Raw genomic sequence first — 57,671 nt, forward strand, 5'->3', positions numbered from 1 at the left:
AAACCTACGCGTTTGCTATTACCTTTTTAAGTGCTCTCACCTTTAATTTTAGTGGTGCCCAAGAATTACAACTTACCGCCAAGGATAGCGTTGTTACCAGTTCATGGGTATTAGGATTGGGCTACAATATTGTAGATGATTCGGCTAGACCGGTAGCTGATGATTTATTTAATATCAAAGATACTTGGAACGCACTACCTTATCCGTCCTCAATTAGTATAGGTAGATTTTTTAAAAATGGCCTTGGCATAAAGGCTGTTGGTTCGTACAACAAATATGATGTTGGTAAGAAGGTTGACGGAGTGATTAATACTGTTGAGAGGGATTATTACGCTATTGATGGTATGATCAGTTATGATCTTAATAAAATCATTGGTGAAACTGGCTGGTTCGATCCATTCGTTCAGGTTGGTGCCGGATATAGTGATATTGGATCTGTAGGCAGGACAACTGGAAATGCCGGTTTTGGATTTAATACCTGGTTCAATGATAAGTGGGGCTTAAACTTTAATACCATGGGTAAATGGGGCCTTGAGGAAGGATCCACCAAACAGTTGCAACATTCCGCTGGAGTAGTATACAGGTTTGGAATTGAAAAGGAATTGTCCAAAAAGGGATTGGAGAAGTTGGCGTTGATCGAAGAAAACCAAAGGGTTTCCGATTCTATCGCTGCGGCCAAAAAGGCAGAGGAAGAGGCTAGGCTTATGGCCGAGCGTTTGGCCCAAGAGAAAGAAAAAGCAAGATTGGCTGCAGAAGAGCAGGCTAGAATAGATGCAGAGAACAAGAGAAGGACAGATTTGGAGAATAAAATCAAGGATCTTGGTAATGTATACTTCAGCCTCAACTCGTCCTACTTGAGCAAGCCATATAAGGAATTGTTGGACAAGTTGGCCGTGTTAATGGAAGAAAATCCTGCATTGACATTAAAAGTAGGCTCACATGCCGATTCCAGAGGAGCTGAGAAATATAACCAATGGCTATCTGAAAAGAGGGTAAAACAGACCTTGGACTATTTGATCGGTACCAAAGGAATAAGTACCTCAAGATTAACCGGGGAAGGTTTTGGGGAAACCCAATTGACGAATGAATGTGACAATAATACCTACTGTCCAGAATCCAAACACAAACTAAACAGAAGATCTGAGTTTGAGGTGGTGGAATTTTAATCACTAAGAATATTTATAAGTAAAATGCCCATTGCATCAGCAATGGGCATTTTTTGTTTTAATGAGAATTTCAGAGGCAGATACTTCTTGTTTCAAATAGGCATTCTTTGCGTTAGCCAAGAGAGCTGTTGGTAATTTCAATTTAGAGCCATGCGATGTTTTATTTAAATATTTTGCACATTAAGAAACATGAAACATTGTTCGACAATGAATTTTTAAGGTATTTCAAGACCTAGTGATGCGCATAAATATGGTATTCTGGATCTCTAGAAATGTGATGTGGAAAGTTGTTGGAAGATGGAAATGAAGGTCATCTGAGATATAACAAGGATCTTAAATTGATAGAAGTAATTTTCTCAATGTTTTTATGGACCAAGTAAGTGCGTATTACTTGTATAGAATCAGAGATTACAGTTTCCAGGGTAAGTTAGACTACCTTAAACGTAAAGATAGACCTTACAGTTAACAATAGGATTGGTGAGGTCCAGAAGGTAATTTTATAGCTCTACACCAAAGGGATATGATTCAGCCTACACGGATAGCTATCGGTATGTGACATTTACCTATGTCTTGACCCCGGTATAATAGGTTTTTTAAATTATTATTTTCACCTTATTAACTTACTGATTTGCTATGGTGAGGTTCTTATGGCTGCGTCAACCACATTCAAAGGAGTGGGATATTTACTCTCTAAGTGAGATTTGAAAAGGACTATCTCATAAAGTGTGTAAATAGAAAATAGCTGGGGCATGCCCCAGCTATTTTTTTGTTTAATTTTAAATATTTACACATTATGAAAAAAGAAGAATTATTCGACGATGAATTTCTAAAACAGTTCAAGACCGGGGATGAGCTTAACGGTTTTTTAAAGGAACTCCAAAAACGTGGTATCGAGAAGATGCTCGAGGGAGAGCTGGATGGTCATTTGGATTATGATAAACATCAAAAATCAGGACAAAGTAATTCTCGTAACGGGTATTCCAAAAGAAGGTACGAACTTCTTTCGGGGAATCCGAAATAGCCGTCCCACGGGACAGGGAAGCTTCGTTCAATCCCATGATAGTGCCCAAACGCGGAAATATGGTCGACGGGATCGAGAACGTAATCGTATCGCTCTACGCCAAAGGGATGAGCAACAGCGATATCGTAGCCTGGCAGAACCGCCCTTTGGAACCTGTCTACCTTATTGTTTGGATGGACGGCATCGTATTTAAGGTACGCGAGAGCTCCAAGGTCATCAACAAGACCGTTTATATAGCAGTGGGGCTTCGCAGGGATGGCCAAAAAGAAGTGATGGGACTTTGGTTGGGCAAGAACGAATCGGCCGCTTTCTGGATGGGCGTACTGACCGATATCAGGGCGTGAGGTACCAAGGACATCCTTATTACGGCCACCGACAATCTCAATGGGTTTACGGACACCATCAAGAACGTCTTCCCGGAATCCAGGACCCAGATATGTGTGGTACACCAGATAAGAAATGCCTGTAGGTATGTGGTCTGGAAGGACAAAAAAGCATTTACCGCCGATATGAAACACATTTACAACGCCCCGAACCAGGAGGCCGCCAAGGCCGCCCTGGAGGACTTTGCAAGGCAATGGGAATCCAAGTATTCCTATGCCATAAAAAGCTGGAGGGACAACTGGCAGGAACTCACCGTATTCTTCGAGTTTCCTTTGGAGATTCGTAAGATCATCTATACCACCAACCTTATAGAGAACCTTAATGGAAAAATTAGAAAGTACACCAAGAACAAACTTTCGTTCCCTACAGATGATGCGGTGATGAAATCCGTATATTTGGCAACAAGGGAGGCCACCAAGAAATGGTCCATGCCCATCAGGAACTGGGGAATAATTTTAAATCAGTTCCTTACGATCTATGAACAAAGGGTCAGACTTTAAATAAAAGTCAAACCCTAGTTATTTTTAACTTACACAGTTAACGGGATAGTGTCCCTAAGGACTGCCTTGGGGCTATTCGGTTTCAAGAAATTTTTTATTAGTAGGAAATCAAATATTTTGTATCGGAATTCTTGAGCACCCTAATATTTAGATACTCTTTTGCCATCTACAATAGAATGACAAGTACAATAGTTTTTTCTGTATAACCCTCTCACATGAAGGCGTTCCAATATAAGTTCTTTGATATTGGTCGTTAACATGTCTATGGGCAAATATCCAAAATTGTTCACACTAATAGAAACATCCAAAGATTTTACGTAATGCCACCACCCAACAGGAATAAAAAGTACATCTCCAGGTTCCAGAGTATATTGATAAAACTTAACATCTTTAAATTTCGGAAATAAATTTTCGTCTAAATTATTTATATCTACTTGGCTAAATGTTGATCCAAGATCAAACTTTTTACTGATGTACATTTCTTTTTGGAACTTTGGCGAAGCTAATAGTACCAATTTTCTTCCTTTAAGCTGCGCCAACATATTATTTACGGAATCCCAATGAAGACCAGATATGGTTCCAGAAGGCCCAATCCATGCATAGGTGTTATTCAGTTTGGTGAATTTTGAAAAAATCGAAAAATCGGTATCAGTTTTTAAATCTGGAAACTGATCAAAGATATTGAACATCGAAAGATATGTTTTGTCCTTATCCTGATTTAATTCCTCCTTCTTTAAGGTGTTCAAATATTGTTTAAAGTCCTTTTTTAAAAATTTGGATTCATTTTGAAATATATTGCCAACCTCCAACGGAACAGGTTTATTTGATTCTAAATCCAAGAAGAAATCAATACTCCACTTTTTTTTGGCTGGCCAATTTTCGGCCATTCCTTTAATTACCACAGGTCTATTGGCCTTAAGGTAATCTTTTTTAAAAGTTGTGGAATCTAAATGTGGAACACTTTGTGTTTGTTCACTTTTTCCTAGAATATCTGACAATATATCCATTTAATATGATAATTAAATTAGGTGTTATGGAAAATTACAAAAAAAGCATAAATGCAGAATCAAAAATTCTTTTTTTTAGATTAAGTACCAATCAAAGTGGTTGATTTAAATAATTTCTGGTGATATAAGTATACAGTTTACTTTGTGTTTATGTAGAAGGTTACTTTTTGATTGGTACTTTTTCTGAAATTATAAAAGAGTTATCCTTTATGATTTCAAAAACTTGAATTTTGGAAACATGGTACAAAGTTGAATATAAAAAGTCATATATCGGCCTTCTTAAATAATAGTATAGATCATTTTAAAAATTTATTTTTTCATTATTTTAAGAAGGGATATATATTGTACTTTCAATCTTAAAATTATACGGTACAACTTGTAAACCTTTTTTTTCAAAGTTTATTGTGGCTTTGGTTTTTAAGATATATTCAGGGATTTGATTAGACTTGAAATATTCTTTTAGTTTTAATCTGGGGATTTCAAAAAAGGCATAGCAATTATATAAGTGCGACTTATTATAGTAAATATGATTGCCCCATACGCGTTTATAATCCAAGCTGCCCACACCCATTTCAAAGACAAGATAATTTTTAAGAAACTCCATTCCAACTGTCTATAGACTTCAACATGGCTAATGCTGAATTTGGAATTTTCAAGCTGTTAAGATGATATGAAACTAAATAAAATTTTATCCAAATAATATTGAAATGGGTTTGTTTCCGTCATATAATACAAATAGGGAGGCTTTTTTCTGATCGATTAGTAAAGGAGTATTGCTACATAGTTCTTTCTATTTTTGGAAAGTTGTGATTTAATAAATTTGTCTCATTAAGCCTATTTACCAACATAATACGTAATGATTCCATCAATTAAATATATAGTTCACGGTCTATGTCTCCATAATACATCTAATAGTTGAGTCGTCCTAAAATAGGTTGACGGTTTTTAAAGAATATATATTAGACCTGTGAAGTTAACTTCACAGGTTTTTTGTTATGTATAAAATTAGGTGTTTTATAATTAAGGCTCAAATGTGGTCTTCTGTTGTTGTATGTGTTGATGGAATCTACAATGAGTTGCTTTAAATCTTTACCGTTGTTACATTTATATATTAAGAATTCCCCTTTTAATATCCCATTGATCCGCTCGGCCAGTGCATTCTGGTAGCAGTCATATCCATCGGTCATCGATGGGGTGATATGGCTGCGCCGGAGCTCCTCTTGATATACGGAAGAACAATACTGTAGCCCCCTATCGGAATGATGGATAAGCTGTTTGTTGGTCAACCTATTGCTATTCGCCATTTTCATTGCCTTTACAACGTTCTCCGCACTCATGTCGTCACTAAGTTCATATCCCATAATCTTTCTGCTATAGGCATCGGTAACCAGGGATAGGTAATGTGTCCTTTCCCTGCTTTTGATATATGTGATATCGCTGACAAAAAATTCTTCCGGCCTTGATACCCTGGCCTGTTTCATCAGATTGGGGTACTTTCTGAGCCAATGCTTGGAATTGGTGGTCATGGTGTAATTCTTCCTTGGTCTTATCAGCATGGACTCCGTACGTAAATGTGCAAATAGGGCATCCCTTCCTATTTTTATATTGTCCCTCCCGAATTCTTCCTTGAGCAGGTAATACAACTTGCGGGTGCCGAGCCTGGGCATGTCCATGCGGATACCATCGACCAAGTCCTTCACCTTTGCAAGCTCTTGTCCTCTTTTTAATGAACGTTTTTCTGATCGATAGACTGCTTGCCTACTTATCCCAAACAATCGACAACAACGATACAGACTTAATCGCTGTTCTTGCCGGATACGCTGGATTGATTGGGTAAATACTTTTTTATGATAGAAGTGCCGTACTGTTGGTCCGAGATGTCGATCATCGTATTAAGGATCTTGTTCTTCAACTTCGCGTCAGATAGCTCGCGTTCTAAACGCTTGATCTTCTGGGCAGGGGTTTCTTTGGATTTTGGCATTTGATGTCGAATTGGGTTGCTCCAATCTAAGGTACCATGTTTTCTCAACCAGACCAAAACAGTACTTCTACCTTGCATGCCATAAGCCTTCTGTGCCTGCTTATAGGTCATTTCGCCTTTTTCAACTTGGGAAATAACGGCCAATTTAAAACCTAGATTGTAATCGCGTTGTGTCCGCTTATTACCTGTAATCTTTGAATGTTTCATAAATAAGTCGATTTTGTGTCAACATATTTTAGGACGGGACAAGGTTATATCAAAACAAGTCAACAGTAACTTTATACTTTTTTTATGCTAGTTCTAATTTTGGTCTGAAATTGGCCGTTTATATAGTCTTCTATGGAAGAAGTAGAGTCTAAAAAATATGACATAAACCCAATTGATTGGTGGAATTTTTACAATATTCAGTAACGCCTAATTTTTTAAATTGAAGTTAATGTAAGTTGGTTCTAATCTTATAGGATATAGATTTTTTGATGATTTTTGTTCATCATATTGATTAACTGCCTAGTTAATTAATATTTGATTCTGGTAATAGGAGATACTTGAATAGAATTCCGAAATAGTTTGATGGTTAAATAGGGTTTAGAAAAGTTCTAATTTCACTTTTTTCAAAATAACAAATTATGCAAGTTTAACACACGTCTTACGTAATAACCGTAATTTTTTGAATTTGCGTTTGCCCTTTTATTAGGTATGATCTATTTTTTTCAATTTCAAATACTTCAATACCTGATATATGTTCTATATTGGAATACGCAAAATCATAAAGTAACTTTTTTAAAAAACTGATCGATTCGGATTGTCGATCAATAGGCATATTTTTATGACGAAAAGCCCCATCGGTAATTATTTCGATAATAAATTTGTGCTCAAATTCTTTATGACTCTTCTGTTTTATTTTAGTGGCTGATTTGATTCTTTGCCAGTATATGGGGACATTCTTGGATTTAAGAAAGGCCTTAAGTTTCAATAGGTTTTCCAATATACCACTGTACAACTTTGCCCCTAAGTATTTTTTTTGATAAATTAGGTGATATTCATAATTGTATATAAGATTGCTCCATCTTCGTTTGTACTCTAGGTCACCTCTTCCCATTTCAAAGACGCTATGATTATTGGCTATACACCATTCAATTTGTTTATAGATCTCCACATGACCAAGTCCAAATTTAGAATAATCTATATCATAGGAGGAGTTAGAGCTATATAATATACCATTAAAATGATAATTTAAGGAGATTTCTATGGGTTTTTGTTCATCATATATTACAAATAATGATGCTCTTTTATTGTTTATTAAATCGAAAGCTATCTTATAAGTGTGGTCCCAATAGGATAAACTTTGATCTTGATCCTCTCTTTGATCAAATCGTTTCTCTTTCATTTTTTCCAATGCATTCATTACAAACTCATATTCCTGTCTATCGATACGCCCGTAATATAATTTATAATTTATATTGAAACAGCTCTCTAAACGATTAACATATCTTTTAATTGTTTTTGCGTTGGACTTAAATTGGTTCTTTAAATAGGAGTCTACATCTGAAAAATCGGCTAGATATGCGGCATAACCCCTTACGTGACTCACTTTTTTGACTGTAAAAAGATCGGGATTTGCTAGTTTGGGAACCATGTAATCGGGTACAAATTCCACATTGTATAATTTGTTAATGGAAGTATCTTTATACATGGCTTTATTCACCTCTCCCAAGTACAATGATTTATTGTCCTTAGCAAAAAAAATATCTGAATAAATACTAGGGAGACCGTTTTCAATCTCAAAAATTTCATCAAAAAAATTAATAGTTTCCTTCAACATATCAATTTATTTATATATTGGTTGGTTAATAAATAGATAGTTATCACAGTTTTTTTTTAATTATATGGTCCTCAAATCCATAGACAATATTCCTCCATATTCCTTTTATACTGTTGATTACCATTTTTAAGGTTCAATACATAATTTTAATTCTTTATATATTGATATTTGTCCAAGACCAAATTTGAAATAATTGATACCATAGGAAGAAACAGTCGAGAACAAAATTTTATTAAAATGATGACTTAAGGAAATATCGATGGGTTGTTCATTGTGATATTTTACTGACAAGGATGCCCTTTTGCTACCGATTAAATAAAAAACACTTTGGTATATTGAATCCCATTTTAAAAATGCAAAGTTGGTTTTGCCTATTTGAGAATATCTATTACTCAACATAATTCTCAGTGAGGTCATTAGAAAATTGTATTCTTCTTTTGTTATAGGCACAAAAAATATTTGATATCTAATACTAAAACTCTTTACCAGTCGTTTAATGGATCTGTTCAAACCAGTTTTATACCTACTTCTAAAAATGTTTCTAATGAATTTTTCAATGGACTCGAAGCCTTTTAAAGCTATGGCGCAGTCACCAATTTTTTTATCCTTTATTTTTACGCTATTAAATTTTCCCAGCTGTATTAGTTCGAAATTAAGATAAGTAGGAAATAATGCGATATGTTTAACATGTAAAATAAATGTTGTGCCACTTGATATTTTGTAAAGTACCTTGTTATTGTGTGCAAATGATAAATTGTCAAAGCAATTTGGCACTATATGTTGTTCATAAAATTTGAAGTAAAATATATTCCTTTGCATCAATTTTATCTTAAACTTTTTTAATATCAATTTTTTGAGTTTTGTTCCTCCCTCTAAAAAAATATGAATTAGGAGTATTTTGACTTATATATACGGAAACATCCTGAATATATTCAAAATTTAAAAACAAGAAATCCATCAAACTTTCTTTTAAAAAAGAGTAGTTCTCATTTTCTAAATTAATTTCTTGAACATCTTTGGGTAATTTAATGTCTTCGGTATTGTCTATCGCTATTGTTGGAGGGGTTCCCTGGTACTCTTTAAATACATCTTTCTTTGTGTTCTTTTTATATTTCCTATACCATAGATGAAGTTTTAATTTTTTAAGTATTGGGAGTAATTTATAAATTAGATTAAGTTTTGAGGCCAAAAAATAGGATTTTAATCTTACTAATATATTCTCTGAATCGAATATGATGTGATTTTCAAAGGTATATACCCCATTTCTAAAGCGTTCCTTATAATAAAAATCCCCTTTGGACATGTCTATTAGACTAAATTTATTGTCTATGGCCCATTTTATAATTTTAGTCAATGATAAAAACCCAAGTTTAAATTTGGCGTAATCAATATCATAAGCGATGACCTCGATATATAAGGTAGTTTTATAGATGGTGTTTATATAGATGGAAATTGGTTTGTTATTGTCGTAGATTACAAAAACACTTACTTTTTTATTTTTTATAAGGTCATATGAAGTACTGAATCGTTCTTCCCAGTAGTCCAGTTCTTCCCAATAGGATTCTTTTTGCGCCAAACGCCGGATCAACATTTTTTTGTAGTCCTTGAAAATAGTATCGTATTCGGTTCTTGATATATCCCCATAATACATTTTATAGGTAGGTTTTATACATAGGTCCAGTCTCTTTTGGCACCTATTGATGTTGGACCTCCTTTGCGAGCTTATTTCTTCTTTTAAATAACTATTTAAACTGTCATATTTTTGGAGGTTTATAATTGAACCTTCGTAAGTTCCTATTTTTTTTGTTTTAATGCCGGTGGCCGACGGATCTATAGTAGTTTCGAGATAATTGGGAACTTCCTTTATTAGAAAATACTGTCCTTTTAAAAATTCAGGGTTTGTGTTGTTGGAGCTATACATTAATTGATTGGTTTCCCTATTTAATATTTTTGAATAAAATAGGTTCTCCTTTTCCTTTTCTAGAAGGTCAACATTAAAATTTAGTGTGTGTAATTTGTTGTAATTAACATCAATTTGATTTTCCATAATTAATTTTTTAACTCTAGATCAACTATTCTTGAACGTAATTTTAATGGAAGAATTTTCACCTCGTATCAGATAGGTATTAGTTGCATGCGGGATACTATAAATGGAAACTAAATCAAATTTTTCTTTGTAGCTATAAAGGAAGTCCATTAGAGGTTTTCTGAGGAAACTATTATCTTCCGTATCCGTTGATATAATATTTTCCTTTAGATTGAAATCGGGTTCTTTGTCTACAGCTTCTATCTCATAATCGGTTTTAGTAGCTTGTTCAGACCCCTTTCCATCTTTAAAAAACATCCTTAATTTTCTATAGGGAACAATAATTTTAGAGGAAAGGATGTAATTAATAAGGGCATATTCATTTTTTATAAAGGTGGCATAAATATTTGAAAATTTATTCTTAGGAGAGGATATTATATGATTTTCAAAATCATAAATTAAATTGCTCCACCGTCTTTTGTAGTCGAAATCTCCAAAACCCATATCAAAAATATCAATACTATTAGCAATACACCAATCCAGTTGCTTATAGATTTCAATATTGCCCAAACTAAATTTTGAATAATCCAGATCAAACGAACTTATGGAGCTAAATAGAATATTATCGTAATGAAAATTTATTGAAATTTCAATAGGTTTATCACCATTGTAGATAACGAAAAGGGATCCTTTTTTTTCGTTAATGATAGACTGAAAATTATTCGCATAATAATCCCAATTGTCCAAGGTTTTATTTCTTTCTCTTCGTTGTTGGAAGCGTTTTGTTAACATTTGATGTAAGGCATGCATTAGGGAATCGTATTCCTCCGTACTGATATGGCCATAAAAAGTTTTATAGTTGATATTAAAACTGGATTCAAGTCTGTTTAATGATCTTAAGAAAGTTTTTCTGGGGGTACTGTTAAATTGTTTCTTTAGATATTCAAGAGCATTATTGTATCCTTCAATGTTAATTGCAAAACCGGATTTTTGAAAAACTTTGTTACATTGTAAATGTGGAACTATTGTGGCAGTGAGATAGTTAGGAAAATAAGCCCATACATTAATAAATGATTTTTTATATAATTGGTTTTCTACCGAACTATTAAAAATCGTTTTTTGGTTATGGGATAAGCTAATGTCCTCGTACACTTCAGAAACCATGTTTTTTTCGAACAAGTGCAAATGAAAATTCCTCTTATTTATTATTTTTAAACCCATTGGTTAATGTTTATTGTATTTGTTTGCGTTAAGTGGTTATCTAGCTACCGTAAATAGTTCATATATTTAACATAAATAGGTGATGGATTATTGCCTCGATAATCGAAATTATAGTAAGCTCATAACAATGTGTCTTCTCTTTTTTCAAAGAGGGATTTAAAGGAATTGGTTCTTGTATATATTTTGGCTCCCACGTTCAACTATTATTGCAGTAATTTAACTTGTAGATTTTTATTTTTTCCACTAATGATGAAAATATCAGGGGAGTTTTTAAGATTATATACCTTAATATTTTGAGAAGACTCGAAATTTAAATATTGGAAGTTATAAATTTCTCTTTTTAAAAAATCAAATGTATCCGACCGAAAATCAATTTCAGAAAGTTTTTCCGATTTTGGTTTTGTTTCTAGGCCAATTGCTTCAAATAATACTTTTGATTTATTAGAATCAAATTGAACTTCTTTTTTAAAAAGTGTTCTACATTTATGATAAATTAAATCTAAGTTTTTCTTCCTTAAAAATTCCTTTGATTTTAAAAATTGCATTATTACAAAAGCCTTCATTTTAAGTGTAATACGGGAGTTATTGTATATTATTTGAGTTTCAAAATCATAAATTTCATTACTCCAACTTCGTTTGATATCAAAATCCCCAATCCCCATATCGAATATTTCAACCCCATTTTCAAAACACCATTCTAATTGCTTTAAAATATCGATATAACCTAATCTAAATTTGGAATAATTTATATCAAAGGATACTATTGCATTGTCCAGAATATTTTGGTGGTGATAATTAAGACAAATATCAATTGGGATATCCCCATTGTATATTACAAATAATGAGGCTTTTTTTTCATGAATCATTGAATAGGTATTTTTTTTAAGAATATCCCAATGGTTCAATGCTTCATGTTTGTCACCTCGCTCTTCAAATCTATGAATTATGAAGGAGTGTAATTTTTCAAACAAATATTGATAATTGGACAAGGTTATTTCTCCAAAATACATTTGATACCGAATGTTAAAACAAGTTTCCAATCGCCTTAAACAGCTCCTCATATTCTTCCTACCTTTAGAGCTCATTTTAAATTTCATGTAATCATCAACATTGGAAAAGTCACTTAAATTAACCGAAAAGCCAATGGATTGATTGAAATTATAGGATTTTAGAGGTATTGTAGAATCATCTAAGGATAATTTAAAGTAAGGGTTGATATAGTTTACAACATGTATTATTGAGCCTTCATCTAGACTTATGGTTAGATTAGGATTTGGAAAATTTTGTTCATTACTCCTATTAAAAACATTAGTATAGAATGGATAAACTAACCTTGTTTCAAAAAAGTCGCTATTGAAATTGTATTTTTTTATATTAATTAAGCTCATTTCTTTTGGACAAGTTTATAATAGCAGCTTTTCGAGTGGTAGTTTTTCCACTGATAACGAAGAGTGAATGGTTATTTTTAACTTGCTGTACTCTTATATTATTTAATTTTTCATTATTTAAGTACAAAAAATCAAAGACAACGGTTTTTAGAAAGGCAAAGGAGGGCTTCTTGATATCAATATTCACTAAATCCAATTCCTCTATTTCCTTATTTAAATCAGAAAATTCATAGAAGAGATTTGGAGAGCTTTCGTTTTTTTTGCCTTTTAAAAGGAAGCTTAATTTATGAATCCTATCATTCAGTTTTTTATCTCTTAAAAACTGTTTTGCAGTAAAGTATTTTTTAATTGCAAAGGCTATGGTTTTTGGAATTATGAAATTTTTGTTATAAATAAGGTGGTATTCAAATTTGTACTCCAGATTGCTCCATCTTTTTTTATAGTCAAAGTATCCTTTTGAAAAATCTAGTTTGTCAAATTGGTTTTCCAAACACCATTCAATCAGTTTCATGATGTTTACGGAACCTAGATGAAATTTTGAGTAGTCTATATCAAAAACCGTTATGGCATCAATTAGTGTACTGTTATAAACATAGTTTAAGGTTACGCCAATAACTTGTTCCTCGTCATAAATCACGAATAGATTGGCATTTTTATCCTGGATCATGGGATAGGTAACTTCCTTATAGAAATTCCATTCCTTTGGGGCCAAATTATTATTGGTTATTTCTTTTTGTAAGAATCTTTTTCTCAATAATTTCTCAAACTCATCAAAAATATGATCGTACTCATCTTTGTTTATATGTCCATGATACATCTTGTATTTAATATTGAAACAAGACTCTAATTTTTTTTTATATTTATTTAACTTGTACCTACTGCTTTTGCTAAAGGTTGCAGACATATAATTATTGATGTCTTGGAAAGGATTTAGATTTATTAAAAAACCGGGATATTGGGTAATGCTATCTAGGGCATGTTCTTTGTTAAGGTCATTGCCTTGGGTTTTGTTCATATATTCTGGAACATCATAGATGAGCAGTACGTTATTTTTGGCTTCCTTTGTTAGGCTTTCTTTTGAAAACGAGTAGCTTATGCCTTTTGTAAGATTTCTACCAATGTTAATGTAAATTGGAAGAATGGGATACTTATAGAACGAGGTCCCATTTAGAAACGTGAAAGAAATATCTTTGCCTGCAGAGTAGAAATGCTTAAGCCAAGTTTTGGTGTACGTTTTCGACGAAAACGGATTTATGTTCATAATTTATTATTTAAGCCTTCACAACGGTAACAAGGAAAGAATTTAATGCACTTCTTTTGGAAAATATCACAATTTGGTTGCATTTTTTTTACAACTAACGCTTCATACTTTTCTATATCGCTTATACATTTCCAAATGGTGAAATTTTTAAAATCGTTTGAAAAACTGGATTTGAAATAAAACAGGGAATCTTCTTTACTGCCTACGCCTCCTCCAAGATTAAAAAACTTACTATTTTCCTCAGTGGCTGTAATTCTCATTTCATCGATCAATAGCTTTATAGGATATAGATGTAAAAAGGAGAAATCTGATCCAGATAGGTGGTATTGAACAATTTTATTGGTTTCAATGAACATGGCACCGGCAATAATCTTGTTGGTAACCTTCTCAATAGCCAAAAATATCCTTGTGTTAAAATCTTCAGATTCCAAAAGTCGGAAGAAATAGTCGTGATCAAAAAAGTATTCTTTTTTTGCATTTACCCTTTGCATATTGGCATAATATAGATCTATGTATGCCATTACCTCGTTTTTGGTTTCTGCAGTCTTTACATAGCACTCCCTTCGAGCCTTGTTGATATGGCCCCTTAATCTTTTGTGATAAGATTGTTTTTGTTCTTCCAAATCCTGGGTTATATCTATATTTACAATGTGGCTCAAGGAAGATATTTCACCTAAATTTCTCAAACAAATTTCTTGGTTCGGAATAAAGGGATTTAGTCTAGAAAAGACTGTAATTATATTGTTCTTAATTAAATAATCCCTGAATTCCTTTATGAAGTTGGAATTGTTAAAATTACTATCAATGTTTTTTGTAACGGGTCCTGCATATCCATATACAGATGTCAGATCTTCATATTCGGAATCCGGCACCTTTCGAAGTAAAAAGGGGATAGCGATTATTTTATCATTTTCAGAATATTTGATTAAAGTAGGATACTCTCCTTCAGCCTTAGATATATGATGATATTCATAGGTGTCATAAAAGTCGTAAATATCTACAATCTTTAGTACAGCATCCCAGTCTTCTTTGTTGATTATGGTTTCTATCATGTGCAATAAATTCGGTTTGGTCCAAGTTTAGCTGTAACAATCTTAATTCAACTGGTATTTCTGGTTAGTTCTATGGTCAATGTAATTATTTTTACCTCTCGTGCGTGATACTTAAATCCAAATAAGAGGATATAAATACTTTTGGGGAATATTTTTCTCCTTGATATAAGTAGGCATCGTTATGGATGTTCAATCCATTATCCATTATGCCAATAGTGTTCCATCCCAGAGCATTGGGAGTTATAAAATCTTTTTTCAAATTGTCCCCTATATAATAGTATGCACCTTTACCGAAGGTCGATTCTAAAATTTTGTAATTGTTTTGATGAGGTTTCTCGGTGCCAATTTCTTGCGAAATAACAATACAATCCAAAAAGGGAGTAAGACCAAGAGCCTCTATTTTGTTTGTTTGTGTCTTTTGTCTACCGTCGGTTATTAAGCCAATTTTGCCTTTGTTTATTTTAATTTTTTGCAATGTTTCCAAAACTCCTTCAAATAATTTAATGTCCGGTTTATGTTCCCTGTATTCCGTAATTAAAGTTGACTTAGCTACCTTGTAATGCTTATGTATAAACTCAAAAACATCGATTTTATTTCTATACAAGGAGAACATTTTTATATAAAGACTTGGCCAGTTCTCTTTTTCTAAATTTTGGGCAATTTCCCTATACGCCGATTTTAGAAATTCAATTTCATTATATAGGGTGTCATCCAAATCAAATACGATAATGGTTTTATTGTCAACCGTGATATCCATGCACTAAGATTTCGTCATCATATCTAATCATTAATAAGTTGTTTTCCCATACATCAAAGCTTTCTTCGATCTCTAGATCAAAGAGATACTCTTGAATAATCCATTTAGGAAAATTGGCTCCAGCCAGATAGGAGAGGGGAAATCCACCCCCAAACCTAGGGTTTATTTCTATGCCATAAATACTATTATTATTCTTGTGTTTAAAGAATTGTGAGGTCAAACAACCTCTTGCCCCTTCAATATAGCTTAGGTGTTCTTTTATATAGGGCACTAGATCATTATACAGAGTAAGTCCTTTATTGACTTCTCCATCCCGCACTTCGATGCGCTTTCTAGGTACCACACACTTTAGGATATTATTTTTGTCATAATATAGATCACAGGTAAACTCCTCATACTCATTGTGGTCTAAATATTCTAAGAACATTAATTTGTCATTTTTAAAATGATACTCCCGTAATTCAGATTTGGATTTAATGATGTAGTTATCAACGCTACGGCTCCCATCAAGAGGTTTAATGTACAATGGAAGACTATAGTTATCCTTGGTGTATTCCTTGGCTCTTGCCACTCCTTTGGACTCAAAGAAATCATGGATAATCCTTTTATCCCTACATTTAAGAATAAACTCTTCAGAAGAAATCACCACATGTATATTGTTGGTTTCAAACAATTGCTCATTTTTGGCCAACAATATTAGTTCTGTATCTATAGTTGGGATTATTAATTTAATATCATTTGCCTTGCAGAAATTAATTAACTTTTCAATATAATTGGGTTGATTTAAAAGGGGGACTTCTATATAACCATCGGCTACATGACAGGCCGCAGATGCTTCAGGGTCGGCATCTGCGGCGAATACCTTCCCATGCGGGACTAATTTTTTTATTTCCTTCTGGAAAGCTCTTACCAAGGATACCCGCCTACCTGCAGATGTTATTATAATGTTCATGGTCTAAATTTTCTTTCTCTAATTATATCTAAAGTTGTTCAAGTTAAATATACAAAATGATCTTAAGTAAAAATTTTTCGTTTTAAACCATAATATGATTTGGAAAAAATCACACATGGAAAAAGTAAAAAATTGGTATTGAAAATAAATGTGATAATACTGAATTTCACATTGGAATATTCTTTTCCTTTTAGTAAAAGTCTTATTGGGTAAGCATTGATATTCTTATACTTTTTTAGCAATCCTATTAAATAGTCAGTTTTTAAATCGGACTTAAGAAACCTAACTATTGAAAAGAACACATAACTCTCCTGCTTAATTTTAATTTTCTCAATGGCACTCTGATTGGGCGAAGGTTTTCGGCATAATGTAGCTATAATATCATCCATTTTAAAGATGGCATATTCCAAATCTTTTATATGCTTTTCATAATGTCTTAGATTTTTATTAGAGGTAATGGAATTTTCCCGTTGAACATATCTATATATGTCAATAGGTATAAATGCAACTCTTTTTGCATTTATGAATAAAGTCGGTGTAAAATATGAGTCGTTTACAAAGCGCTTGTCTTCAAAAGTTAAACCTGACTTTAATAAAAATTCTCGATTGATCAAATACCACCATACTTCTACCCTGTAATTGTCATTAGCACCAATAAATGAAATACCATCCTTTACATCAACCTCGGTGTTTATATGTACTTGTGTTGTGGATTCTACTAAATTTGTTTGGTTAGTAGTAGTCACATTGAAACCTAATATATCCAGTTTGTTTATTTCAAGGCAGTCCAACACTTGCCTCAAGGTGTTATTGGCCAAATAATCGTCCCCATCTAAAAAATATACATATTTTCCTTTAGCCAATTTTAATCCCGACTTCCTTGCACCACCCAAACCCACATTCTGCTGTTTATGGACAATAATGTTATAATTTTGAATAGCAAACGCTTCGATTATTTTAAGTGAGCCATCCTTGGAACCGTCATCAACAACGATAATTTCATATTGTTCAGAATCAATACTTTGGTTTAATACACTGTCAATACACGCTCCTACATAGTGTTCTATATTGTATACTGGTATAATAATGCTTAATAGCATACGCTTTTTTAGTTGTTAATGAAATATGAAATAATTTGTTTTACTACAGATTACCATGCTAGTTGGTTAAGTTATATAACCCGAATTCCTTCTTGAGTTTATTACTTAACGGTTTAACCCTGTATTTTCTTATTTTCCTGAAAATACCCTTTATAGTGGATAGGCTAAATATACTTCCGGAATTCAAATTTTTGATTTGATCATTGGACATATAATGGTTTTCTCCATTGGCCATGCTATATACCGCTCCGGGAAAAGGAAATTCTTGTAGGTGAACATCATTGGGGAAATCAGTGGTTTTATGTACATATAGGAGGTGTGGAACTTTTTTGAAGATATGTTCTATTAATTGGGGCTTTATTATGATACATGTCCCACAAAGTGTATTGAAATTTTCTTTATTTAATGATATAAATTTGTCACCTTCCCTATAGATGTATCCTTTCTTAAAAAACCAGCCATAATTATTTGCTTTTTTATTTTTATCTACAAATTCCACTATTTTGTTTGAAATGCAGTCATCTGCATCGGCCACCATAAGATAATCGGAATTGTATTTTTCGGCATATGCAATACCAGCAAGTATTTTTTTGCTTTTGTCTTCTTCCTTTAGCCCATCATGTTTTTCTTTAGGAGCTGTTTTTAATTGAGGTGGTTCAAAATCTACATGGATATATTCAATATTGGGACGTTCAAATTGAATTTCGGGCTTTTCATGGCAAACGACCAATACCCTAAAATTTTGAGAGGTTTGGTTGCAGATTGATTTTAAAGTGCGTTCAAAAAGTTTGGAAAATTGTTCCCAAGAGCCTGTTACTTTTTTACTTTTTACTGGTATAATAAATGTTATCATGAGATGGTTATGTCTTTTAATTGATTAAAATTAGTATTATTTGAGGGAAACTAATTTTATATACTAATTATTCGTTTAATCTCTATTAAAAATCGATGAGCTTAAATAACAGGAGCAATGCCAAGGGCATACCAAGGTATAAAACTCTTTCTATTGAATATTTCCTTTAAATTCCTCCATGGTGGCATGGGTTGACGAGGATATGTCCTCGCTTTTAAATACTTTTAAAATGGTAAGCATAAATATCTCTACATCCAAGACCAATGAAATATTATGTACATACCAAACGTCCAATTTAAACTTTTGCTCCCAGCCAATGGCATTCCTACCATTTACTTGTGCCCATCCTGTAATTCCCGGTCTAACATCATGTCTCTTTTTTTGTTCCTCATTATAAAGAGGCAAGTAAGATATTAATAAGGGACGGGGTCCAATTAAACTCATATCTCCCTTTAAAACATTAAAAAGTTGGGGAATTTCGTCTAAAGAATATTTTCTAATAAATTTGCCCACACTGGTTAAACGCTCTGCATCCGATAGGAGGTTACCATTCTTATCCTTTTGATCGGTCATGGTTTTAAACTTAATGATTTTGAAAATTTCACTATTTTTGCCAGGTCGATTTTGTACAAAAAAGGCCTTTCCTTTATTTTTATAAAATAGCAAAATAAAGACCGTAAAAAAAATTGGAAAAGTTAGGACAAGGCCAATGAACGACAGGAAGAAATCTAAGGGCCTCTTGAATTTTTTTTTATACATCGTACTACTTTATTTCTTAAGATATATTAAATATAGTTACTTATTGTCTTATAAGCATGTAGCGGCAATAAATGTTCCTTCATATGCTCATGACCATTTTCTCCCATTGTTTTTCTTAAATCGGAATTATGGTATAGCTGAAGTAGTTTATTTTTCAGGTCTTCCGTATTTCCGGCTTCAGACCAAAATCCAGAATTTGTTTCTTGTAGCATTTTACCAAAATCCGTATGAACATCCACGGAGGCCAATACGGGTATGCTAGAAGCAAAATAGGATAATACTTTAGAAGGGAAATTGGGAATGGTGAAGTCTTCACTTAGGGATATTAATCCCACATCTGCCGCTAAGATTAATTGATTGTAATCTTCTCTTGGAATGCGACCTTTTACGATAATATTGTCAAGACCTTCTTTGGAAATTGAAGACTCCAACTTGGTTTTTTCGGTTCCATCACCAATTATAAAAAAGATGATATCCTTGTGTTCAGTTAAGCTTTTGGCCAAGGCAACAATGTTTTCCATTTTTTGGGGTTTCCCAATATTCCCGCCAAATATGATTACAAATTTGTTGTCCAGACCGTATTTGTTCTTGAATTTGGCATCAATGACTGCTGTGTTTTGAGAAGGTAATTTTTGCCAATTGGGCAATAGATGTAATTTATTAGTATTGATATCTGGATTATGTTGAACAATATAGTCTATATTGGCCTGGGACATACATCCAATATTATCGGCGGTAGCATAAAGCTGTTTTTCCATTCGCCTAAAATACTTGTAGACCATTCCTCCTTGGTTTATCATTTTTAAATCTACTGCATTTTGGGGGAAAATGTCCCGAAGTATTAAATAGACTTTTGCCTTTGATTTTCGTTTTAACCATTTGGCTAAAAACCCTAAGGTAATTGGTGGGGTTGGTAAAATGATAGCGTCAAAATTTAAACTAATCTTACTTTTTTTGACGGCATTTTTAAACAAATACGGAAGTAAAATATTAGCAATTCCTTTGGCAATTACTCCAACATTCAACACTTTAGGTGTTTTAACTCTTAAAACTTTTATACCATTTACTACGGACAATCCCGATTCTTCGTTAATAGAAGGTGCCACCACTAGAACATCTTCCCCATTATCCCGCATTTCCCTGAGTAAATCTGTGTAAATTCCTCCTTCGTCCGAATTGGAAAAATATAAAGCTAGAAATATTATTTTCTTCATATGGAATGAATATTATTCTTGTTCGCTTTTTATTATTTAGATATATTATTTATTATAGTCTCATAAGCCTTTGCCGTTGTTAAATTATTCTTTAAATAATCGTAACCCTTTTGCCCCATTTCCCTTCGTAGATTATCATTTTTATATAGTAATAATAACTTTTCCTTAAGTTTCTGGGTGTTGTTTGCTTCAGCCCATACTCCAGCGCCAATGGATTCTAAAATAGATCCCAAATCCGTGTTTTTATCGATAGCGGCTAAAATGGGTTTTTTTGCATTATAATATGCCAACGCCTTGGAAGGAATATTGGGAATCGTAAAGTCTTCACTTAGTGAAATTAAGCCTACATCTGAGATTTGTAAAATTCTAAAATATTTGTCGTCGTCGAGGTAGTCGTGTAATTGAAAATTGGTTAACCCTGATTTAGAAGCTATTCTTTTTAAATTTTCGTTTTCACTGCCATCACCAAAAATCAGGAAATATATATCTTTTATGTCAGAACAGGCCATAGCCAGTTTTACTATATTTTCCATTTTTTGAGGTTTGCCAATGTTACCGCCAAAAATTACTATAAACTTGCCATTCAGACTATATTCTTTCCTGATTTGAATTTCATCGTCTTTGGTTAAATATTCTTGTAAAGGTCGCCAATTAGGTAAAAGATGTAATTTATTCTTGGAAATTTCTTGGTTATGGGTCAATACGTAATCAATATTACCTTGGGACATACATCCAATGAAATCAGATATTCGGTACATATTTTTTTCCTTATTTCTAAAATAAGAATGTATGATGCCATTTTTCCTCATTATTTTTAAGTCCACGGCATTCTGTGGAAAGATATCCCTAAGGATAAGGTAAATTTTCGAGTGGTATTTTGATTTCAACCATTGGGCCAAGTTCACCAAAGTAATGGGAGGTGTAGGCATCATAACCAAGTCAAAATTTAAATCAATTTTGCTTTCTTTTAGGGCCTTTTTGTATTGATATGGTAAAAGCAGATTGGCTAAGCCCTTGTATAGGTTACTATCACCAAAAAGCTCTAATGTAGGAACCCTTAATACTAGGATGCCACCTTCTTTTTTAATTCCTGGTTCAAATTCGTCATAGGAAGGGGCCACAACCACTATTTCATGACCACGGTTATGGAATTCAATTATAAGTTCTGTGAACAAATTCCCAGGAGACTCTAAATGGTTTATTGCAAGACCCAAAAAAACAATTCTCATTTTGTTATCCTTTAGACCAAACTACTCTATTTATGTAATCTACATAAGAAATAATTATCCGAACTACTTTTTCGCTCACATTGGGCATAGAATAATCCGCTACTGGCCTAAAATTTCTTTTTGGATTTCGTTCCTGAACTTCGAGCGCTGTCAAGGCTTGCATGATGCGTACCGGGTTAAGACCTACCATCATCACGGAAGCTTCCTCCATGGCTTCGGGCCGTTCGTGGGCTTCTCGTATATTAAGGGCTCTAAAATTTAATATGGATGATTCCTCGGAAATGGTACCACTATCGGACAAAACGGCAAAAGAATGATACTGTAGGGCATTGTAGTCCGAAAAACCAAGAGGTTTTAGAAACTGAATATTGGGGTGTGTTTTTATTTTTTTCTCATTTAACATGTTTCTAGTTCTGGGATGGGTAGAAACAATTATGGGATAATCGTATTTTTCAGCAATTAGGTTTAAGGAAGTAATAAGCCCCTCAAAGTTTTTAGGATTGCTAATATTTTCTTCCCTATGGGAAGACACCACAAAGAATTTCTGTCTTTCCAGTTTTAATTTATCCAGTACATTGGAAGCTTCAATTTTAGTTTTAAAATTTCCTAAAACCTCGAACATAGGACTGCCGGTCTTAATTACCCGTTCTGGCGATAAACCTTCCCTAAGTAAATATTCCCTGGCAATATCACTATAGGTTAAATTTATATCTGAAATATGATCTACAATTTTTCTATTGGTTTCTTCCGGCACTCGTTGGTCAAAACAGCGGTTACCTGCTTCCATATGAAAAACGGGAATCTTTCGCTTTTTAGCAGGAATAGCACATAAACATGAATTGGTATCGCCCAACACTAAAAAAGCATCGGGAGCCAGTTTTTCCAATATTGGGTCTATAGCAATTAGGATATTGCCCACGGTTTCTGTGGCATTTTTACCCGCAGCATTAAGAAAATGATCGGGTTTTCGTATTCCCAAGTCCTCAAAAAAGATTTCATTAAGTTCATAATCATAATTTTGGCCAGTGTGCACCAAGGTATGATCAATAGCTTCATTGGCATCAAGGGCATTTAAAACACAGGCCAATCTTATTATTTCAGGGCGTGTACCCACAACAGTTAATACTTTAAGCTTTTTCAATGGTTATTTTTTTATGTTTATTATACGTTTACAAAGTAAGTATCGGCATCCTCAGGATTGTAGGGCTCATTGATCCAAAATAATGTAATGAGTTCCGTATCTCCAATATTCTTTATATTATGTGTATACCATATGGGCATATCCACGTAAGCTGGTTTATCTCCGTCCAAATAATAATCCAGAATTTCATCGGTTCCGATCTTTCTAAGCTGTATTAGGGCTTTACCACTTATTACGGCAAATCGCTCGGCTTTTCTGGTGTGAAAATGATTGCCCCTTGTAATTCCGGGAACAGTGGTTGAAAAAGAAAATTGTCCACTGGTCTGGGTTCTTGCAATCTCTACAAAGCTGCCTCTATTGTCTGTATTTTTTTTAAATTTTACCGGATAATGACTGGTAGGAACATAACACCTAAAAGTATTGAAAAGGGCCTTTTCAAAGTCCAGATCCAGATTGGGGAAAATTCCGTTTTCCATATAATCAGTTTTGTATTGCCGCAATAACCTCAGGATTTCGGATACTTTTATATTTTTTGTGGGTGCAATTTTTAATTCGCCAATACTACTATCTGGAATTCCTCCTTTTTTCGAATCTTTAATACACTGGATAAATATCTCCACCAATTCATTGATGTAAATAAGGCCTACCTCACTGTCGTTTATTATAGTAGGCATTTCATTATTTGCAATTTTATGGCAAAATGTAGCTACTACAGAATTGTAATTTGGCTTTCCAAATGGACCAAAAACATTGGGAATGGTCAAGGAAGTAAACTTAGCACCCACTTCTTCTGCCCATTGTATAAATTTTTCTTTGCCTTCTTTTTTAGATAGCCCATAAAGATTGTCTTTTTCTTCTTGGGAGGAGGAGGAAAATATGATATGTGGCTTTACATCTTTTGTTTTACAGGCCTCAATAAGTTGACTTACCAAGTCTAAATTGGTCTCATAGATTACATTGGCATCTTCATGTCTGTTCATTGCCGCCAAATGAACAATTACATCGCATTCAGCAACAAAGTTGGACAACAATTCCTTATTTCCGAAGAAAGAACGTTCAAAGGGAACTAGGGTAATAGTTTCGTCTAAAGACAATGTATTGTACAAATGGTTACCTACAAATCCGGCCTGTCCGGTTATTCCTATTTTTTTCATTTATGCTTTATTTGTCTAATGACATATTTCTGGTATACAAGTCAAAGGGCCCAAAGGCTAATCTGGAATAACCATTTGGAAACATTCTTTTATCTTAATTTTAGAATCTCACCAATCGGCATTCCAAGTTTCCAAAGGAAATCTGATATCATCGGTCATAGATTTCTCTAAGGTGAAATTAGAAAAAACCATCAATTTGGAACCATCTTCAAGGGATTTAAATGCTGTGGCACTTCCTTCTGGGACTTCCAAAATTAAAGCGGTATTCTCTTTTAATACAAATTTTTCCGGCGCTCTATTGTTGGTCGGAATATGTTGGTCCTTAATATTGATGGTGTTGATTATAAATGAACCAGTATGACAATAGAACCATTTTTTTTCTTTGTGGTGCCCCTGCCAGCCTCTAATAATTTCTGTTGAGGCCGGGGAAATCTCGTAAAAGCGAACAATCTGGGTCATATCAAAGGTATTGAAAAACTTGATTTTTCCGCGCGTATCGGAAAAAACAGATCCTTCAATTTCGATGGGTTGGACCATTATAAATTTTCTTTTATAAAATCCAAATTCAACAAGGTATTCTTCAAGGCCTCGTTGGTCAATTGTTCGGTGTTATGGGAGTGATAGTCTTCAATGGTACTGGTATCGGTTTCTCCTTCAGAAAAGTACCGGCTGTAGTTAAGGTCCCTATTATCAGCAGGAATTCTATAAAATTCGCCCATATCCTCGGCTTTTTGCATTTCCTCCCGGGTACATAGGGTTTCATATAGTTTTTCACCATGTCGCGTACCAATCACTTTTACTTCACTATCAGAATTAAAGATCTCTTTAATAGCTTGGGCTAGATCTCCAATGGTACTGGCTGGAGCTTTGTTTACGAATAAATCTCCCTGATTTCCGTTTTGAAAGGCAAACAATACCAAATCTACAGCATCTTCCAAGGACATTAAAAAACGGGTCATTTTTGGATCTGTAACGGTTAAGGACGCCTTTTCTTGAATTTGTTTCACAAATAATGGAATAACCGACCCTCTTGAAGCCATAACGTTTCCGTATCTGGTAAGGCAGACTATGGTATTGTCGTTATGGATATTCCTAGAAGCGGCAACAGCTACTTTTTCCATTAGCGCTTTACTGATTCCCATGGCATTAATTGGGTAGGCAGCCTTATCAGTACTAAGACAAATAATGCGTTTTACATTGTTGGCCACGGCAGCATCTATAGTGTTTTGGGTGCCGAAAACATTCGTTTTTGTAGCTTCCAAAGGGAAAAATTCACAGGAAGGGACTTGTTTTAAGGCAGCTGCATGGAAAACGTAATCTACACCGTACATGGCTTTGGCTATGCTGTTGTAATCGCGTACATCGCCAATATAGAACTTTACTTTTTCGTTTTTAAGATGATTCCGCATATCGTCCTGTTTCTTTTCATCGCGACTGAAGATGCGTATTTCCTTAATATTGGTTTCTAGAAAGCGGTTTAATACTGCATTTCCAAAAGAACCGGTGCCTCCGGTAATTAGTAGTGTTTTGTTTTTGAACATGGTTTATTTTTTCTTTTGTCTCTAACTTTGGAAAAGTCCTTTATCCAGTTTTAAAATGTTTTTATGGCAATTAATTATATCTTGTATTGTTAAATTATTTAAAAAGGCAGATATTTCGGCCTTACTTGTGCCAGTTGTCCATCCCATTTTTTGTTCTAGGACCCGTTTTCCCACATATGTGTTTTCAGCACACACTATTGGTATATTGAAATAACCAGATTCATAATATTTATTTGGCATGGCTACTTTTTCGTTGTCTAGAGAATTGTCATATACAACAAAATTAAGGTTGTTGTCAGAATATATATCCTCAAGGTCATCTGGGTTTTTAAATGCTCCATGAAAAAATATATTTTCATGTAAAAGTTCATTTTTCTTAATTGTATCTACAATAGAAAAATTACCATCACCATAAAAATTTAGAATAATATTCTTATTTTGACCAACATACTCTATTAGATTATCTATAATATCATTATATCGGAAGGCCCCAATATATGCAATTCTTAAAGTATCTGATTTGATAATTTCTATAGGGTTAACTTTTCCATATGTTTTAAACTTATTTTCCTTAACAATAATTTTTTCTTTAGATATATATTTTCTATAATATACATCATAGAAACCTTGAGAGGTAAAAGTTACTTTATTGGATTTGGTTACTAAAAAGAGATCGATAATTTTTAAAATATTTTTTTGGATTTTTGACTTATATAGCCACATGATATCGCTAATCTCATAATCTATTTTTGTATTTAACAGCAAAGAACCAATAATTCTCAGATCAAGGCCAAATACATAAAGATGTTTTTTTTTGATTCCATGATTTTTGTATATTATTGATATTAATTTGATATAACCCCAAATTCTGTTTAAATATTTTTTATTCGAAAAAGTCCCAACTAGTGTAATATGAATATTAGGATAATCTTTTAAAATCCCGAAGTTATTAACGGCATGGATTTTTCTGCTAAACCCGTAAACATATACGGTTTCACACTCTATAGATTTTTCGATAATTCTTTTTACAATTCTTGGCTGTTCCATCGATTGGGCCAAAATAATTAATCGTTGGTTTTTTACCATATTTAGGTTTTGCAGATTATTTAAATACACCAGAAAAATCTAATAGTATTTTATCAGGTTCTTTGGATAGAGTTTTAAATTCTTTATGGGCTACTAAAAAAACTACAATATCGGCCTTTTCATAAGCAGACTTGTAATCTGTTAATTTAAAAACATTATGCTCTTTAATGTTTGGTTCAACAATATAGTATTCTTCGTTATTCGCATTCTGTAAAACTCTTTGTGCGATATACTTGGCAGGAGATTCTCTTAGATCATCTATATCTGGCTTAAAGGCCAGGCCCATAAGGGCAATTTTAGCCTTTCTTCCATGATCAAGTTCAAATTTAAGTTTGGTATTCTGTACTTTTTCTGCACACCAGAAAGATTTATAGTTATTTACTTGCCTGGCAGTACTTATTATTTTAGACTCCATAGGGTAATCAGAGACCAAAAAGTAGGGATCAACTGCAATGCAATGACCTCCAACTCCTGAACCTGGTTGTAAAATATTGACTCTTGGATGTTTGTTGGCCAAAGTAATTAGTTCCCATACATTTATATCGGCCTTATCGCAAATCAAGGAAAGCTCGTTTGCGAAGGCTATTTGCACATCTCTTGAGGAGTTTTCCACTAGTTTGCACATCTCCGCAGTTCTGGCATTTGTTGGGTGTAATTGCCCCTTAACATATTTAGAATAAAACTTAATGGCTTTTTCCGTAGACCTTTCATCTATACCACCAATTACTCGATCATTATGAACCAATTCATGCATGACATTTCCGGGAAGCACCCGTTCAGGGCAATAAGCCAGGTAAAGCTTGTTTTTTAACTCTGGTCTTTCTTCATAGATAAGGTCTTTCATTTTATCAGTAGTACCCACTGGAGAAGTTGATTCTATTATATACAGATCACCTTCTTTTAAAAGTGGTATTACGGCTTTTGTAGCTGCTTCAACAAAGGAAATATCAGGTTCATTCTTGTCTTTAAAAGGAGTAGGTACAACAATAAGGTAGGTGTTTCCTTCAACTGGGGTTGTGCTGGCTTTTAGAAATCCATTTTTAACAGCATTTGCTACGGAATTCCCAAGGGAGGGTTCAACAATATGTATTTCCCCGCGATTAATAGTATCAACAACTTGTTGATTAATATCAACTCCATGAACATGGGTGCCACCTTCTGCAATTAGGGCTGCAGTGGGTAGCCCAATATAACCCAGGCCAATCATTATTACTTCTGTATTTTTCATTATTTACCTATATTTTGAATAAATTCTACAATTCTTTTACTTGCATTTCCATCACCATAAGGATTGTGAAGTTTGCTCATTGATAAATATTTCTCAGGATTATTTAAAAGAGATAAAGTTTCATTTACAATTTTTTCTTCGTTAGTGCCTACCAGTATTACGGTTCCAGCATCTACTGCTTCCGGTCTTTCGGTAGTGTCCCTCATCACTAAAACAGGTTTCCCTAAACTTGGAGCCTCCTCTTGTACACCACCGCTGTCAGTAATAACTAGCTCACATTTGCTCATAAGCCATACAAAAGCGGGATAAGCCAAAGGGGCAATTAATTTAATATTTTCTAATTTCCCTAAAATATCGTAGACCGGTTTTTGAACTTTTGGATTAAGGTGAACGGGATAAATAATTTGTACGTTATCTACAGATTCTCCAATCTTTTTTAAAGCATTACAAATATTGACAAATCCCTGACCGTGATTTTCTCTTCTATGCCCAGTTACCAATATTATTCTTTTAGTGAAATCTACTTCTGTCTTGAGATTATTAATTTCTACGTCATCTAAGTTGTCAACTCTGGATACGCTTTCCAACAGAGCATCAATAACGGTATTGCCTGTAATTAAAATAGATTCTTTTTTAATACCTTCTCTTAGTAAATTATCATTAGCGGTCCTAGTAGGGGCAAAATGATAATCTGCAATATGCCCTGTAATCGTTCTATTTATTTCTTCCGGGAATGGGGATTTTTTATTAAAAGTTCGTAATCCGGCTTCAATATGACATACTTTGGCCCCAGAGTAAAAAGAAGCAATACTCGCCCCCATGGTAGTGGTAGTATCTCCATGAACATAGACAAAATCTGGTTTGAATTCTTCCAACACCGGTTGTAAGCCTGTAATAATATCTGCAGTTAAGCTATATAAATTTTGACCTGGCTTCATTAGGTTTAGATCAAAATCAGGTGTAATTTCAAAAAAATCAAGGACTTGGTCTAGCATCTCTCTATGTTGGGCCGTAACACATACTTTGGTTTCAAAGAAATTGTTTTTTAAAAAGGCCTTTACCAACGGAGCCATTTTTATAGCTTCGGGTCGAGTGCCAAATATTATTAAGTTTTTCTTTTTCATAGAATCGTAGTAGTTTGCCAATTATTATTATGAAGGGTGAAATTTGAAGAAAATTTATGCAGAATTAGGTGATAAAAATGTATACTGTAATTCATGTTCTTAACTTGTTTAATGGATAATTAACTGGTTACAAAGAATTATGTATATAACTTTTTTTATCGCTAAATATTGTTAAGTTTTTTTACATTAAAGTTTTGGCTTTTGTTAAATGCAGCCTTATTAATGGGTTTTCTGTTTTTTATAGCTTTTGCTATTGTTTGTGGTAATTTTTGTAAAAGACTTTTAATATACACCTTTAATATACCTTCTGTTTTGGCATAGATTGGGTATTTGAAAAGAAAATATCCCATAAAGGACAAAGCATTTTTTGCAGGAAACAATGTGAGAGCTACGTATAATTTGTTGTAATATCCGGAAATAATTTCCTTTGTCCGGTCCCTGGCTACATCACTTCTTTTATGCCATAGAATAACAGATTCATCTTTGATGATCTTATATTTAGTTTCTAATAATTTTAGTGACAAATAAGTTTCCTCTGCACCGTACATAAAGTGATCAGGATAGTAACCCACTGTATCGTATATTTGCTTATAATGCATGGATATCCCCCCCTGAAATTCGTTAAATTCATAACGGATGTCATTTCTTATAGAACATTGGGCGTCTATTTCGTCAACTTGATCGAAATCATAAACTTTGCCTGTTATTATACCAATATTGGGAAATAGAGTTATGCTTTTATAAGCATTTTGGACGGCATCCCTGTGTAAAACCCCATCGTTATCCAAAAAGAAGATGTAATCTCCCTTGCAAAATTTGATGCCCATATTTCTACCTCCGGCACAACCATAATTTTTATCTAACTCTACAATATTGATATTTGGAAAATTACTTTTGGTGAGGGCTACAGAATTATCAGTTGATCCATTGTCAATTAAAATTACTTCAATATTAGGATATGTTTGATCCAAGGCACTTTGTATTGCCCTTTGGGTTTCATCAGCTCTATTCCAATTTAATATTTGAATCGATATGAGTGGTTTCATTTGTACTATTATTTAGTTCATAAGTGATAAAAACTCCGGTTACTAAAAAGTAAAACGAAGTAAATAAGACTCCCTTTATTAAATCTGTGGTTAAATAGAAAATAAAAATATTAATATGTAATAAGGCAATATATAGAAAAAGATTACTATTATTTGCTTTCTTGAAGTAAGTTAAAATCTTTAAATTAAAAGCTAAGTTTATGATTAGACCTATCAAACCGCTGATTATTAGAAGATATAAAAAACTGTTGTCGAAAATCACGTTGCTAAAACTGGTGTTGGAATGTGCTGCTTCTGAGGCACTTATGCCCCAAACAGGACTATCATAAAAAGCTTCTAATTTTTTTGACCATATTGCATTTACGCGCCCATTCAAAGTAAGTAGCTCAGAACTGTTATTACTTGCAACTTGTTCATATCTTGAGCCATTTAACAGTTCTCCAAATATTGGCAAGGACATAAATACAATAAAAGAAACAAAAATAATTAGTTTGTATTTTTTTCTAATTACTAAATAGCCTAAAAATATTAGAATTAATGCTATTAAACCTGTTCTGGAAAAAGTTACATAAACAGACCAAACCGTAATTGCGACCAGAGCGGGTAAAACAAGTGTTCGATAAAATTTAGACATTCGTTCTAAAGATAATATTCCAATAAGGCCACATATTTGGAAGAAAGCCGCATAATTTGGATTTCCGACTGTTCCAACAGTTCTATTAATACCATATCTTATTCCGCTCTCTTTTCCAAATAATAGGTAGGTCTTAATTCCCAATCCTCCTATGTTATGAAATTGTATTATAGAAACTAAACTAGAGACAAAAAAACCACACGATAAAATTAAAAGAAGGCTATTAATGTCGCATTTGATTGATTGACCAAATTTGAGTGCCGCATAGAAAATAACGATATTTCTAACCATTGAAAAAACCGTATTCATATCTTGTATTATTGGGGAGTAGCCAGAAAATATTTGGATGCTGAATGTGATACAGTAAGCAATAACAATTAAGACTAGAATAGTAATCATTGGTTTTGCTTTTTCAGTCTTTAAAGCAGGGAAACCTAATATAATTCCTATAAAAAGGATATCTTCGAAACGAATGGGTATTCCAGCAACATTAAATGTTGGTAAAAGAAAAATTATTAATATAATGGTTAACAATAATTTCATTTCCAAAGGGTATAAATATTAATCTAACTTTTTTTTTTCAAAAAGAATAACCATGGTAATGAACGAACCTTATGAACCATTACCCACGAAATTATCAGAGTATATAAATTAGTGATAATCAAAGCTGTAATGATATTTGAAACGGTTAGGTTTTTTAAATAATAAAACATAAATATTAGAAGATATTGCATGACTATTCCCGAAATTGAGGCAAAGGTTAGTTTTTTTCCTTCCTTGTAAAAAATCAAATAATCAGCCATGACGGTAAACAAAGATTGTAACGTCATAGATATAACAAGTAATCTAACATATTTTGTTGCGCTATGAAATTCTGGAGCTAACACAGTCTTAACTAGAAGATCTGAAATTACTATTAGGAAAAGTCCACCCGAGACAATTAAAACCATAAAAATGTACATGCTTTTAACAATTTTGGTGTCAATAACATTTTTATTAGCCAACATCTTGTACAAAAGGGGCTGCCATACCTTGTTAAGGGAATTTGTTGCAAAGATTATTAATCCAGCAATCCCCATCGCCACGGTATATATCCCGGTTTCGCTTTTTCCAATAGTTGCTGCCATTAACAGCAGTAATGCAGCATTTTTAAACCAAAAACTAACCGAATAGGGCAATACACCCATACTATCATTAACACATATTTTAAGTTTTTCAAAATTCAAACGTAAACCGATATAACCTTCGGTATTTAATAAATAAAATGTTATAGTAGAAAACACAAATGAACTTAGAAGTAAACTATAAAGTCTGCCTCGCCAACCGAGTTCTAATGCAACAACAAATAGAATTGTAGTAGCAATAATAAATAAAGAACCAAAATTTTGATATTTAGCAAAGGTTGTACTTCTTCCCTCAGCAATCCAAATAATACTAATAATTTTCCCGAAAAACTCACCAAAAGTGTATAATACAGCTAAAATCAACCATATTAAACCTAGCCCATATTCTTTAAAGAAATAATCTCCGAAAATAATAAATCCAAGAAGATAGATTACTGACGTGATTAATGTTATAATAAAAACATCACCGATATGGTATTTTAAGGTTTCCTTTGTTTCCTTAAAAAAATTTGCTTGAACCAATTCTTGTGACCCCAAACCTACAAAAACGGCTAGGAAGCCAACTATAGAGGTAAAAACGCTGATTGTTCCATAGTCTTCGGGAGATAAGTATCTAGTGATTATTGGTAATAGTAAAAATGGTAAAATTTTATTTAAGACATCTGAGCCTATATAAGTAAATGATGATTTTAACAACTCCTTATTGGGAAGGTAAGATGAGATTTTAGTGTTTAAAAATGTTCGAATATTCAAAGTTGAGTTGTTAAATAAATTATTGGACTAGAACAAGAATTAGAAATATAGGTAAATGAGTCAATTCATAATTATATTTCATATAAAGAGTATCGGTAATCGTCATTTTGTCAGCTTCCCTTGAATTGGCAAAGGTGCGAAATAATTCAAATTAAATTCAAATATTATGTATAAGATGCAGTATTAATCGTTTTAATACAAACTTAAAAGCAGCTAAATAAATAATCCAGCGCATATGATAGGGGGATAGGCATTCCTTGGGAGAATTCATATTTATTTTTAAATTTAATTGTATTTTATAATGTACAACGTAAATGTTGACTAAAGTATTTGCCTTACTATCCATTTATACTTCAGCACTTTGTTTATTCAGTAAATCTATGAATTAAACTTTAGGAATAACAAAACTCTAAAGGGAGTTCTGTTTTACCGATGCCCATACTTGGCAATAGTCTCATTTAAGTTATCTTTACCCCATATTTTGCACTTTAATATTGAAATTTATATAAGTTTTACTATGATTTATGCAATTACATAAATGCTTCCTTCCTTTTACATTTACACGATTCCCACGGTTAAGATTTAGATAATCCGTCACCCCCGCACCTTGAATTTTACGTTTAGTTTCCTAAAATGCTTTATAGAGGTATTTCAATACTTTATAAAATTATTACAGTGGTTCACTTCTATGATACTTGTTTTTCGTGAATTTCTTCTTATAAAAAAAGCGGCGAACTCTTTTGATTATTATCTAACGTACTCAATAAATTTGTTGTAATTAAGGCAAATTTTATACATATGGTGCAGGCCGTGGCTTGCATAATTTGTTTGGGCTGAAGATGTTACTATCAATATACGACTATAGATAACTCTGTGCTATTTAAATGCAGTGGTCATGTCAGTTTTGTAGTGAGTGTCAGGTAATTCTCTTTTCTCCATTAATAAATCACCTACTACTACTACTACTACTACTACTAAAAAATCATCTTTGGCCGACCATTTTGTAAATTCTTTAACATCAAAATAAGTCGGTCATTCGTCTTGTGAAAATAAGATCAACAATATTATATCCTTTACTCTGATCTCGGGTCAAATTATAATTAATAAATTATATTAACTATATAACGTGATTTCGATCGACTTTTAATTGTAAATGTTAATGTTTTAAGGTCGAGACAGTTGAGACCTCATTTTAAAGCTATAATTGTCTAAAACCTCTTGACTGTGCTTCTAGATTAGCTTTGTTAAGTTTAATTTATTTATAATATGTTATTTGGGTTTTATTACAAAACAAACTTACTTTATATATAAGATTTAAAGTATTTAGCCAAACATTAACCCTCCAATATAATGATTAGCGGGTAATAATGTTTGGCTAATTTAATATCTCAACTAGAGAATAATCAGGGCTTAGAAAATCCGCAGCCTATTAGTGTTGTTGCTAAATCAATTGAGGCCTCAAGTTTATAATTGCTTCCAATGCTAAAACTTGAAATATTTTCCAATTTGGAGTTAACAATTTTAGTATTCTTATTTAATCTATCAACCTTAAATAGGTACTCTGAATTCTTGAGTGTACAGTCCTTAAATGTGTTGTCTTCAGCGGGGGTATATGCATAGTTCCAGTCACTGTTAAAATCTATGACGTATTTCACGTTGCTAATAGTACAGTTTTCAAAAAGGTTATTGTAACCAGCATTAGCGGCATCATTGATATTATTGGAACCATCAATCCAATCCATGAATTTCACTCCACTTTCAGAAGATTTGTCAACTATACAATTTTTAAATGTATTGTTGTTAGCTCCATTAGCAATTAGGATGGAACCTATTTTGCCTCGACCTTCATTGCTATCGTAATTTCCTACAAAACAATTCTCAATAGTGTTGTTCTTTACTCCCGAAAAACTAAGCTCCAAGGCTGTATTTATGACGCTGGAGTTTTGAATAATATTGTTTTCTGCACTTACCTTAAGGATGATTCCGTGGCCCTTGTGATATAGGTTGCCAACTCGCTCAACGTAAATATTGTTCAGTTTGTTTCCATTGGCGTTAACCAAGAGATAATAATAATCTGTAGGGTTAATATCGATATCACAGTATGCTTTGTTCGAGTCGTGTGTCACATAATCAGCGGAAATGGTAAAGGCTTCCGATCCGGAATTGATGACCATACAATTTTTAATAATGGAATTGTCGCCACTAACATTGATTCCTACACCTGAATACTGATCGGAACTAGCATTTGGGCGATTTTTGCTTGGGTTATGGTTTCCAGCATCGATAGAAACAATGTTTATAATCGAATTATAGGACCCGGTACTCACTAGTCCTGTGCTGTATTTAGAAATTTGGAAATTTTCAATATAAGTATAGGGTTTATTGATTGTGATAGCTTTTCCTTCTACTTCGCCATTGGAAGATTTACCTTCCAATAAGGGCATCTTGTTAGTATCCAGTTTGTCACCGTAAGTAAAGGTAGAGCCTTGGTTACTTACCACGTCGCCAGGCGCATTGCTGTACCCGATAAATTTTATAGGTTTGCTGGCGGTACCGGAGTTGCCCGTTACCAGTTCTACATTGCCATAGTTCCCGGCCTTAATATAGACTACATCTCCTGCCTTGGCAGTTTTAAATGCGTATTGTATGTCCCACGCTGTGGATTCTGTAGCTCCTTTATTAGAACTATTTCCCATAGTGGTTACATAATAAATGTTGTCGCCAGTAATAGGAGTAGATTTGTCTTCAGGGGTTACAGTAACCGAAATCTTTCCGGTTTCGGTAGAAACTGAATTATCAGGATTGGTTACGGTTGTAGTGTAATCAAACTCGTCCGTGCCAGTTTCATCTGTATTTGGAGTATAAACAACGGTATTGTCCTCTTGTACTTCTGCTAATCCCATTTTAGGAGGTGTAACTTCCGTAATCACCACCTTTTCAGGTTCTTTAAAAGTATCGTTGCTTAAGGGTTTAATGACGACCGGATTGTTGGCTAAGGTAACCACAACGTCGTTTACCATGAAGGCCTGGGGTTGTTCTATTACATATTCTGCCAAAAGATCGGAATCTTTGTTGCAGGAAAAACTTAAAAATAAGACAATAGTAGCTAGGGGCAATAGGATAAAATTCGAGGGGCGAAATTTCATAAGTTTAAGACTTTTGTTTAAATGATAATCATTTGGGTTTTACAAATATTATTTATTTTTTTAACATCATCGTTAAAAGACCAGCTATTTTCGATGAACTGCACAATTAAGATGCAATGGAGGTTTTACGAATGGTTTTACGCGTTTAGATGTTTAGGTTACGTTTATTCGATGAAATGCTTATTTCTTTATGATTTGACCCTATATTTAGCCTATGAATGTTAATTTTTTAACAAATGATGTCTTATTTTTTGATGAATATTAAATTCATATTCTTAGGACTTTATTTATATTGGTACTGACTGTTAAATGGTAACGCTTAAAACTTATAAAATATTTTAGTTAGGCTTGGGCAGCCTAATCGCATTTTGGAAAGCGATTCAAGATATTTTTGTAGAAAAGAGAGGGTGGTGTTTTTATGATTAGATATTAAGAGAATGATGAAATTGCCTAAAAAACTGGAGGTAGATAAACAAAGCATTGCTTCAGCTTATGGATAAAAATTAATCGTGGTATATTTTTTTTTACTAAGTAGGATTTAAAAGCTCCGACGTTCGCCCACCTGAACGGAACGGGGAAGCTCGCCCGTTCCGTTCAGGTGGGCATCAAAATGTTTTCAGTAGTTCTCTTCCGATGCCTCACGGGCCTGACTTTTTCGGCAGACAGGCTTACCCAAGGGAATTTGACTAAAAGCACATTTTTTTTAGATCAAGTAATTCAGGTTGTATTGATTTAATAACGATTTTCATGAACTTCTATTATAGCCTTCCATTAATATTCATTTCTAATACTCCCTTTACATCGTACACTATGCCATTGGTCTTTATTTTTGAATTTAGGTCAAGCTTTAAAAATTGACTATGGGCCACAGTTAAGACTATTGCATCATATTTTTTTTTGGGCAATTGGGTATAAGTAGTTAGGTTGTATTCGTTTTTAACCTCATTAGTAGAGGCCCATGGGTCAAAAACATCTATTTTTGCTCCGTAACTGCTTAAGTTGTTTATTACGTCTACAGCTTTTGTATTTCGTACATCCGGACAATTTTCCTTAAATGTTATGCCTAAAACCAAAATATCGGCACCTTTTACCTTTAAGTCATTTTGCACCATTAATTTTACCACTTCAGCTGCAACGTAATTGCCCATACTGTCGTTCATTCGTCTCCCTGCCAAAATTATTTCTGGGTGATATCCATATTCTTGGGCTTTTTGTGCTAGGTAATAAGGGTCTACTCCAATACAATGGCCTCCAACCAAACCTGGACTAAAGGGTAGGAAATTCCATTTGGTGGCAGCCGCTTTTAAAACTTCTTGGGTGTCAATCCCTATTAGATTAAAAATTTTGGCCAATTCATTTACAAAAGCAATGTTGATGTCCCTTTGTGAGTTCTCAATGACTTTGGCGGCTTCGGCTACTTTTATACTGGGAGCCAAATAGGTGCCGGCAGTAATAACGGATTTGTAGAGTTCATCTACTTTTGTTCCGATTTCGGGTGTGGAACCGGAAGTTACCTTTAATATTTTGTCAATGGTGTGTTCCTTGTCGCCTGGATTTATTCTTTCAGGGGAATAACCGGCAAAAAAGTCAAGGTTGAATTTTAGGCCACTTGATTTCTCTATTATTGGTATGCATTCTTCTTCAGTTGCACCTGGGTAAACGGTGGATTCATAGATTACTATGTCTCCCTTCTTTATAACTTTGCCAATTGTTTCACTAGATCTGTATAATGCCGTTAAATCTGGTTTGTTTGCTGTGTCCACAGGGGTAGGCACAGTGACGATATAGTAATTACATTGTTTTATATGTTCTAATTGGTCTGTACAAAAAAGTCCTATTTTTACATCTGGTATTTCCTTTGTTACCTTTTTTAGTGCATTATAGGAAATCTCCAAGGTATGATCCATTCCATTGCGTAACTCTTGTATCCTTAACTTATTAATGTCAAATCCTATTACAGGATATTTTGTTGCGAAAAGGTGTGCTAACGGTAATCCTACATAGCCTAGGCCTATAATGGCGATTTTAATCTCGTTCATTCAATACATGTTTTCTATCATCTAAAAGTACAATATATGGAGACGTTTACGTAATAAGTAGGTTTTATTTTAAATTATCCCAATACCAGGACAGGGCTTCTTTTAGACCTCTTTTTAGGTTATGGGTAGGCTGGTAATTCAACAAATCTTGCGCTTTTTGGATAGAGGCCAGGGAGTGGGGTACATCACCTTCACGTAGTGGGCCATATATGGTATTTATATCCTTAATTTTTGGGTCATATTCCGAAAGGTAATCCTTTAAGATTGATAATAAATCGTTAAGTGAGGTGCGTTCCCCAAAAGCAATATTGTAAACGCTATTTGCAGCGCGTTTGTTTTTGGTGGTTAGCGCTTTAATATTAGCCTGTACAACATTATCAATATAGGTGAAATCTCTGGAATATGTTCCGTCACCATTAATATTTGGCGATTGATGTTTCATTAATTGCATTACGAATTTGGGAATAACTGCCGCATAGGCTCCATTGGGGTCCTGTCTTTTGCCAAAAACATTAAAATAACGCAGGCCTATTGTTTCTATGCCATAGGTTTTTGCAAATATATCGGCATATAGTTCATTTACATATTTGGTAATGGCGTATGGGGACAGGGGTTTTCCAATAACCTCTTCCATTTTTGGCAATCCCTTGGAGTCGCCGTATGTAGAGGAACTTGCGGCATAGACAAAACGTTTTATATCGGAATCTCTGGCTGCAACCAGCATATTCAAAAAGCCGGTTACATTAACTTCGTTACTGGTAATGGGGTCTTTTATGGATCTAGGTACCGATCCCAATGCGGCTTGGTGTAAGACGTAATCTACAAGACTGCAAGCCTTTATGCAGTCTTCCATATTTCTAATATCACCTTCAATAAGTTGAAAATTTTCATTTTCTAGAAGATGGGATATGTTTTCTTTTTTTCCCGTAGCAAAATTATCCAAACAGACTACCTTGTTTCCATTTTGTATTAAAAAATCGCACAGATTGGAGCCTATAAATCCTGCGCCACCTGTAACCAATACAGAGTGGTCATTGGATATTAGTAGACCTTTTTTGCTCATATTTGTTGGTCTTTATGAATTTTGATATAATTAAATCTTTATTTTTTTTCGGACCAGGTTTGATTATGGTCTTGTGTGCCTATCAAAAAATGAATAGGCCCTTAAACCTTGTAATGTTGGCAATACCAGTCGGTAAAGGATTTTACTCCAACTGATATATCAGTGTCGGGACTATAATTGTAGTCTTGAATAAGGTTGTCTACATTTGCCCAGGTCCTGGTAACATCACCCGGTTGCATGGGGAGCATGTTTTTTACTGCTGTTTTTCCAAGATTATGTTCTATGGATTCGATGAAATCGGTAAGTTTTATGGCTTTATTGTTTCCAATATTATAGATATTGTAAATTGGCCTTTGTTTTCGTTTGTCATTGGGTTCCATGAGTATTCGCTCTACACCATCAACAATATCGTTCACGTAAGTGAAATCCCTTTCCATTTCTCCATGATTGAATACATTTATCGGTTTGTTATCCAAAATTGCTTTGGTAAATAAGAATATGGCCATATCCGGCCTACCCCATGGGCCATATACCGTAAAAAAGCGTAGTCCTGTGGTTGGTAAGCCAAATAAATGGCTATAGGTGTGTGCCATAAGTTCATTACTTTTTTTGCTAGCGGCATACAAGCTAATGGGGTGGTCTACGTTATCCGTAGTCGAAAAGGGAATTTTATCATTTAAACCATAAACACTGGAGCTGCTGGCATAGACCAAATGTTCTATTTTATAGTGTCTGCAACATTCCAGTAAATTAACGAAACCTACAATATTACTATCTATATAGGCCGATGGGTTTTCAAGGCTATAGCGAACCCCGGCTTGGGCGGCAAGATTACAAACTACTCTAAACTCTTCCTGTTCAAATAGTTTTGGTAATTCCTGTCTATCCTCCAAATTCATTCGAACAAATTTAAATTTGGAGCCATGTTTAGTACTCGTGCACCTTCGTAAGGGTACCCTAGCACCGATTTTCTCAATCCCCAATTGTGATAATCTTCCGAATTTTAAGTTTTGGTCGTAATAGTCATTTATACTATCTATGCCAACCACCTCGATATCTCTTTTTAACAGGGCTTCACAAAGATGGTACCCAATAAAACCAGCAGCGCCAGTGACTAAAATTTTCATGATTGACCAATTATGTAGTAGTTAAACCCATGGTTTTCCATGGTATCCTTGTCCAATAAACGCCTGCCATCAAAAACAAAAGCCGGTTTTAACATTTTTTTGAAAATTAAAGGCCAGTCATATGATTTAAACTCATCCCATTCGGTTAATATCCCTATGGCATGGGCATCTTCAACAGCGTCAATGGGTTTATTTGTTACTTTTAATAGTCTACGGTTTTCTTCAGGTGTTCGTGTGTTTAAATAATCCAGGTCTGCATAAATTTGTTTTTCGGATACTTTTGGGTCATAGACAATAACTTCTGCCTGTTCGTCCAATAGGGCATCGGCAACATAGATGGCAGCAGATTCCCTGGTGTCATTTGTGTCCTTCTTAAAGGCCCAGCCATAAAACACAATTTTTTTGCCTGAGACGGTGTTGTACAGTGTAGAAATAATATTTTCGGCAAAACGTCTTTTCTGGTAGTCGTTCATAATTATCACCTGTTCCCAATAATCCGCAACTTCCTGTAAGCCAAAACTACTGGCGATATAAACTAAGTTAAGAATATCCTTCTGAAAGCAGGACCCGCCAAAACCGACGGATGAATTTAAAAATTTAGATCCAATTCTGCTGTCATAACCTATCGCTTTGGAGACTTCAGCTACGTTGGCATCCGTTCTCTCACAAAGTGCCGAAATTGAATTTATAGAGGAAACTCTTTGTGCTAAAAATGCATTGGCGACCAATTTGGATAGTTCCGAAGACCAAACATTGGTCTGTAATATACGATCTTTGGGAAGCCAATGTTCGTAGATGGAACTTAAGGTGTCCTTGGCTGCTTTTCCAGTAGGAGTTTCATCACCGCCTATAAGTACACGGTCTGCATTGAGCAAATCCTCAATGGCGGTTCCTTCTGCCAGAAATTCAGGATTGGAAAGGATTTCAAAGGCAACACCATTGCCAGTATTTTCCAAGATACTTTTTATGGCACTCGCTGTTCTCACGGGGAGTGTAGATTTTTCTACTACAATCTTATCATTTTTAGCTACCCGGGCTATGTTACGCGCGCATAGTTCTATGAACTTTAAATCGGCTGCTTGTCCTTTGCCTTTACCATATGTTTTGGTAGGAGTATTAACGGATATGAATATTATTTCAGCCTCGTCAATAGCTTTGTCCACTTCTGTGCTGAAAAATAGGTTTTTGCCTCTTGTTGCTTTTACAATTTCGCTCAACCCAGGTTCGTATATTGGTAAATTATCCAAATTGGAATCGTTCCATTTCTTGATTCGTTCAGAATTAATATCTACCACAGTAACTTGAATCTCAGGACACTGTTTGGCTATAACAGACATAGTAGGTCCACCCACATAGCCTGCGCCAATACAACAAATTTTACTAACTTTTCTCATTATTTATGGATACAGATTATATTGCAAAGATTAAAAAATATTTCCTAAGAACTAGGCATTTTACCATACTAACCTTATCTTTAATTGATGAATGGTCCAAAAGCTTCGATAAAACTTAAAGAATTTGATTGGCACAGTATTTAATCGATAAATATCATTCTTTAACGAAATAAGGTGCCAATATTATATAAGACTCAAAAGTATACTTAATTTTACATTGTAATAAATTATAAAACCCCAAGTTTTGATAACTAAAACTAAAATCTGGCTTTCCTCGCCGCACATGGGCGGCAATGAACAAAATTATGTTCAGGAGGCGTTTGATACCAATTGGATAGCTCCTCTAGGGCCCAATGTAAATGCTTTTGAAAAATCTATAGAAGATTATTTGGGCAACTCCCTAAAAGTGGCAGCCCTTAGTTCTGGTACGGGGGCCATTCATTTGGCTCTAGAACTCCTAGGGGTAACTAAAGAGGATGATGTTATTTGTCAAAGTTTTACTTTTTCTGCATCTGCAAATCCCATAACTTATTTAGGGGCGAATCCTATATTTGTGGATAGCGAGAGGGATACTTGGAATATTTCCCCTATCTTGTTGGAAAAGGCTATTAAGGATGGCTTGTTAAATGGAAAAAAACCAAAAGCAATCATCGCAGTACATTTATATGGTATGCCCTATAAGGTGGATGCAATAAATGAAATTGCCTCCAAATATGATATTCCCGTCATTGAAGATAGTGCGGAAGCTCTTGGAAGTACCTATAAGAATAGGCCTTGTAGCGGTCTTGGAACTATTGGTATATTATCCTTTAATGGAAACAAGATTATTACTACTTCTGGTGGGGGTGCCTTGGTTGCCAAAAGTGAAGAGCTAAAAAAGAAAGCAGTCTTTTTGGCTACCCAAGCTAGGGACAATGCCCCGCATTACGAGCATTCCCATATTGGATATAATTATAGGATGAGCAATGTGCTTGCAGGTATAGGCCGCGGGCAAATGGAGGTAATCGAAGATAGGGTAGCAAGTAGGAGGGGCAATTATGATTATTATAAGTCTAAATTGGGGCAAATACCCGAATTGGAATTTTTGAATGAACCCAAGGAGAACAGATCCAACCGGTGGTTGAGTTGTATTCTTGTCCATTCCTACGAGATGCGTGAAAAGATAAGGTTGACCCTATTGGATGAGGATATAGAGTCCAGACCATTGTGGAAACCAATGCACTTGCAGCCTGTTTTTAAGAATTGTAAAATTTATACCGATGGTACATCGGAAGATTTGTTTCAAAGAGGACTTTGTCTGCCCAGTGGATCCAATTTACAAAAAGAGGATTTAGATAGAGTAATAGAGATAATTTTAAAAGTATTAGCCCTATGATACATAATTACCTAACCAGCAGAGCACAAAAATATACGTCAAAATGGATTGTTTTGGTAATAGATCTATTTTTGGTAGCCACAACTTTTATATTGTCTTACCTTATAAGGTTTAACCTAACCCTTGATTTTGATATTAGCAAGTTGGTTATGCAGTTGCCTGTGATAATTTTTATTTCTTTGGTTGCCTTCTTGATTACGGGTTCGTACAAAGGGGTTGTCCGTCATACAGGGGTAAGGGATGTTTATAATATTTTCAATGCCATTTGTCTTGCGAGTATCATTACTATTTTCATGATTATTCTAAATAGGGAAATGGATTTTATGGAAGGTTTTACCGTACCATTATCCATTATAATTATTCATAGTTTGTTGTGCTTTATTGCCTTAACGGCTTCTAGGTATATGTTTAAGAATGCCTATTATAACTTGGTGAAGCAATTTAAGATCACCAAAAATGTCATTATTTATGGTGCCGGAGAATCCGGTATTCTTACCCAGAATGCCTTGACTGGGCATTCTGGGAGTTCATCAAGAGTTGTTGGGTATATAGATAAGGATTATGAAAAGGTAGGCAAGAGCATAAATGGAGTAAAGGTTTATGCCCCTGAAGTGTTGTCGGAGTATTTCTTAAAAGCCAATGGTATTAACGAAATAATATTTTCTATACAGAATATTGAGCATAGTAAATTAAGGGAGTTGGTTGAAGGTTTGGTCGATTTTCCGGTACAAGTTAAAATAGTTCCACCAATAGAGGATTGGATCAATGGCGAATTGAAACTTTCCCAAATTAAACAGGTGCAAATTGAGGACTTGTTGGACAGGGTGCCCATCAATATCAAGAACAATCGTATTTCCAAAGAGCTCAAAGATAAAGTAATTGTGGTTACCGGTGGAGCAGGTTCTATTGGTAGTGAGTTGGTAAGACAAATAGCTAATTATGAATACAAATCATTAATCGTTATCGACCAGGCAGAATCTGCCTTATACGACTTGCAGCAAGAACTGATTCAGAACGGTTTTCATAATTTTATTCCTATTGTAGGGGATATAAGGGACAAAAATAGGATGTCCGGCTTATTTCAAGAATATAAGCCCAATATGGTGTTTCATGCCGCTGCATATAAGCATGTACCGTTAATGGAATACAACGCCTATGAGGCGGTTAAGATTAATGTAGCGGGAACCAAGGTGATCGTAGATCTTTCTCTGGACAATAGTGTGGATAAATTCATTTTTGTGTCTACAGATAAGGCTGTTAACCCTACTAATGTAATGGGGGCTACCAAAAGGATTGCGGAAATGTACATTAGTTGTTCGCAGCAACAGAACAGAACAAAATTTATTACAACCCGTTTTGGTAACGTTTTGGGGTCCAATGGTTCTGTTATCCCGTTGTTTAAAAAACAAATTGAAAAAGGAGGCCCTTTAACCGTGACTCATAAGGATATAACTCGATATTTTATGACGATTCCGGAAGCGGCCCAATTGGTATTGGAAGCTGGAGGAATGGGACAAGGAGGTGAGATATTTATTTTTGATATGGGCGAATCGGTCAGAATTTTTAATTTGGCCAAGAATATGATTAAATTGTCCGGTCTACGATATCCTGAGGACATCGATATCAAGATTACAGGGCTTCGGCCAGGTGAAAAATTGTATGAGGAGTTATTGGCCAATGGGGAAAATACCATGCCAACTTACCATAAGAAAATTATGATCAGCAAGTCCAGGGAATTCGACTTTGAAGACGTTAGGTCTAAGATCAACGAATTGTGTGTGACCAATATGTTTTTTAATGGTAACCCGGTGGCACTTATGAAGGCCATTGTTCCGGAATACATTTCCAATAATTCTGACCAATGTAAACTGGACAAGGTACAAGAAAATAAAAAAGTGGTGGAGAAAACAGAAAATGTAACCATTAAGAAAATTTTACAGTCTTAATTTTACTATACTTGCATTACAAAATTTTATTATCAAATCCTTTATACTTGGTTCCATGAAAAAAGAATATTTTGGCTTTTTTAAACTTTTAGTAATTTTTGCATTATTACTTTCTTCCTGTGCTTCAAAAAAGGAGGTAGTGTATTTTCAAAATGCTAGTAATTTTGAAACACTGGTGGACAAAAACAGTTTTGTTCCAAAGTTTAAGGTAGATGACCTTGTAAGTATAAATGTTTCCACCTTGGACAATGAGGCCAGTGTTCCTTTTAATTTATTCAAAGGTATTACGGAGGGAGGAATAAGACCTGAGCAAGTGGACTATTTGATAGATCAGGAGGGAAATATTAATTTTCCAGTTATTGGTAAACTAAAAATATCCGGATTGTCTCCAGAGGAAGTGAGACTCCTTTTGAGTGAAAGATTAAAGGACTATTTAAAAGATCCAATAATAAATATTAGGTTGGTTAATTTTACGGTCACAATTTTGGGAGAGGTACAAAGGCCAGGGACCTATCCCGTAAGTGGTGAGCGTATTACCATTTTGGAGGCGCTCGGACTTGCGGGCGATTTGACCATTAAAGGAATGCGGAAAAATGTGATGGTGATACGCGATTTTGATGGTACCAAGGTGTATACCCGTTTGGATCTTACCCAAAAAGAGGCTATGAATTCACCTGTTTATTACTTAACTCAGAACGATGTAGTGTATGTAGAGCCTAATCAATCAGCGGTAACAGCTTCCAGTTTGGATAACAGGGCCACTATTGCCATTTCCTTGGCATCACTTGTAATTACCTCAACGATACTTTTCGTAACTAGAAATTAACAATTAATATAATTTTACCCCTTGCCCAATGAGCTTAGACTCTCAAAATAGTACTGCCGAGAATTTTGACATTAATGAAATTATAAGTTTGTATGCAAAGCATTGGAAATGGTTCGTTTTTTCTGGAATTATTGCCATTGCAATGGCGTTTCTTTATCTGAGATACACAACACCGGAGTATGTAGCAGAAGCGAAAATTCAAATTCTTGATGAAAATAGCTCTGGGGCGGGTCTTGGTCTATTTCAAGATTTGGAGTTGCTTTCCGGAGGGAACAAGGCAGTTGCGGATGAAATAGAAATAATAAATTCAAGATCTAACTTTATTGAAGTAGTCAAGACTTTGGGGCTTAATACTAAGATTATGGCCCAAGGTAAAATTATAGATACAGAATTGTATTCCAATCCTCCCGTAAAGGTTAATTTTATTGCAGCTGATTCAATCATTAATAAGTCGAGTTTTGAATTTTTCTTGAACCTATCTTCTACTACAACTTTTGGATATGCAGAAAAGGAGAGCATTCCTTTAAAGGTATTGGCATTCGGAAAAAATATTTCTACCCCTCTAGGGGATATTGTGGTTACCCCAAATATGGATAATTTTGATAGGTTCAAGGGAACTACTTTGAGAGTAGAGGTAAATCCTGTTAATTTGGTTGCCCAATCCTACCGTGACAAAACAAATATTTTATCAGATGATCAAATGTCCAATATTCTCAATATTTCCTTACAAGACCCTATAAAGGAAAAAGCAGTGCAAATATTGAATGAACTAATAAAAGTATACAATAAGAATGCTATCCAGGACAAACGGGAAATAGCGGATAGGACTTCTAATTTTATAGATGATAGAATTGCGGAAATATACACTAACCTTTCTACTGTGGATCAGTCTGCCCAGGATTTTAAAACAGGAAGGGGGGTTACCGATATAGCTTCCGAGGCTAATATTAATCTTAATGTAGGGGCTGCCAACCAACAGGAACTGGCCAATATGCGGACGCAACTTAACATTGCAGCTTCTATGAAGGATATTGTAGAGCAGCAAGGTGGTTTTGAAGTACTTCCCGGAAATATTGGTTTAGATGACCCTACAATTAGTAGTACAACCTCTAAGTACAATGAATTGGTCTTGGAGCGGAATAGGTTGTTGAAAAGTTCCAATGAAAAAAACCCGGTTATTGTTAATCTGGATCAACAGATTAAAGGACTAAAAAGGAACATGCAGTCCAGTTTAAGCAGTACAGTAGATAATTTGGGGTTAAAGGTAAATGCCTTGAGCGGTCAACAGGCAATTCTTAATTCAAGGATTTATTCGGCTCCAAAAAATGAAAGGGCACTTAGGGACATAACCAGAAAACAGGAAACAACAGAGCAATTATATTTGTATTTATTACAAAAAAGGGAAGAAGCCCAAATAGCCGTTGCTTCTACGGCGCCTAAATCCAAAGTCATTGATTATGGATACAATCCTAGTCCATTTCCTGTTTCTCCTAAAGGGAAAATTGTTTATTTAGCGTTTATGTTGCTAGGTGGATTAATACCTTTTTCTTTTATATATGTATCCAATCTTTTGGATAATAAGGTGAATAATATGCATAGTTTGGAGAAAGTGTCCAAAAATATTCCCATATTAGGGGAATTGCCCCGACTTTCCAAAAAGGAGAAAAAAATTATACTGAAGGACGATCGATCGGTTTTGGCTGAATCTTTGAGAATTATTAGGACCAATTTGGATTATTTAATTAAAACAAGTAGTTCCTCTTCAGGAAAGAACAATATAATATTTGTAACCTCTAGTGTTCCTGGTGAAGGAAAGTCATTCTTATCTTCTAACTTGGCCTTGACCATGGCCAGTACCAACAAGAAGGTATTATTACTTGGGGCAGACGTTAGAAACCCTAAACTGAATTCGTTTTTCACTGGAAATGAAATAGATAAAATGCCAAGTGGAACAAAAAGCAGGGATAAGGGGCTTACTGAGTTTTTATTTGATAAAACTATGGAGGTAAGGGATATAACGAACACTATGTTGGTTTTTCAAGATACAATGGATGTTATATATTCCGGAAGGATACCGCCTAATCCAGCAGAATTATTAATGAATAAGCGTATCAAGGAACTATTTGATGAGGTTTCTGAAAGATATGACTATGTTATAGTGGATACCGCACCATTAATGGTGGTTACAGACACCTTGTTGATAAGTGATTATGCCAATCATATTGTGTATGTGTCTAGGGCTGGGGTGACAGAGAAAAAAGCAATCGAGTATCCAATAAAGTTACAACAAGAGGGTAAAATTAAAGGATTGGCCTTTATTGTTAATGATGTAAAGGTGTCCAATTTGGGCTATGGTGGTAAATACGGATATGGATATGGAAAAAGTCAAAAAAAATGGTGGAAATTATAGAATTTAGGACCACTAAAAAGCTAGTAAATATATTCCTCATTTTTATTATGGTTGTCCAATATTGATTGTGCACTATTGTTCCTTTTAGGTTTATGTATATTTAAAACCAATAGTCTAGTCTTAAGTGGGATTTTTTACAATAAATTTCAGCCTTGCAATGATATTTTTTTTGCAAATTTTCTTTTTGTTCGCTAGATGGATAAACTTCTACACACATTAAGGTCTTTAGTCTTATTCAAGAATAATTTTGGGACTGATTTCTTGTTGCCTCAAGCAATTTTTTTTTAAAGGCCTAAATTTTTTCAATTACTTTGGGTCCAGTTATCCGCAAATCGCAGTAATTTCCTATTTCAATTTGTGATTCGTCCTACTTCTTGCAGATTATATTGTTAATGAACTTGCCAAATACTGAATTTTCATATCTGTATTTTGTCGATAAACATTTAGGTTTAAACGAATATGATGAGGGTATTTTCTTTCCAGATTTTTATTACTTTATATTTGTTTTTTGTAACTTATAAGACTGCTTTAAGCAGTTGATTATTAGAATCTTATTTAACTGTAGGAATATGAAACACAATTACTCCAAGTCTTTTTCATTTTTAACTAACTTTTCCTTTATATGGATGCTCTTAATAGGGTTAAACCATTTAAATGCGCAATTTAATTTTGGAGAAAGTAATCTTGATCTAAACGGGTTGACCAGTTTAGGGGCAGGGGTTACGTCTTTAGAATTTGGTCCGGATGGGAAACTATATGTAGCTGAGTATTCGGGAACTATTAAAGTACTCACTATTCAAAAATTAGCAGCTAATAATTATCAGGTCACCAATGTGGAATCCCTTGCTGGGGTTAAAAGTATTAAGAATCATAATGATGACGGTTCTATTAACACTACTGTTAATAGTAGGGAAACAACAGGAATGGTTGTTACAGGGACTGATCAGAATCCCATAATCTACGTTTCTTCTAGTGATTTTAGGATCGGGGGAATAGAACATGGTGGGGATTTGAACTTGGATACCAATTCAGGGGTTATTACGCGTTTTACAAAAAGTGGAGGAAGTTGGAGTGTTGTGGATATGGTTAGGGGACTGCCGAGATCCGAAGAGAACCATGCTACTAATGGGTTGCAATTTACGAATATTGGAGGAATTGATTATTTGATCGTGGCTCAAGGGGGAAATACGAATGGGGGATCGCCTTCCCATAATTTTGCCTATGCCAATGAAACTGCTCTTTCCGGAGCCATTTTGGCAATAGATATCACGGCCTTGGAAGGTATGCCCATTCTTACCGATAGCAGTGGGCGAAAATACATCCATGACCTGCCTACCGTTGATGATCCCACTAGGGCAAATGTGAATGGAATTACCGATCCTGATGATCCAAATTATGATGGTGTAGATATCAATGATCCTTTTGGAGGCAATGATGGTCTTAACCAGGCAATGTTGCTGCCAAATAGTCCGGTAAAAATATTGTCACCGGGGTATCGAAATGCCTATGATCTTTTTCTAACGGCAAATGGGGCATTATATGTAACGGATAATGGGGCGAATACCGGTTGGGGTGGATTTCCTGTTAATGAAGGGACGGCCAATGTGATTAACGAATATGATCCCAATGAAACAGGGGGCGATGCGGGAGAACCTGCGCCGGATGGAGAATATATTAATAATAAGGATCACCTGACTTTGGTCACTACTGATATTCAGAGTTATACTTTCGGGTCCTTTTATGGTGGTCATCCCAATCCTATAAGGGCTAATCCTGATGGAGCTGGACTCTACACACATAACGGTACTACTGGTGTGTTTCGGACAAAAACTTATGATCCGGACGGTTCTACTCCTAATTCTACTACTAATATCGCAGAGGCCTTACCCGCCAACTGGCCTCCCGTAAAGGTTGCGGCCAATGCCATTGAAGGAGATTGGCGCGGTCCTGGATTGGCAAATCCAGAAGGCCCTGTAGATGCACTTGTAACGGTTTGGGGAAAAAATGCCAATGCTATTACCCAATACACGGCAGGTAATTTTGAAGGAGGCATGCAAGGCAATTTATTGGCCGGTAAGAGTTCTGGAACTATACACAGGGTTAGTCTTAAAGCTGATGGTACTTTAAATGAGCTTGATGAAAATTTTCTTAGTGGGTATGTAGATTATGTGCTGGGACTTACTGCTCAGGGAAATGATGATATTTTTCCCGGTACTATTTGGGTAGGAACCTTCAATGGTCTTTTAAAAGTTTTGGAACCTGCGGACGCCGTAAACTGTGTTGATCCTTCTGATTCCCTTTATGATCCCTTAGCTGATTATGATAGCGATGGCTATACCAATGAAGATGAGGAAGATAGTGGAACGGATCCATGTAATGGAGGCTCACAGCCTGCTGATTTTGATAAAATAGCTGGTGCACCATTTATTTCTGATATCAATGATCCGGACGACGATAACGATGGCATTGCGGATAGTGAGGACCCCTTTCAATTGGGTGATCCTTCTACTAACGGTAGCGATGCTTTTGAGTTGCCCATACAAAATGATTTATTAAACTACCAGCAGAATATAGGAGGTATTTTTGGTTTGGGAATGACAGGGCTGATGAACAATGGGGATACAGGTAGAAACTGGCTGGATTGGATAGATCAACAACAAGAAGGGGATCCCAATGAGCCTAATCCTGATGATGTATTGGGTGGTAACCCAGGTGTAATGACTTCCCATATGCGTTATGGAACGGCGAAAGGTTTGGCCAACAATCAGGAAAAAGCCTATCAAATGGGCGTGCAGGTTGATCAGTCGACTGGTAAGTTTACAATAGCGACACATATGGTCAATTTTGATGGGGGATATCAATTATACGGTAATACTGCTGCTTCTGGAGGGGAACTTGGTTTGTTTTTGGGCACAGGTTTTCAGGATAATTTTGTGCAATTTGTAATTACACAAAATGGTTTGGAGGCTATTCAGGAGGTGAACGACGTACCGGATACTGTTAATGCACTTTCGTTGGCTTTAGCCGTAGGAGAAAGACCGGATGTAAATTTATACCTTTATATTGTGGTTGATCCTGTAACCGGAGAACTTCAATTCGATTATAAAATAGAAGATGGAGCTCGATTAACACTGGGTACTATAACGGCTATTGGTGCTACTTTAGATGCCATACAAAATGCTGGTACAGATCTGGCCGTTGGTTTTATTGGAACCTCTAACAATGTAGGAGTCGAGTTGGAAGGAAGTTGGGATTGGATATCTGTAAAAGCAAATGTTCCCTCCATAGAAATGGACATTCCTGATCTGGAACGGTATATGGGTAGTGGGGATGAAGAACTGGCATTAAATACTTTTTTTGATGATGATATGGGAACTTCCAATCTTACCTATACCATTCAGAATAATACCAATCCTTCCGAAATAGGTGCGGTCATTACAGGTGATATACTTACTATTTCCTTTCCCGAAAGTCTTCAGGTAGCTGATATTACCATTAGAGCCACGGATCAGGATGACAATTATGTGGAACAAACTTTTACGGTAACTGTTACTGATTCCCCTGTAGCCATATACAGGGTAAATGCAGGTGGTCCGCAAATAGCTAATATTGATGGAGGTATAGATTGGTCCGCAGACACCCAAGCTGCCAATTCCACTTATCTTGTGGCCTCAGGATCTAATAGTGTAGGGACCTATGGGATTACTGCCTTTAACCCGGATGTAAATCAAACCACTACTCCAGCCAATATCTTTGATACCGAACGCTATGATACTAGTTCGGGAGGTACGGATATAACTTATTCCTTTCCGGTTACAGCAACCGGCAATTACGAGGTACGTCTTTATATGGCCAATGGATGGGATGGTACTTCTGCTCCGGGAGAGCGAATTTTTGATGTTTCGATTGAAGGTATATACTACCAAAAATTGAAAAATATAGATTTATCAGGAACTTATGGGCATAAGATTGGAACAGCTATTAGTCATATTGTCAACGTGACCGATGGCAGTATAGAAATTGTACTAGAACACGTTGGTCCTGAAAACCCTTTGATAAATGGAATTGAGATTTTGGAAGCCTCCAATCTAGAAAGTCCCATTTACCTAAGTGCTATAGAAGATCAACTGAACTATTTAGGGGATGAATTAAATGGGGCATTGTTGGTTACTGCCCACGGAGGTGATGGAAACTTAAACTTTAGTATTAGTGGACAGCCAGATGGAGTTACGATAGAACCAACCAATGGCAATATTATTGGGGATATAGATAGTGCAGCGTTAGCTGGCAGCCCCTTCAATGTTACAGTAACTGTGGATGATAGTGATGGATTAAGTAGTGATGCCAAAACAATAAACTTTCAGTGGATCATACAGGAAAGGTCTGCATATAGGATTAATGCTGGGGGTGCTACGGTGCTGGCAACGGATAGCGGACCCGTTTGGGAATACAACGGCGCTGCTGGGGCTTACCAAGGGGTTAGTTATTCTGTCAATACGGGAAAGAACTATACATCTACCTTGCTAAATAAAAATAGGCACTCGAGTATACCTGCTTATGTAGATGCTGCTACCTTCGAGGGTATTTTTGCCAAGGAGCGTTATGATGATGCAACAGCTCCGGAAATGATATACGATATCCCTGTGGAAAATGGAGATTATGTGGTACAGCTTTATATGGGTAACAGTTTTGCGGCCGCAAGCGGGACTGGCGATAGAATTTTTGATATTCTTTTGGAAGGCAACATTGTTGGAGACAATCTAGATGTAATTACAGAGTTTGGACACAATGTAGCCGGAATGCTATCTTATCCTGTAACTGTAACCGATGGAGTATTGAATCTCTCTTTTGCGCATGTAGTGGAAAACCCAATAGTGAGTGCCATAGAAATATATAGTGATAATCAATTGTTTTCAGCACTCTCTTTGGCCAGTATTCAGGATCAACAACATGGCCCTGGAGAAACACTTAGTTTTACTGCTTCAGCCAGTGGCGGTGATCCCAATGCTGACTTTGAATATTATATATCTGGACAGCCTGAGGGCATTTCAGTAAATATGAACACTGGAGCCATTACTGGTACAGTAGCTGCCAATGCCGCTGTTGGAGGCCCCAAGGATAATGGCATCCATCAGGTGACCGTTACGGTAAAAAAGGAAGGGTCTGTACCGTATAGTACTACTTTTATATGGTCGGTAACTTCAACTTGGATTAGTAAAAATGAAAATGAAAACTATACAGCTCGTCATGAGAATTCTTTTGTGCAAGCAGGAGATAAATTTTATCTTATGGGAGGAAGGGAAAACCCAACGACTATTGATATCTATGATTATTCTAGCAATACTTGGGAAAATCTAGCCAATTCCATGCCGGAGAACCTAGAATTTAACCACTTCCAAGCAACTGAATACCAAGGTCTTATATGGGTAATTGGAGCGTTTAATAATAATGATTATCCCAATGAAGTGCCGGAAGACCATATTTGGGCATTTGATCCGGTCGCCAATGAATGGATTCAGGGCCCTGAGATACCCGTAGGAAGGAGACGTGGGTCAACAGGGTTGGTAGTCTATGATAATAAATTCTACGTCGTAGGAGGAAATACCATTGGCCATAACGGTGGTTATGTTAATTGGTTTGATGAATACGATCCACAGACCGGTACTTGGACTAGCTTAACCGATGCTCCACATGCACGTGATCATTTTGCGGCCGTGCTTATAGGAGATAAATTATATGCTGCGGGAGGTCGTTTATCAGGAGGAAGTGGGGGCACTTTTGCTCCAACTATTCCAGAAGTGGACGTGTATGATTTTACTACAGACACTTGGAGTACCTTGCCCGTTGGACAAAACATACCAACTCAAAGAGCTGGGGCCAGTACAGTAAACTTCAATGATAAGTTATTGGTTATTGGGGGTGAGCCCGAGGCTGCTGGACCTGCACTTTCTGTTACCGAGGAATACGATCCTAATTTACAGACTTGGCGTGAACTACCATCCTTGAACTTTCCAAGGCATGGTACTCAAGCCATTGTATCGGGCAACGGTATCTTTATCTTAGGGGGGTCGCCTATTCAAGGGGGAGGCAACCAGAAGAATATGGAATTTTTGGGTGAGGATTCCCCCGTGGGAACCCCAAGTGTGGCCAGTGAGGTCAACACCTTCGACAATTTATTAATTGCTGATGGGGCTACTGAATCTATTGATCTAGATGTAGAGAATGGAAATGTTGGTGTAATAGTGACTTCAATGGAACTATCAGGACCCGATGCGGCCGATTTTAATATTGTTTCCGGTCAATTGACCAATCAATTGTTGAATGCAAACTCTACCCATCCTATTGGAATTTCCCTTAATGGTACCGGAGCGAATAGAAGCGCCAAATTAACGATAAATTACGGAAATAATTCTTCCAAAGAAATTAATTTGTCCAATACGCTAGTTGTTCCAGATGTTACAGATCCAGGTACTCAAAATAATATTGAAGGAGATACTGTTTCTCTTCAAATAGATGCTACTGGGTCTTGTACAGATGTAACCTATAGCGCTACAGGATTACCCCCTGATTTAATAATAGATGTCAATAGTGGACTAATTACTGGAACCGTTTCTCCCAGTAGTGGAGGTAGTGGTGCGTTTCAAGAAAATAACGGATTGTTGATTATAGAAGCAGAATCCGGCAACACTTCTGGCTGGGATATCACCAATGATGGTGGGGTAACGGCCATCCTTGCAAATACGGATAGTTTTTCCTCAATAAGTGGTGCAACCATTCCATATGAAGTTTCTATTAGTACTCCAGGGGTCTACCGTTTTGAGTGGAGAGGTAATAAAGGAGCAGGTGCTTCGGATGCCGCTAATGATGGCTGGTTGAGGTTCCCGAATAATAATGATGTATGGTTCTTTGGTCAAAACCCGACAACTGTGGTTAATGAAGCTGGAATGATAAGTAATTTACTGGGAGCGAAGAATAACGTAGTGTTTCCAGCAGGTAGTTCTAGGGCGGGACAAGGAGAGCCGCTTCATAGTAGTGGTGTTAGCACTAGTGGATTTCTTAAAGTATATAGGGGAGGAAGTGTTTCCTCAGGGTATCAATGGTATGCAAGTACCAATGATGTTGGATACTACATCTATGTTTATTTTGTCAATGCAGGGACCTATACTATGGAAGTTTCCGAACGTTCTGCAGGTCATGCTGTAGATAGAATGGCATTGTATAAAGTGGATGGGCCAACCTATACCAGTGCACAATTAACTGCCGCTGCAGAATCGGAAACAGGTGGATCTGTAGGAGGTGCTGCTGACAATAGTCCTTATAATGTAGAGGTTACGGTTACCGACGATTGTGTGCCGTCTCAATCTACATTACTTGAATTTGTGTGGAATATTGGTGAGGCAGGAAATCAAGTTCCTGTAGCAGTATTGGAAGCTGATATCACTTCTGGAGATGCGCCCCTAACCGTTAGTTTTACAGGAAGTAATTCAACCGATGATACGGGAGTAACGGAATATTTGTGGGACTTTAAGGATGGGACTCCAACAGAGACCACTGCAGATCCTGTACATATTTTTAATACCCCTGGCATATATGAAGTAGAGTTAACGGTTAGTGACGGAGTTCTTTCGAATTCGACTACTTTAACCATAATAGTTAACATACCTGCTAACCAGGCACCAGTGGTTACGAACCCTGGTGAGCAGAACGGTGTTGAGGGCGACCTTGTATCGCTACAGGTTTCGGCCACTGATCCGGAGGACGATGGCATAAGCTTTTCTGCCACTGGACTCCCTACCGGCCTAAGTATAGATAACGCTACCGGACTTATCAGTGGTACCATCGCTACAGGTGCTACAACAAACAGTCCTTATACAGTAGAGGTAACGGTAACGGACGACGGTACTCCTGCGGAGTCTACCATGGTTTCCTTTACCTGGAACGTAACTGTGGATCCTGTTAATCAGGCACCAGTGGTCACTAATCCAGGTGTGCAGAACGGTGTTGAGGGCGACGTGGTATCGCTACAGGTTTCGGCCACTGATCCGGAGGACGATGGCATGAGCTATTCTGCCACTGGACTCCCTACCGGCCTAAGTATAGATAACGCTACCGGACTTATCAGTGGTACCATCGCAACCGGTGCTACAACAAACAGTCCTTATACAGTAGAGGTAACGGTAACGGACGACGGTACTCCTGCGGAGTCTGCCATGGTTTCCTTTACCTGGAACGTAACTGTGGATCCTGTTAATCAGGCACCAGTGGTCACTAATCCAGGTGTGCAGAATGATATAGAGGGTGCGGTGATCTCGCTACAGGTTTCGGCCACTGATCCGGAGGACGATGGCACGAGCTATTCTGCCACTGGACTCCCTACCGGCCTAAGTATAGATAACGCTACCGGACTTCTCAGTGGTACCATCGCAACCGGTGCTACAACAAACAGTCCTTATACAGTAGAGGTAACGGTAACGGACGACGGTACTCCTGCGGAGTCTGCCATGGTTTCCTTTACTTGGAACGTAACTGTGGATCCTGTTAATCAGGCACCAGTGGTCACTAATCCAGGTGTGCAGAATGATATAGAGGGTGCGGTGATCTCGCTACAGGTTTCGGCCACTGATCCGGAGGACGATGGCATGAGCTATTCTGCCACTGGACTCCCTATCGGCCTTAGTATAGATAACGCCACCGGACTTCTCAGTGGCACCATCGCTACCGGTGCTGCAGCCAATAGTCCTTATACAGTAGAGGTAACGGTAACGGACGATGGTACTCCTGCGGAGTCTACCACGATCTCCTTTACTTGGAACGTAACGGATGTTCCGGTGAACCAGGCACCAGTGGTCACTAATCCAGGTGTTCAGAACAGTCTTGTAGGCAATACAATTTCCTTGCAAGTTGCGGCCACTGATCCTGAGGACGATAGTATGATCTTTTCTGTAGCCAATCTTCCAACTGGACTATCTATAGATACGTCCACTGGACTTATTAGTGGTACTATTGCCACCGGCGCTGCAGTCAATAGTCCTTACACCGTAGAGGTAACGGTAACAGATGACGGCACTCCAGAAGAGGCAACTATGGTTTCCTTTACTTGGAATGTAACGCTTGGTCCTGTCAACGGGGCTCCAGTAGCCGTTGCAACTGCAAATGTGGAGTCAGGGCCTGCACCTTTAACCGTGAATTTTACGGGAAGTAATTCTATGGACGATGAAGGAGTAACCTCGTATTTATGGGATTTTAAAGATGGAACTCCTACCAGCTCGACGGCCGATCCAATTCATGTTTTTGAAGAACCTGGTATCTACAGGGTTGAATTAACGGTATCCGATGGTTTCTTAACAGATACGGAGTTTGTGACAATAACTGTTACAGAACCAGAGTCAGAGGAAAAAATGAAAGCGGTTATAGCGCCCAATCCAGCAAGAGAAACGGCTAACGTCTTTATAATAAATGCTCCTGATGATCAGATGGTCAATGAAATATATTTACACGATTCTACAGGCAAATTTATTAGTGTCATTTCCAACCCTACATTGGTAGATGATTACTTTGTTGTGCCTATTTATTCTTTGACCGATGGTGTTTATTATATCACTTTGGTTATGGATGGTGATGAACAATTACCAGTGAGACTCGTTGTGAAAAATTAATAGAATATCATTTTTATTAAAGGGAATAGCCATGTAAATGTCTATTCCCTTTTTTGTTTTGGTAGGGTTAATGCGCCAAGGCTTGTCTCCTTAGTAAATGGTTAGTGTTTGAAAACGTATGCCATTAAAATAATCAGTAGGATTGCCCTTGAGAAATTTTGTATT

The 57,671-nt window shown here is 35.7% G+C and carries 36 protein-coding genes and 1 pseudogene (1 of these 37 only partly in view); 7 read left to right on the plus strand and 30 right to left on the minus strand.

Going from position 1 to position 57,671, the window contains the following annotated elements:
- Together KO529_RS05695 and KO529_RS05700 are read left to right on the plus strand one after the other, a co-directional pair.
- Positions 1-1,166, plus strand: partial view of an OmpA family protein gene (locus KO529_RS05695; protein WP_215946928.1) — the 3' portion only. It extends 4 nt beyond the left edge of the window; the window shows 1,166 of its 1,170 coding nt (coding positions 5-1,170); the start codon falls outside the window, past its left edge; the stop codon is at positions 1,164-1,166.
- Between the two features lie 793 nt (positions 1,167-1,959).
- Positions 1,960-3,071 (plus strand): annotated as a pseudogene (locus KO529_RS05700) (IS256 family transposase).
- Positions 3,072-3,211: 140 nt separating this feature from the next.
- Here the strand turns inward: KO529_RS05700 and KO529_RS05705 are convergent.
- The 30 genes from KO529_RS05705 to KO529_RS05850 all read right to left on the minus strand — a co-directional run bounded on the left by KO529_RS05705 (position 3,212) and on the right by KO529_RS05850 (position 41,293).
- The gene (locus KO529_RS05705; protein WP_215946929.1) at positions 3,212-4,078 is read right to left on the minus strand and encodes a cupin-like domain-containing protein; all 867 of its coding nucleotides are present in this window, start codon (positions 4,076-4,078) and stop codon (positions 3,212-3,214) included.
- Positions 4,079-5,037: 959 nt separating this feature from the next.
- Positions 5,038-6,266, minus strand: a protein-coding gene (locus KO529_RS05710) for an IS3 family transposase (protein WP_215946930.1) whose coding sequence is annotated in 2 segments (ribosomal slippage) — positions 5,038-5,927 and positions 5,927-6,266 — 1,230 coding nt in all. Because the reading frame shifts where the segments join, the coding sequence is not laid out codon by codon here.
- 439 nt (positions 6,267-6,705) lie between these two features.
- Positions 6,706-7,881, minus strand: coding sequence for a GNAT family N-acetyltransferase (locus KO529_RS05715; protein WP_215946931.1), 1,176 nt, complete (start codon positions 7,879-7,881; stop codon positions 6,706-6,708).
- Positions 7,882-8,710: 829 nt separating this feature from the next.
- On the minus strand, positions 8,711-9,928 hold the full coding sequence (locus tag KO529_RS05720; protein ID WP_215946932.1) for a GNAT family N-acetyltransferase: 1,218 nt from the start codon (positions 9,926-9,928) through the stop codon (positions 8,711-8,713).
- 21 nt (positions 9,929-9,949) lie between these two features.
- Entirely contained in the window at positions 9,950-11,128 is a 1,179-nt protein-coding gene (locus tag KO529_RS05725) for a GNAT family N-acetyltransferase (protein WP_215946933.1), read from the minus strand.
- 203 nt (positions 11,129-11,331) lie between these two features.
- Entirely contained in the window at positions 11,332-12,516 is a 1,185-nt protein-coding gene (locus KO529_RS05730; RefSeq protein WP_215946934.1) for a GNAT family N-acetyltransferase, read from the minus strand.
- A complete protein-coding gene (locus tag KO529_RS05735; protein WP_215946935.1) occupies positions 12,503-13,777 on the minus strand; it encodes a GNAT family N-acetyltransferase in 1,275 nt (424 codons plus the stop codon). Before KO529_RS05735 ends, KO529_RS05730 begins: the two co-directional genes overlap by 14 nt.
- A complete protein-coding gene (locus KO529_RS05740; RefSeq protein WP_215946936.1) occupies positions 13,774-14,829 on the minus strand; it encodes a peptidoglycan bridge formation glycyltransferase FemA/FemB family protein in 1,056 nt (351 codons plus the stop codon). Before KO529_RS05740 ends, KO529_RS05735 begins: the two co-directional genes overlap by 4 nt.
- A 91-nt stretch (positions 14,830-14,920) precedes the next feature.
- Positions 14,921-15,586 carry an HAD family hydrolase gene (locus KO529_RS05745; RefSeq protein ID WP_215946937.1) on the minus strand — a complete coding sequence of 222 codons (666 nt, stop codon included), beginning with the start codon at positions 15,584-15,586 and terminating at the stop codon, positions 14,921-14,923.
- Positions 15,570-16,538 carry an ATP-grasp domain-containing protein gene (locus KO529_RS05750; protein ID WP_215946938.1) on the minus strand — a complete coding sequence of 323 codons (969 nt, stop codon included), beginning with the start codon at positions 16,536-16,538 and terminating at the stop codon, positions 15,570-15,572. Before KO529_RS05750 ends, KO529_RS05745 begins: the two co-directional genes overlap by 17 nt.
- 62 nt (positions 16,539-16,600) lie before the next feature.
- On the minus strand, positions 16,601-17,638 hold the full coding sequence (locus tag KO529_RS05755) for a glycosyltransferase family 2 protein (RefSeq protein WP_215946939.1): 1,038 nt from the start codon (positions 17,636-17,638) through the stop codon (positions 16,601-16,603).
- Positions 17,639-17,696: 58 nt separating this feature from the next.
- On the minus strand, positions 17,697-18,491 hold the full coding sequence (locus tag KO529_RS05760; protein WP_215946940.1) for a glycosyltransferase family A protein: 795 nt from the start codon (positions 18,489-18,491) through the stop codon (positions 17,697-17,699).
- Between the two features lie 150 nt (positions 18,492-18,641).
- Positions 18,642-19,250: a sugar transferase gene (locus KO529_RS05765; RefSeq protein WP_215946941.1), complete on the minus strand. Its 609-nt coding sequence runs from the start codon at positions 19,248-19,250 to the stop codon at positions 18,642-18,644.
- 26 nt (positions 19,251-19,276) lie between these two features.
- Positions 19,277-20,464 carry a glycosyltransferase family 4 protein gene (locus tag KO529_RS05770; RefSeq protein WP_215946942.1) on the minus strand — a complete coding sequence of 396 codons (1,188 nt, stop codon included), beginning with the start codon at positions 20,462-20,464 and terminating at the stop codon, positions 19,277-19,279.
- A 32-nt stretch (positions 20,465-20,496) separates the two neighbouring features.
- Entirely contained in the window at positions 20,497-21,693 is a 1,197-nt protein-coding gene (locus KO529_RS05775; protein ID WP_215946943.1) for a glycosyltransferase family 4 protein, read from the minus strand.
- Between the two features lie 4 nt (positions 21,694-21,697).
- Entirely contained in the window at positions 21,698-22,834 is a 1,137-nt protein-coding gene (gene wecB, locus KO529_RS05780; RefSeq protein ID WP_215946944.1) for a non-hydrolyzing UDP-N-acetylglucosamine 2-epimerase, read from the minus strand.
- Between the two features lie 20 nt (positions 22,835-22,854).
- Positions 22,855-23,988, minus strand: coding sequence for a polysaccharide biosynthesis C-terminal domain-containing protein (locus KO529_RS05785; protein WP_215946945.1), 1,134 nt, complete (start codon positions 23,986-23,988; stop codon positions 22,855-22,857).
- Between the two features lie 108 nt (positions 23,989-24,096).
- Positions 24,097-24,525: a WxcM-like domain-containing protein gene (locus KO529_RS05790; RefSeq protein ID WP_215946946.1), complete on the minus strand. Its 429-nt coding sequence runs from the start codon at positions 24,523-24,525 to the stop codon at positions 24,097-24,099.
- Positions 24,525-25,529, minus strand: a complete 1,005-nt coding sequence (locus tag KO529_RS05795) for a polysaccharide biosynthesis protein (protein ID WP_215946947.1) — start codon at positions 25,527-25,529, stop codon at positions 24,525-24,527. The genes KO529_RS05790 and KO529_RS05795 overlap by 1 nt, the downstream gene beginning before the upstream one ends.
- Positions 25,530-25,550: 21 nt before the next feature.
- Complete coding sequence (locus KO529_RS05800; protein WP_215946948.1) at positions 25,551-26,576, minus strand: hypothetical protein; 1,026 nt, start codon at positions 26,574-26,576, stop codon at positions 25,551-25,553.
- A gap of 55 nt (positions 26,577-26,631) precedes the next feature.
- Positions 26,632-27,843 carry a UDP-N-acetyl-D-mannosamine dehydrogenase gene (gene wecC, locus KO529_RS05805; protein ID WP_215946949.1) on the minus strand — a complete coding sequence of 404 codons (1,212 nt, stop codon included), beginning with the start codon at positions 27,841-27,843 and terminating at the stop codon, positions 26,632-26,634.
- Positions 27,843-28,967 (minus strand): non-hydrolyzing UDP-N-acetylglucosamine 2-epimerase, encoded by a 1,125-nt coding sequence (gene wecB / locus KO529_RS05810; RefSeq protein ID WP_215946950.1) that lies wholly within the window; start codon positions 28,965-28,967, stop codon positions 27,843-27,845. The genes wecC and wecB (KO529_RS05810) overlap by 1 nt, the downstream gene beginning before the upstream one ends.
- A 161-nt stretch (positions 28,968-29,128) precedes the next feature.
- Complete coding sequence (locus tag KO529_RS05815) at positions 29,129-30,013, minus strand: glycosyltransferase family 2 protein (protein WP_215946951.1); 885 nt, start codon at positions 30,011-30,013, stop codon at positions 29,129-29,131.
- Positions 29,973-31,190 carry an O-antigen ligase family protein gene (locus KO529_RS05820; protein ID WP_215946952.1) on the minus strand — a complete coding sequence of 406 codons (1,218 nt, stop codon included), beginning with the start codon at positions 31,188-31,190 and terminating at the stop codon, positions 29,973-29,975. The genes KO529_RS05815 and KO529_RS05820 overlap by 41 nt, the downstream gene beginning before the upstream one ends.
- 23 nt (positions 31,191-31,213) lie before the next feature.
- The gene (locus KO529_RS05825) at positions 31,214-32,524 is read right to left on the minus strand and encodes a lipopolysaccharide biosynthesis protein (RefSeq protein ID WP_215946953.1); all 1,311 of its coding nucleotides are present in this window, start codon (positions 32,522-32,524) and stop codon (positions 31,214-31,216) included.
- A 1,403-nt stretch (positions 32,525-33,927) separates the two neighbouring features.
- On the minus strand, positions 33,928-35,670 hold the full coding sequence (locus KO529_RS05830) for an Ig-like domain-containing protein (RefSeq protein ID WP_215946954.1): 1,743 nt from the start codon (positions 35,668-35,670) through the stop codon (positions 33,928-33,930).
- Positions 35,671-36,428: 758 nt separating this feature from the next.
- Complete coding sequence (locus tag KO529_RS05835; RefSeq protein WP_215946955.1) at positions 36,429-37,709, minus strand: nucleotide sugar dehydrogenase; 1,281 nt, start codon at positions 37,707-37,709, stop codon at positions 36,429-36,431.
- A 64-nt stretch (positions 37,710-37,773) separates the two neighbouring features.
- Positions 37,774-38,772 carry an SDR family oxidoreductase gene (locus KO529_RS05840; RefSeq protein WP_215946956.1) on the minus strand — a complete coding sequence of 333 codons (999 nt, stop codon included), beginning with the start codon at positions 38,770-38,772 and terminating at the stop codon, positions 37,774-37,776.
- Positions 38,773-38,873: 101 nt separating this feature from the next.
- Positions 38,874-39,899, minus strand: coding sequence for an NAD-dependent epimerase (locus KO529_RS05845; protein ID WP_215946957.1), 1,026 nt, complete (start codon positions 39,897-39,899; stop codon positions 38,874-38,876).
- Positions 39,896-41,293, minus strand: a complete 1,398-nt coding sequence (locus KO529_RS05850) for a nucleotide sugar dehydrogenase (RefSeq protein WP_215946958.1) — start codon at positions 41,291-41,293, stop codon at positions 39,896-39,898. The genes KO529_RS05845 and KO529_RS05850 overlap by 4 nt, the downstream gene beginning before the upstream one ends.
- 283 nt (positions 41,294-41,576) lie before the next feature.
- Between KO529_RS05850 and KO529_RS05855 the strand changes: the two genes are divergently transcribed.
- From KO529_RS05855 to KO529_RS23590, 5 genes are all read left to right on the plus strand, one after another.
- On the plus strand, positions 41,577-42,668 hold the full coding sequence (locus KO529_RS05855; RefSeq protein WP_215947124.1) for a DegT/DnrJ/EryC1/StrS family aminotransferase: 1,092 nt from the start codon (positions 41,577-41,579) through the stop codon (positions 42,666-42,668).
- On the plus strand, positions 42,665-44,614 hold the full coding sequence (locus tag KO529_RS05860; RefSeq protein ID WP_215946959.1) for a polysaccharide biosynthesis protein: 1,950 nt from the start codon (positions 42,665-42,667) through the stop codon (positions 44,612-44,614). Before KO529_RS05855 ends, KO529_RS05860 begins: the two co-directional genes overlap by 4 nt.
- A 55-nt stretch (positions 44,615-44,669) precedes the next feature.
- Positions 44,670-45,440 carry a polysaccharide biosynthesis/export family protein gene (locus tag KO529_RS05865; RefSeq protein WP_215946960.1) on the plus strand — a complete coding sequence of 257 codons (771 nt, stop codon included), beginning with the start codon at positions 44,670-44,672 and terminating at the stop codon, positions 45,438-45,440.
- A 28-nt stretch (positions 45,441-45,468) separates the two neighbouring features.
- On the plus strand, positions 45,469-47,850 hold the full coding sequence (locus KO529_RS05870) for a GumC family protein (protein ID WP_215946961.1): 2,382 nt from the start codon (positions 45,469-45,471) through the stop codon (positions 47,848-47,850).
- 569 nt (positions 47,851-48,419) lie between these two features.
- Positions 48,420-57,506, plus strand: a complete 9,087-nt coding sequence (locus KO529_RS23590; RefSeq protein WP_215946962.1) for a putative Ig domain-containing protein — start codon at positions 48,420-48,422, stop codon at positions 57,504-57,506.
- Positions 57,507-57,671: the final 165 nt, after the last annotated feature.

Source organism: Arenibacter algicola (assembly GCF_018860365.1).
GTDB classification, from domain to species: Bacteria; Bacteroidota; Bacteroidia; order Flavobacteriales; family Flavobacteriaceae; genus Arenibacter; species Arenibacter algicola_B.

What these genes read in the sequence shown, in the direction of transcription:
- KO529_RS05705 (WP_215946929.1), bottom strand. Translation starts at nt 4,078, where the DNA reads ATGGATATATTGTCAGATATTCTAGGAAAAAGTGAACAAACACAAAGT.
- KO529_RS05715 (WP_215946931.1), bottom strand. Translation starts at nt 7,881, where the DNA reads ATGTTGAAGGAAACTATTAATTTTTTTGATGAAATTTTTGAGATTGAA.
- KO529_RS05720 (WP_215946932.1), bottom strand. Translation starts at nt 9,928, where the DNA reads ATGGAAAATCAAATTGATGTTAATTACAACAAATTACACACACTAAAT.
- KO529_RS05725 (WP_215946933.1), bottom strand. Translation starts at nt 11,128, where the DNA reads ATGGGTTTAAAAATAATAAATAAGAGGAATTTTCATTTGCACTTGTTC.
- KO529_RS05730 (WP_215946934.1), bottom strand. Translation starts at nt 12,516, where the DNA reads ATGAGCTTAATTAATATAAAAAAATACAATTTCAATAGCGACTTTTTT.
- KO529_RS05735 (WP_215946935.1), bottom strand. Translation starts at nt 13,777, where the DNA reads ATGAACATAAATCCGTTTTCGTCGAAAACGTACACCAAAACTTGGCTT.
- KO529_RS05740 (WP_215946936.1), bottom strand. Translation starts at nt 14,829, where the DNA reads ATGATAGAAACCATAATCAACAAAGAAGACTGGGATGCTGTACTAAAG.
- KO529_RS05745 (WP_215946937.1), bottom strand. Translation starts at nt 15,586, where the DNA reads ATGGATATCACGGTTGACAATAAAACCATTATCGTATTTGATTTGGAT.
- KO529_RS05750 (WP_215946938.1), bottom strand. Translation starts at nt 16,538, where the DNA reads ATGAACATTATAATAACATCTGCAGGTAGGCGGGTATCCTTGGTAAGA.
- KO529_RS05755 (WP_215946939.1), bottom strand. Translation starts at nt 17,638, where the DNA reads ATGCTATTAAGCATTATTATACCAGTATACAATATAGAACACTATGTA.
- KO529_RS05760 (WP_215946940.1), bottom strand. Translation starts at nt 18,491, where the DNA reads ATGATAACATTTATTATACCAGTAAAAAGTAAAAAAGTAACAGGCTCT.
- KO529_RS05765 (WP_215946941.1), bottom strand. Translation starts at nt 19,250, where the DNA reads ATGTATAAAAAAAAATTCAAGAGGCCCTTAGATTTCTTCCTGTCGTTC.
- KO529_RS05770 (WP_215946942.1), bottom strand. Translation starts at nt 20,464, where the DNA reads ATGAAGAAAATAATATTTCTAGCTTTATATTTTTCCAATTCGGACGAA.
- KO529_RS05775 (WP_215946943.1), bottom strand. Translation starts at nt 21,693, where the DNA reads ATGAGAATTGTTTTTTTGGGTCTTGCAATAAACCATTTAGAGTCTCCT.
- KO529_RS05785 (WP_215946945.1), bottom strand. Translation starts at nt 23,988, where the DNA reads ATGAAAAAAATAGGAATAACCGGACAGGCCGGATTTGTAGGTAACCAT.
- KO529_RS05790 (WP_215946946.1), bottom strand. Translation starts at nt 24,525, where the DNA reads ATGGTCCAACCCATCGAAATTGAAGGATCTGTTTTTTCCGATACGCGC.
- KO529_RS05795 (WP_215946947.1), bottom strand. Translation starts at nt 25,529, where the DNA reads ATGTTCAAAAACAAAACACTACTAATTACCGGAGGCACCGGTTCTTTT.
- KO529_RS05800 (WP_215946948.1), bottom strand. Translation starts at nt 26,576, where the DNA reads ATGGAACAGCCAAGAATTGTAAAAAGAATTATCGAAAAATCTATAGAG.
- wecC (WP_215946949.1), bottom strand. Translation starts at nt 27,843, where the DNA reads ATGAAAAATACAGAAGTAATAATGATTGGCCTGGGTTATATTGGGCTA.
- wecB (WP_215946950.1), bottom strand. Translation starts at nt 28,967, where the DNA reads ATGAAAAAGAAAAACTTAATAATATTTGGCACTCGACCCGAAGCTATA.
- KO529_RS05815 (WP_215946951.1), bottom strand. Translation starts at nt 30,013, where the DNA reads ATGAAACCACTCATATCGATTCAAATATTAAATTGGAATAGAGCTGAT.
- KO529_RS05820 (WP_215946952.1), bottom strand. Translation starts at nt 31,190, where the DNA reads ATGAAATTATTGTTAACCATTATATTAATAATTTTTCTTTTACCAACA.
- KO529_RS05830 (WP_215946954.1), bottom strand. Translation starts at nt 35,670, where the DNA reads ATGAAATTTCGCCCCTCGAATTTTATCCTATTGCCCCTAGCTACTATT.
- KO529_RS05835 (WP_215946955.1), bottom strand. Translation starts at nt 37,709, where the DNA reads ATGAACGAGATTAAAATCGCCATTATAGGCCTAGGCTATGTAGGATTA.
- KO529_RS05840 (WP_215946956.1), bottom strand. Translation starts at nt 38,772, where the DNA reads ATGAGCAAAAAAGGTCTACTAATATCCAATGACCACTCTGTATTGGTT.
- KO529_RS05845 (WP_215946957.1), bottom strand. Translation starts at nt 39,899, where the DNA reads ATGAAAATTTTAGTCACTGGCGCTGCTGGTTTTATTGGGTACCATCTT.
- KO529_RS05850 (WP_215946958.1), bottom strand. Translation starts at nt 41,293, where the DNA reads ATGAGAAAAGTTAGTAAAATTTGTTGTATTGGCGCAGGCTATGTGGGT.
- KO529_RS05855 (WP_215947124.1), top strand. Translation starts at nt 41,577, where the DNA reads ATGGGCGGCAATGAACAAAATTATGTTCAGGAGGCGTTTGATACCAAT.
- KO529_RS05860 (WP_215946959.1), top strand. Translation starts at nt 42,665, where the DNA reads ATGATACATAATTACCTAACCAGCAGAGCACAAAAATATACGTCAAAA.
- KO529_RS05865 (WP_215946960.1), top strand. Translation starts at nt 44,670, where the DNA reads ATGAAAAAAGAATATTTTGGCTTTTTTAAACTTTTAGTAATTTTTGCA.
- KO529_RS05870 (WP_215946961.1), top strand. Translation starts at nt 45,469, where the DNA reads ATGAGCTTAGACTCTCAAAATAGTACTGCCGAGAATTTTGACATTAAT.
- KO529_RS23590 (WP_215946962.1), top strand. Translation starts at nt 48,420, where the DNA reads ATGAAACACAATTACTCCAAGTCTTTTTCATTTTTAACTAACTTTTCC.